This window comes from Acidithiobacillus ferrooxidans ATCC 23270 (assembly GCF_000021485.1).
GTDB classification, from domain to species: Bacteria; Pseudomonadota; Gammaproteobacteria; order Acidithiobacillales; family Acidithiobacillaceae; genus Acidithiobacillus; species Acidithiobacillus ferrooxidans.
Map to the genome: position 1 here is coordinate 2,624,991 of NC_011761.1, position 57,671 is coordinate 2,682,661.

The 57,671-nt window shown below is 56.3% G+C and carries 57 protein-coding genes and 1 pseudogene (2 of these 58 cut by a window edge); 36 read left to right on the forward strand and 22 right to left on the reverse strand.

Translation table 11 applies throughout. The features are described 5' to 3' along the window. A protein-coding gene (locus AFE_RS13470) for a TonB-dependent receptor domain-containing protein (RefSeq protein ID WP_012607572.1) crosses the window boundary here: on the forward strand, positions 1-250 show its 3' end. It extends 1,403 nt beyond the left edge of the window; 250 of the gene's 1,653 nt are visible here — the last part of the coding sequence; its start codon lies beyond the left edge, outside the window; the stop codon is at positions 248-250. A 36-nt stretch (positions 251-286) separates the two neighbouring features. On the opposite strand, the pseudogene AFE_RS13475 reads toward AFE_RS13470, so the two are convergent. The 3 genes and pseudogenes from AFE_RS13475 to tnpA form a co-directional block, all read right to left on the reverse strand. After that, positions 287-1,923: pseudogene (locus AFE_RS13475) on the reverse strand (IS66-like element ISAfe4 family transposase). Positions 1,924-1,972: 49 nt separating this feature from the next. Next, a complete protein-coding gene (gene tnpB / locus AFE_RS13480; RefSeq protein ID WP_012535936.1) occupies positions 1,973-2,320 on the reverse strand; it encodes an IS66 family insertion sequence element accessory protein TnpB in 348 nt (115 codons plus the stop codon). Continuing rightward, positions 2,311-2,643 carry an IS66 family insertion sequence element accessory protein TnpA gene (gene tnpA, locus AFE_RS13485; protein WP_012535937.1) on the reverse strand — a complete coding sequence of 111 codons (333 nt, stop codon included), beginning with the start codon at positions 2,641-2,643 and terminating at the stop codon, positions 2,311-2,313. The genes tnpB and tnpA overlap by 10 nt, the downstream gene beginning before the upstream one ends. A 67-nt stretch (positions 2,644-2,710) precedes the next feature. Between tnpA and AFE_RS13490 the strand changes: the two genes are divergently transcribed. Beyond that, complete coding sequence (locus AFE_RS13490; protein ID WP_012607573.1) at positions 2,711-3,445, forward strand: porin family protein; 735 nt, start codon at positions 2,711-2,713, stop codon at positions 3,443-3,445. Between the two features lie 193 nt (positions 3,446-3,638). Further along, on the forward strand, positions 3,639-4,217 hold the full coding sequence (locus AFE_RS13495) for a cytochrome b/b6 domain-containing protein (protein WP_009566554.1): 579 nt from the start codon (positions 3,639-3,641) through the stop codon (positions 4,215-4,217). 144 nt (positions 4,218-4,361) lie between these two features. Here AFE_RS13495 and AFE_RS13500 read toward each other — a convergent pair whose 3' ends face one another. Further along, a complete protein-coding gene (locus AFE_RS13500) occupies positions 4,362-4,607 on the reverse strand; it encodes a hypothetical protein (protein WP_012537487.1) in 246 nt (81 codons plus the stop codon). 403 nt (positions 4,608-5,010) lie between these two features. Next, entirely contained in the window at positions 5,011-7,587 is a 2,577-nt protein-coding gene (locus AFE_RS13505) for a cation-translocating P-type ATPase (protein WP_012537489.1), read from the reverse strand. Between the two features lie 5 nt (positions 7,588-7,592). Here AFE_RS13505 and AFE_RS16420 point away from each other — a divergent pair, with 5 nt between their 5' ends. Beyond that, the gene (locus AFE_RS16420; protein ID WP_012537490.1) at positions 7,593-7,751 is read left to right on the forward strand and encodes a hypothetical protein; all 159 of its coding nucleotides are present in this window, start codon (positions 7,593-7,595) and stop codon (positions 7,749-7,751) included. On the opposite strand, the gene msrB is transcribed toward AFE_RS16420, so the two are convergent. Both msrB and msrA read right to left on the reverse strand, forming a co-directional pair. Then, positions 7,736-8,161 (reverse strand): peptide-methionine (R)-S-oxide reductase MsrB, encoded by a 426-nt coding sequence (msrB, locus tag AFE_RS13510; RefSeq protein ID WP_012537491.1) that lies wholly within the window; start codon positions 8,159-8,161, stop codon positions 7,736-7,738. The two genes, AFE_RS16420 and msrB, sit on opposite strands and share 16 nt — an antisense overlap. Positions 8,162-8,166: 5 nt before the next feature. Next, a complete protein-coding gene (msrA, locus tag AFE_RS13515) occupies positions 8,167-8,763 on the reverse strand; it encodes a peptide-methionine (S)-S-oxide reductase MsrA (RefSeq protein WP_009560846.1) in 597 nt (198 codons plus the stop codon). 151 nt (positions 8,764-8,914) lie between these two features. On the opposite strand from msrA, the gene AFE_RS13520 reads away from it, so the two are divergent. Genes AFE_RS13520 through rng form a run of 8 tightly spaced genes read left to right on the forward strand, consistent with a single transcriptional unit; the run spans position 8,915 to position 14,793 of the window. Then, a complete protein-coding gene (locus AFE_RS13520; protein WP_012607576.1) occupies positions 8,915-9,823 on the forward strand; it encodes a thioredoxin fold domain-containing protein in 909 nt (302 codons plus the stop codon). 59 nt (positions 9,824-9,882) lie between these two features. Next, complete coding sequence (gene nadD, locus AFE_RS13525; RefSeq protein ID WP_012537494.1) at positions 9,883-10,539, forward strand: nicotinate-nucleotide adenylyltransferase; 657 nt, start codon at positions 9,883-9,885, stop codon at positions 10,537-10,539. Between the two features lie 23 nt (positions 10,540-10,562). Then, on the forward strand, positions 10,563-10,919 hold the full coding sequence (gene rsfS / locus AFE_RS13530; RefSeq protein WP_009560843.1) for a ribosome silencing factor: 357 nt from the start codon (positions 10,563-10,565) through the stop codon (positions 10,917-10,919). A 6-nt stretch (positions 10,920-10,925) separates the two neighbouring features. After that, complete coding sequence (gene rlmH, locus AFE_RS13535) at positions 10,926-11,399, forward strand: 23S rRNA (pseudouridine(1915)-N(3))-methyltransferase RlmH (protein WP_009560842.1); 474 nt, start codon at positions 10,926-10,928, stop codon at positions 11,397-11,399. A 13-nt stretch (positions 11,400-11,412) separates the two neighbouring features. Continuing rightward, a complete protein-coding gene (locus AFE_RS13540; RefSeq protein ID WP_009560841.1) occupies positions 11,413-11,844 on the forward strand; it encodes a DUF4398 domain-containing protein in 432 nt (143 codons plus the stop codon). Then, a complete protein-coding gene (locus tag AFE_RS13545; RefSeq protein WP_012537496.1) occupies positions 11,841-12,722 on the forward strand; it encodes a hypothetical protein in 882 nt (293 codons plus the stop codon). The genes AFE_RS13540 and AFE_RS13545 overlap by 4 nt, the downstream gene beginning before the upstream one ends. Next, positions 12,719-13,306, forward strand: a complete 588-nt coding sequence (locus AFE_RS13550; protein ID WP_012537497.1) for a Maf family protein — start codon at positions 12,719-12,721, stop codon at positions 13,304-13,306. The genes AFE_RS13545 and AFE_RS13550 overlap by 4 nt, the downstream gene beginning before the upstream one ends. Beyond that, the gene (gene rng / locus AFE_RS13555; RefSeq protein ID WP_009562675.1) at positions 13,303-14,793 is read left to right on the forward strand and encodes a ribonuclease G; all 1,491 of its coding nucleotides are present in this window, start codon (positions 13,303-13,305) and stop codon (positions 14,791-14,793) included. Before AFE_RS13550 ends, rng begins: the two co-directional genes overlap by 4 nt. Before the next feature lie 25 nt (positions 14,794-14,818). On the opposite strand, the gene AFE_RS13560 is transcribed toward rng, so the two are convergent. From AFE_RS13560 to AFE_RS13580, 5 genes are all read right to left on the reverse strand, one after another. Next, positions 14,819-16,192 carry a sigma 54-interacting transcriptional regulator gene (locus AFE_RS13560; protein ID WP_012537498.1) on the reverse strand — a complete coding sequence of 458 codons (1,374 nt, stop codon included), beginning with the start codon at positions 16,190-16,192 and terminating at the stop codon, positions 14,819-14,821. 6 nt (positions 16,193-16,198) lie between these two features. Next, positions 16,199-16,486 (reverse strand): hypothetical protein, encoded by a 288-nt coding sequence (locus tag AFE_RS13565; protein WP_230456316.1) that lies wholly within the window; start codon positions 16,484-16,486, stop codon positions 16,199-16,201. A 4-nt stretch (positions 16,487-16,490) separates the two neighbouring features. Then, complete coding sequence (locus AFE_RS13570) at positions 16,491-18,011, reverse strand: HAMP domain-containing sensor histidine kinase (protein ID WP_012607578.1); 1,521 nt, start codon at positions 18,009-18,011, stop codon at positions 16,491-16,493. Between the two features lie 201 nt (positions 18,012-18,212). Beyond that, positions 18,213-18,443, reverse strand: a complete 231-nt coding sequence (locus AFE_RS13575) for a hypothetical protein (RefSeq protein ID WP_012537501.1) — start codon at positions 18,441-18,443, stop codon at positions 18,213-18,215. A 290-nt stretch (positions 18,444-18,733) separates the two neighbouring features. Further along, positions 18,734-19,015 (reverse strand): oxidative damage protection protein, encoded by a 282-nt coding sequence (locus AFE_RS13580; protein ID WP_009564008.1) that lies wholly within the window; start codon positions 19,013-19,015, stop codon positions 18,734-18,736. 451 nt (positions 19,016-19,466) lie between these two features. Here AFE_RS13580 and AFE_RS13585 point away from each other — a divergent pair, with 451 nt between their 5' ends. The 11 genes from AFE_RS13585 (at position 19,467) to cysN (ending at position 36,536) form a co-directional block, all read left to right on the forward strand. Continuing rightward, positions 19,467-20,939: a mannose-1-phosphate guanylyltransferase/mannose-6-phosphate isomerase gene (locus AFE_RS13585; RefSeq protein ID WP_012537502.1), complete on the forward strand. Its 1,473-nt coding sequence runs from the start codon at positions 19,467-19,469 to the stop codon at positions 20,937-20,939. Between the two features lie 20 nt (positions 20,940-20,959). Then, positions 20,960-22,075, forward strand: coding sequence for a capsule polysaccharide transporter (locus AFE_RS13590; RefSeq protein WP_012537503.1), 1,116 nt, complete (start codon positions 20,960-20,962; stop codon positions 22,073-22,075). 50 nt (positions 22,076-22,125) lie between these two features. Beyond that, complete coding sequence (locus tag AFE_RS13595) at positions 22,126-23,259, forward strand: DUF4214 domain-containing protein (protein ID WP_012537504.1); 1,134 nt, start codon at positions 22,126-22,128, stop codon at positions 23,257-23,259. Next, positions 23,256-23,909 carry an ABC transporter ATP-binding protein gene (locus tag AFE_RS13600; RefSeq protein WP_012537505.1) on the forward strand — a complete coding sequence of 218 codons (654 nt, stop codon included), beginning with the start codon at positions 23,256-23,258 and terminating at the stop codon, positions 23,907-23,909. The genes AFE_RS13595 and AFE_RS13600 overlap by 4 nt, the downstream gene beginning before the upstream one ends. Positions 23,910-24,000: 91 nt before the next feature. Next, positions 24,001-24,750, forward strand: a complete 750-nt coding sequence (locus tag AFE_RS13605; protein ID WP_012537506.1) for an FkbM family methyltransferase — start codon at positions 24,001-24,003, stop codon at positions 24,748-24,750. Positions 24,751-24,801: 51 nt separating this feature from the next. Continuing rightward, a complete protein-coding gene (locus tag AFE_RS13610) occupies positions 24,802-25,443 on the forward strand; it encodes a DUF4214 domain-containing protein (protein WP_012607581.1) in 642 nt (213 codons plus the stop codon). Positions 25,444-25,464: 21 nt separating this feature from the next. Beyond that, positions 25,465-31,212, forward strand: a complete 5,748-nt coding sequence (locus tag AFE_RS15400) for a glycosyltransferase (RefSeq protein WP_012607583.1) — start codon at positions 25,465-25,467, stop codon at positions 31,210-31,212. Positions 31,213-31,221: 9 nt separating this feature from the next. Next, positions 31,222-32,871 carry a sulfotransferase family 2 domain-containing protein gene (locus AFE_RS13620; protein WP_041646639.1) on the forward strand — a complete coding sequence of 550 codons (1,650 nt, stop codon included), beginning with the start codon at positions 31,222-31,224 and terminating at the stop codon, positions 32,869-32,871. Beyond that, on the forward strand, positions 32,871-33,686 hold the full coding sequence (locus AFE_RS15860) for a methyltransferase domain-containing protein (protein WP_012607585.1): 816 nt from the start codon (positions 32,871-32,873) through the stop codon (positions 33,684-33,686). Before AFE_RS13620 ends, AFE_RS15860 begins: the two co-directional genes overlap by 1 nt. A gap of 154 nt (positions 33,687-33,840) precedes the next feature. Next, a complete protein-coding gene (gene cysD, locus AFE_RS13625) occupies positions 33,841-34,722 on the forward strand; it encodes a sulfate adenylyltransferase subunit CysD (RefSeq protein ID WP_012537511.1) in 882 nt (293 codons plus the stop codon). Continuing rightward, entirely contained in the window at positions 34,722-36,536 is a 1,815-nt protein-coding gene (gene cysN / locus AFE_RS13630; protein WP_012607586.1) for a sulfate adenylyltransferase subunit CysN, read from the forward strand. Before cysD ends, cysN begins: the two co-directional genes overlap by 1 nt. 69 nt (positions 36,537-36,605) lie before the next feature. Here the strand turns inward: cysN and AFE_RS13635 are convergent, their stop codons facing one another. Then, positions 36,606-37,832, reverse strand: a complete 1,227-nt coding sequence (locus AFE_RS13635; RefSeq protein ID WP_012606582.1) for an IS110-like element ISAfe3 family transposase — start codon at positions 37,830-37,832, stop codon at positions 36,606-36,608. A gap of 318 nt (positions 37,833-38,150) precedes the next feature. On the opposite strand from AFE_RS13635, the gene cysQ reads away from it, so the two are divergent. The 13 genes from cysQ (at position 38,151) to AFE_RS13690 (ending at position 47,386) form a co-directional block, all read left to right on the forward strand. After that, positions 38,151-39,008 carry a 3'(2'),5'-bisphosphate nucleotidase CysQ gene (gene cysQ, locus AFE_RS13640; protein WP_009562256.1) on the forward strand — a complete coding sequence of 286 codons (858 nt, stop codon included), beginning with the start codon at positions 38,151-38,153 and terminating at the stop codon, positions 39,006-39,008. 154 nt (positions 39,009-39,162) lie between these two features. Next, positions 39,163-40,743, forward strand: coding sequence for a GxGYxYP domain-containing protein (locus AFE_RS13645; RefSeq protein ID WP_230456317.1), 1,581 nt, complete (start codon positions 39,163-39,165; stop codon positions 40,741-40,743). Positions 40,744-40,801: 58 nt separating this feature from the next. Continuing rightward, positions 40,802-41,995, forward strand: a complete 1,194-nt coding sequence (locus AFE_RS13650) for a polysaccharide biosynthesis/export family protein (RefSeq protein WP_012537514.1) — start codon at positions 40,802-40,804, stop codon at positions 41,993-41,995. A 13-nt stretch (positions 41,996-42,008) separates the two neighbouring features. Next, on the forward strand, positions 42,009-43,178 hold the full coding sequence (locus AFE_RS13655) for a glycosyltransferase family 4 protein (RefSeq protein WP_012537515.1): 1,170 nt from the start codon (positions 42,009-42,011) through the stop codon (positions 43,176-43,178). Then, entirely contained in the window at positions 43,175-43,327 is a 153-nt protein-coding gene (locus tag AFE_RS16265; protein ID WP_012537516.1) for an NAD(P)-dependent oxidoreductase, read from the forward strand. Before AFE_RS13655 ends, AFE_RS16265 begins: the two co-directional genes overlap by 4 nt. Further along, positions 43,324-44,343, forward strand: coding sequence for a GDP-mannose 4,6-dehydratase (gene gmd / locus AFE_RS13660; protein ID WP_012537517.1), 1,020 nt, complete (start codon positions 43,324-43,326; stop codon positions 44,341-44,343). Before AFE_RS16265 ends, gmd begins: the two co-directional genes overlap by 4 nt. A gap of 24 nt (positions 44,344-44,367) precedes the next feature. Continuing rightward, a complete protein-coding gene (locus AFE_RS13665) occupies positions 44,368-45,126 on the forward strand; it encodes a class I SAM-dependent methyltransferase (protein ID WP_111122590.1) in 759 nt (252 codons plus the stop codon). Between the two features lie 8 nt (positions 45,127-45,134). Beyond that, positions 45,135-45,953 (forward strand): class I SAM-dependent methyltransferase, encoded by an 819-nt coding sequence (locus tag AFE_RS13670; RefSeq protein WP_012537519.1) that lies wholly within the window; start codon positions 45,135-45,137, stop codon positions 45,951-45,953. A gap of 106 nt (positions 45,954-46,059) precedes the next feature. Beyond that, complete coding sequence (locus AFE_RS13675; RefSeq protein WP_229129745.1) at positions 46,060-46,293, forward strand: hypothetical protein; 234 nt, start codon at positions 46,060-46,062, stop codon at positions 46,291-46,293. Beyond that, positions 46,280-46,405: a hypothetical protein gene (locus AFE_RS16970; protein ID WP_012607590.1), complete on the forward strand. Its 126-nt coding sequence runs from the start codon at positions 46,280-46,282 to the stop codon at positions 46,403-46,405. Before AFE_RS13675 ends, AFE_RS16970 begins: the two co-directional genes overlap by 14 nt. Next, on the forward strand, positions 46,402-46,539 hold the full coding sequence (locus AFE_RS16425; protein ID WP_012607591.1) for a hypothetical protein: 138 nt from the start codon (positions 46,402-46,404) through the stop codon (positions 46,537-46,539). The genes AFE_RS16970 and AFE_RS16425 overlap by 4 nt, the downstream gene beginning before the upstream one ends. Positions 46,540-46,691: 152 nt before the next feature. Continuing rightward, positions 46,692-46,934: a type II toxin-antitoxin system Phd/YefM family antitoxin gene (locus AFE_RS13685; protein WP_009562335.1), complete on the forward strand. Its 243-nt coding sequence runs from the start codon at positions 46,692-46,694 to the stop codon at positions 46,932-46,934. Beyond that, entirely contained in the window at positions 46,934-47,386 is a 453-nt protein-coding gene (locus AFE_RS13690; RefSeq protein WP_012537521.1) for a type II toxin-antitoxin system VapC family toxin, read from the forward strand. Before AFE_RS13685 ends, AFE_RS13690 begins: the two co-directional genes overlap by 1 nt. A gap of 124 nt (positions 47,387-47,510) precedes the next feature. On the opposite strand, the gene AFE_RS13695 is transcribed toward AFE_RS13690, so the two are convergent. The 9 genes from AFE_RS13695 to AFE_RS13735 all read right to left on the reverse strand — a co-directional run. Then, the gene (locus AFE_RS13695; RefSeq protein WP_012537522.1) at positions 47,511-49,367 is read right to left on the reverse strand and encodes an ABC transporter ATP-binding protein; all 1,857 of its coding nucleotides are present in this window, start codon (positions 49,365-49,367) and stop codon (positions 47,511-47,513) included. Between the two features lie 61 nt (positions 49,368-49,428). Next, positions 49,429-49,866, reverse strand: a complete 438-nt coding sequence (locus AFE_RS13700; protein ID WP_012607592.1) for a GNAT family N-acetyltransferase — start codon at positions 49,864-49,866, stop codon at positions 49,429-49,431. Positions 49,867-49,889: 23 nt separating this feature from the next. Next, positions 49,890-51,521, reverse strand: a complete 1,632-nt coding sequence (locus AFE_RS13705) for a peptide ABC transporter substrate-binding protein (protein WP_012607593.1) — start codon at positions 51,519-51,521, stop codon at positions 49,890-49,892. Positions 51,522-51,627: 106 nt separating this feature from the next. Beyond that, entirely contained in the window at positions 51,628-52,638 is a 1,011-nt protein-coding gene (locus tag AFE_RS13710) for an ABC transporter ATP-binding protein (protein WP_012537525.1), read from the reverse strand. Next, the gene (locus tag AFE_RS13715) at positions 52,635-53,702 is read right to left on the reverse strand and encodes an ABC transporter ATP-binding protein (RefSeq protein WP_012537526.1); all 1,068 of its coding nucleotides are present in this window, start codon (positions 53,700-53,702) and stop codon (positions 52,635-52,637) included. Before AFE_RS13715 ends, AFE_RS13710 begins: the two co-directional genes overlap by 4 nt. 1 nt (position 53,703) lies before the next feature. Then, a complete protein-coding gene (locus AFE_RS13720; RefSeq protein WP_012537527.1) occupies positions 53,704-54,615 on the reverse strand; it encodes an ABC transporter permease in 912 nt (303 codons plus the stop codon). Then, positions 54,608-55,570: an ABC transporter permease gene (locus tag AFE_RS13725; RefSeq protein ID WP_012537528.1), complete on the reverse strand. Its 963-nt coding sequence runs from the start codon at positions 55,568-55,570 to the stop codon at positions 54,608-54,610. The genes AFE_RS13720 and AFE_RS13725 overlap by 8 nt, the downstream gene beginning before the upstream one ends. A gap of 42 nt (positions 55,571-55,612) precedes the next feature. Continuing rightward, the gene (locus AFE_RS13730; RefSeq protein WP_012537529.1) at positions 55,613-57,256 is read right to left on the reverse strand and encodes a peptide ABC transporter substrate-binding protein; all 1,644 of its coding nucleotides are present in this window, start codon (positions 57,254-57,256) and stop codon (positions 55,613-55,615) included. Next, positions 57,253-57,671 carry the end of a DUF3857 domain-containing transglutaminase family protein gene (locus AFE_RS13735; protein ID WP_012537530.1) on the reverse strand. Its footprint extends 1,423 nt past the window's final position, so 419 of the gene's 1,842 nt are visible here — the last part of the coding sequence; the start codon falls outside the window, past its right edge; the stop codon is at positions 57,253-57,255. The genes AFE_RS13730 and AFE_RS13735 overlap by 4 nt, the downstream gene beginning before the upstream one ends.

A 57,671-nucleotide genomic window follows, 5' to 3' on the forward strand; every position in this document is an offset into this window, starting at 1 on the left:
GGTCCAGTACCAGACCCAGATGTACAATAATGGGGCCCAGGCATTCCCCAACCTTCCGGCGGGCGCGCAGAATCAGACGCTCATTAATAGCGCTTCGGATACCATATCCCGCTTGGAACCTTCCATCGGGGTCCGCTTTGCACCGGTCAAATGGGGTTCGGTATATGCGCACTATGGCCGTTCTTATCAGAATCCTACGGATAACAACTACGGGGCCTACAATGGTAACGGCGGCACCATAGATCTGTAAACGTTCAGCCAACCCACCCTTGCGGGTTAGCGCCGATCAGGGTAATGCGGTTTTTTTCCAGTTCCACGGCAAAAGTTCGTGGAGCCGCTTGTTGGGCCAGGTCGGGAGCTTTTCCAGCACATCGCAGAGGTAAGCGAAGGGCTCGACGCCGTTGAGTTTGCACGTTTCGATAATGCTGTAGAAGGACGCGGCACGTTCACCACCCGCATCATTTCCAACAAATAAAAAATTCTTGCGACCAATGGCCACGCCCCGCAGCGCCCGCTCCACCGGATTATTATCGATGCTGAGTTGTCCTTCTTCGAGGTAGAGCGTCAGTGCTTTCCAACGGTTGAGGGCATAGGCCATCGCTTTGGCAATACCACTTTTCGGCGCCACCTGCATCTGGGTTTCCGTGAGCCAGGCATGGAAGGCTTCCAGCAGGGGACCGGCACGCTGCTGCCGGGCGGCGACTTTCTGATCTGGTAGAGATTCCTTGATCTCCGCTTCGATGGCGTAGAGTTTGACGATCCAGGCCAGGGCTTTCTGGGCTACCGGACTGGGACCGCGCTGTTCCACGTCATAGAAGTGGCGGCGTACATGCGCCCAGCATCCGGCTTCGATGATCTGTTCCTTGCGGTAGAGGGCATCATACCCCCCATAGTCATCGGTCTGGAGGATGCCTTGCCAGTCGCCCAGGAAGTGTTGCGCGTGGATCCCCTTACGGTCCGGGGCATAATCAAAGACCACGACGGGATGCGGGGCATCCGCCTGGCTGCGATACACCCAGAGATAGCTTTGTCCGTCTTGCCGCTGCCGGGGTTGAGGACGGGCAAGGGCGTCTCGTCGGCGTGCAGAATCTTTCCTTCCAGTAAGGCCATTTTGCAAGCTTCGGCGAGCAGACTGATCCAGTATTCGCCCTGACCCAGCCAGCTGCAGAGGGTGGCGCGAGAGATCGGTACGCCCGCTCGCTGGTACTGGGTTCCCTGCCGGTACAAAGGCAGGTGATCCACGTGTTTCGCCGTCATCACATGGGCCACCAGGCGCGCCGTGGGCAAGCCCTTGTCAATCACCTGTGCCGGTAATGCCGGACTTTCGATGGTACCACAGGGGCGGCAGGCCAGTTTGGGGCGGATATGGCGAATCACCTGGAAGCGTCCGGGGATATAATCCAGTTTTTCGCTGATCTCTTCCCCGACAGTTTCGAGTGGACCCCCACATTGCGCGCAAGTGCAAGTCTTGGGATCGTGACGTACTTCTACCCGGGGCAGATGGGCGGGGATCGCCATGCGGCCGGGGTGCCGGCGTACGGGACGGGCGGGGACCGTTACGGTCTGCGCGTCGGCGGCTGCTCCCTCTGCACGGCCAGCGGTCACGGCCGCACTGTCTTCCAGAACGGTTTCGAGGAGGCTTTCCATCGCCGCGATTTCGGTATCCAGCGATTCTTCCCAAAGACTGATCTGGTCGGGAGAGAGCTTTTCCGAACGGCGTCCGAATCGCCAGCGCTGCAGTTTGGCGATGGTGCTTTCCAGGCGGGCGATGGTTTCATCGCGCAGGGCAATGGCCGCTTGCTGTTGGGCGATGATCCGGGTGCGTTCCGCTTCCTGTTCCTCCTGCTGTTGCAGCAGGCTCAGCACCAGATCGCGCAGGGCGTCCGGGCTGGTGGGAAGAGGCGTTTGCGGCGCTGAAATCATCAGAAAATAGTATCGGAACTGGGCTATTTATACAAGCAATTCCCGCTAGTTACAGCAGTTTTGGTGTGCATTTTTCCAAGGTCGGTAACGGCGTCCACGGGCGCCCCTCTACCAGCATCGCCCACTGCGCAGCGGAGAGTTCCAGGGCACCGGCATCGGCGCGGGGCCAATGGAGTCGTCCCTGATCCAGACGGCGATACACCAGCCAGAAACCCAGTCCATCCCACAGTAACAATTTCAGACGATCCCCCCGGCGGTTGCGAAAGACAAAAGCATGACCGCAAAAAGGATCGGCAGCCAATACCCCCTGCACCTTAGCCGCCAGGCCATCAAAGCCCAAGCGCATATCCACGGGCGCTGCCGCGAGCCAGATCCGGCTGCTCGAATTTAGCCACATGGTCTTTCCAGAATCTGCACCAAGGTCTGGAGCCAGCTGGTATCTACCGCCGCCGCAAGCTTCAGGCTACGACCGGATAACAGGTGAATTTCTACCGGTGAAACAGGCGTCCTGACCGGCGCAGCCAGAGTTACCGGCAAAAACCCTTCGGGCACGGCGGACAGCAACGGCGTTTGTGCAGAATCGGCAAAGCGCTTGCGCCAGTAATGCAGCGTGGCTACGGCGATCCCCGCCTGCGCACAATAATTCTTGACCGACTGTCCGCTCGCCTGAAATCCCTCTACCTGCTGCCGCCAATAAGCTACTTTCTCTTCTTTCTTCATCACCATCCCTCCGCGCTGAATGCAGATCAGGATCGGTCAGGTCAGAAAATTTGGGAAGGTGGGTTGCTTGGACGGTTACATAGATCTAAACAGCCTGAAACCGGTAAAAAGTACGGATTACGAAGTCGGCGCCAAGTTTTTAGTACACAACTGGATGTTGTTGCATAACTTTACATTCAACGTCAACTACTACCACGACAGTCTCGCCAACGAAACCATCGCGACCTTCCTGTCAAACATCTCCCAAACCAAGTTCGCCGCGGCCGATGCGGTGGTGAACGGCGTCAATATCGCGATGGCCGACAACCCCTCCTGGAACTGGCATCTGTTCGCCAATCTGGCGCTCAATCATTCGTACTACACCTCGTATACGCCGCAGGGTGGAGGTACGACCTTGTATGGCGCCAACGTATCTTATAGCCCGTACCTCACCATGAGCGCGGGTATTGACTATCGCTACTATTATCATGGATTCCTTTTCTCGCCCCAGTTTGTGGATCAATACACAAGCTCGGAGTATCTATTCAACAACGGGACCGGCGCGCCATCGCACCAGAAGCAGCCGGGATACAATGTCTCCAACCTCAGCCTTGGGATAAAAACGACCCGATTGAATCCATACATCCCGACACTGAAAGATGTGAAGCTCTCCGTGGGAATATACAATCTCTTTGATGCGCGCTATAACCCCATTGAGTACATCACCAGTGGTGGATACTTCGGTGGCAACAGTGCCGGCGCCATTCTGGCTGATCCGGGGGCCCCACGGCAGTATTTTATGACGGTATCGGCGAAGTTCTAAGACGTTTTCGCGCTGCGTAGGGTCACGCAGCGCGCTTTCCGTGGCAATCGTAACACCTATACTATAGATGGATTTTTGGCGACAACACAAAATACGACCAGCAATTGCAACATACCGCGCATACTGTTAATATTTATTTCGCACCAAATTAATTTTATTATGCTACCGGTTTTATCATACTACGGAGTTTCACATGCCTGAAGAGATTCAAGAGTGGCCAAGAAGTACCCGATGGATACACGCGGGATTTGCGTTGGCGGTAACGCTTCTGCTGTTCAGCGAACTTGACATGAAGGCCATATGGAAAAAGGTCGGAGAACTTCCATTCCGGCATTTACTGTTTCACATGCATATGTGGATTGGCATGTTTGCGGCGGTTATTGTTATCGCATTCTGGGTACAGGTTTTCTCTAATAAAAACCTTCGCTCGCACCTGTTCCCCTACAGCGGAACATACCTGGACAACGTCTGCACCGATATCAGGGGGCTGGCAAACGGAAAACTGCCGCCGAGCGGGATGCGCGGTGGGGTGCCGGGCATGGTACATGGTTTTGGCTTGACTGCCGTGACCGGCATGGCCCTCCTGGGGTTTATCATGTTTTTCCTGATTCCAAATTATGGAGTGGCTGCGCCCATAGGCTTCTATCAGCTTCCCAAGAAGATGCACGACTTTCTTTCTTCATTTGTCTGGTTGTACTGGTGGGGTCATATTGGCATGGCTACACTTCACGCAAGCAAATCTCCGGCCATTTTGCGCGTATTCAGGCCGTAGTAGCGCAACCCTGGCCGGTTTGGCGCCCCGGAAGGCAGATCCTGAAATACTTCAGGAGTATGGCTTCCGGGGTTACCGGTTAGCATTGGTTCTCGGGATTTACTCCGGTATTTTTAGCGGCCCGCGTGACATCCCCGGAAATTCCTAGTGATCGGCACGGTGATAATCCCGATGCCGGTATTCCTGCCGCCGATTTTCCCTGTGCCACTCGTGATTCCGGTATCTGCGCTCATCCCGATACCTGTAGTGGTCCTCCCGTGGGCCATAGTAAGCCGGATACTTCGTATAGTAATGATCAGCATAATCCCTGTGGTCAGCAAATCCATCCTGGGCAACGGAAAACGTCAGCCCGAGGATGACCAACGGCATCATGGCCAGTTTTTTTCTCATATGATTCCACCTATACCAAAAATATACGTCAACAATATTTGACAGCCATCATTGATGCATTGACACCAGACCGTTGCAATCAGTGATCTTCACCGTGATGCCATCCTTCTCCCCTTCCTCCATAATAGCCCCCCCCATAATAGCCTCGCCCATAATAGCCTCCATACGGGGGAGCAATTATGCATCCGGAAAGCATGGAAGCGCCAACAAAAACAAAAAGTGCCATATAAACCAGTCGCCTTGCCTGCCTCAGCTTGTTCATGATTTTCTCTCCAAAAAGGTTTGCGACACCAATCCGTAATACTTCCTGCTAATAAAGCATTCCGTGACATGCATGACCCATACGCCAATCATGACACAATTAACCGGTTAATCAGATAGAAAGTCAAGCTATCAAATGGCCTTACTTTTGTGCCCAGTGCAACCGTCGATTGTTTGTCCAGCGCACGGTTTGCAGCCACAGAACGCAGAGCACTACCAGCCCGCCAGCGATCAGAAGTGGCGGCATGCCGATGGCGGCGAAACCCATCACACCGCGCATAAAAGGAATCGCCAGGACCGCCACGAGCACCGCACCCACTCCCGCGAACATGGGCGCCAGCAACGAATTGTTGCCACTCAGATTACGCAGAGCCGGACGCGTGAGGTCGCGGTTGGCGAGGATCAACAGAAACAGCGCAAACACCAAGGCACTGAATATGCTGATACGAACGTCTTTTTCAGCCCAGCCCAGGTGCTGCAACCATGCCGATCCCGCCAGAAGAATGGCCGCAATCCCCAGGCCTTGAGTCATGGCAAAGCCGATATTACCCGCGGCAAACGGATTGGCATGGAGAGAACGCGGCGGCCGATGCATGATGTCGGCGGCTGCGGGTTCGGCCTCGAATACGATGGAACAGGCGGGATCGATGAGCAGTTCCAGCAGCACGATATGCACCGGCAGCAGTAATACCGGCCAGCGCAGAAGCGCCGGAAGCAGCGCCAGCGCGACGATGGGCATATGCACCGCAAACACGAAGCGTGTCGCTTTGGTGATGTTGTCGTAGATGCGCCGTCCACTGCGGATGGCACCGACGATGCTGGCAAAGCTATCGTCCAGCAGCACCAGCGCCGCAGCCTCCCGCGCCACATCGGTGCCATGTTCGCCCATGGCGATGCCGACATCGGCGGCTTTCAGCGCCGGGGCATCGTTGACGCCGTCACCGGTCATGGCGACCACCTCGCCGGCCTGTTGCAGCGCCCGCACCAGACGCAGCTTCTGTTCAGGCAACAGGCGGGCGCACAGATCGACCTGTTTCAAGCGCAGACGTAGCGCCTCGTCATCCAGTGCGGCAATTTCGGGGCCGGTGATGACCTCGGCACGCTCGGACAACCCCACCTGCCGGGCGATCGCGCGCGCTGTGGCAGGATGATCGCCCGTGAGCATCAACACCCGTATACCGGCGGCGCGGCACTCGGCAACGGCGGCGGGAACGTCGGAGCGTGGCGGATCGAAAAAGCCTACCAGGCCAAGAAATCTGAAATCGAAATCGTGCTGGGTTTTGGGCCAGGGAGTATCGGGGTTGCCAGCCTCCCACAGGCCCCTGGCCACGCCCAGCACGCGCAGGCCTCGTGCGGCCATGGCTTCTACCCGCTGCTGGATCGCCAACCGGTCCGCCGCGGACAGGTGGCACAGATCGGCCACGGCTTCAGGCGCGCCTTTGGTCGCCAGCAGATGCGCATCGGGTCGCGCGCCGGAAAACACCCGTGTCATCGCCAGAATGTCAGGGGATAATTCATACTGAAACTCGGGCTGACGGTCGTCATGGACGTGTTCGGTCCCGGCCAGACGCCCATGGCCGAATACCTGGATGGCCTTTTCCATCGGGTCGAAGGGGTCGATGGGAGTGGCCAGCATCGCAAACTCGACCAGGGTATGGAAGGTCTCGGGGAGATCGGGTTGGGCAACCACGAATACGGCGTCATCCACCGCAAGTTCGGCCACCTGCATGCGGTTCTGCGTCAGCGTGCCGGTCTTGTCCACCGCCAGCACGGTGATCGCACCCAACGCTTCGACCGCCGGCACGCGTCTGGTGAGCACCCTGGCTTTGGCGATACGCCAGGCGCCCAGCGCCAGGAACACGGTGAGAATGACCGGAATCTCCTCGGGCAGGATGGCCATCGCCAGGGCGATACCGGACAGCAGGCTTTCCAGCAGCGCGCGGCCATCCCACAACCAACCCACCAGAACCAGCGATACCGCCAGCAACAGCGCGATCGCCGTCAGATTACGGATGAGGGTGCGCGAGGATTGTTGCAGGCCAGAGGTCGTCTCTTGCGTTGTGGCCAGAGCCTGACCGATGCGGCCGACGGCGGTAGCGATCCCCGTAGCCTGCACCACCGCGAGGCCCACCCCCTTGGTGACCACGGTGCTGGCGAACAGCGCAGCGCCGTCATCACCGCCTGACGCGGCCAGCGCGCCGAGCTCCGGATTGGGGAGCTTGTCCACCGGCACCGCCTCACCAGTGAGCAGCGACTCGTCCACCGTGAGCTGGCCCTGCACCAGTTGCGCATCGGCGGCGATGCGATCCCCCTCATGCAGGACCAGGAGATCGCCCCGCACCACCTCCCGCCCGGCGATCCGCAACTCCCGACCGTCGCGGATCACCAGCGCCCGCGGCGCGGAGAGATCGCGCAAGGACTCCAGCGCACGCTGGGTCTTGCGCTCCTGGGCCAGGGTAATGCCGATGACCACGAATACGAAGGCCAGCAGAAACAGCGCTTCGGCATGGTCGCCCAGCAGCAGATAGATGCCGCCGGCCACCAGCAACATCACGAACATCGGCTCGGCCAGGACACCGAGCACGATGGCCAGCAGCGTTTTTGGCGTGCTTCCGGGCAAAAGGTTCGGGCCATCTTCGGCGAGGCGCCGGGCCGCGGTTGCGCCGGCAAGTCCCGCAAATGGACGGACGTCCCCTTGCGCCGCAGGGCGTGTATCCATATTCAATGCCCCCCCTGGTCGGGCTGCATATCCGGGTCATGAGCACCATGCCCGGCCACCGGGAGCAGCACACTATCCGGCAACATACCCCGCTCTCCGCCAGCAACAACCCCGTCGACGACCGAAATCAGGAAGTCGCCGGGTGTGGTTATGTCGTCCTTTGAAAGCGCAGCGCCGCCGAATTCAAACAGTAGCGCCGCCCCGTCGGGGCCGGACCATCGGAAAACACATGCCCCAGGTGGCTGTCGCAACGCGCGCAGCGGATTTCCGTGCGGACCATGCCATGACTGGTATCGCGGATCTCGTGGATATGATCGGGTGCAAAAGGCTCCCGAAAACTCGGCCAGCCCGTCCCCGAATCAAACTTGGCCGCCGAACGAAACAACGGCAACCCACACAGAGCGCAAACGAAAGTCCCGTCGCCCTGTTCGTGCAGCAGCCCACCGCAGAAGGGCGGCTCCGTGCCATGCTCAAAAAGGACATGACGCGCCTCGGCAGACAAGCCTTGCGCCATTTCCGCGCGCTTCCCGGCATCGATGGGGGTCAGATCAAAGCCTGCGGATGAACGGGTCATCGTCATCACCTCCGTTGATTCTCACGCAACCATTGCGGAAAGCGCGTGCGCAGTTTTTCCACTTTCGGCAGCGCCACCGCACATATATAGGGCTGATCCGGATGCTGGCGGGCATAATCCTGGTGATAGTCTTCCGCCGGATAAAAATGGGTCAGGGGCGTGATTTCGGTGGCGATGGGTCCGGCAAAAACCTTCGCCTGATCAAGTTGCGCCACATAGTCCCGCGCCAGCGCCATCTGGGCGTCATTCACGGTGAATATCGCGGACCGGTATTGGGTCCCCACATCATTCCCCTGCCGGTCGCGCTGGGTCGGATCGTGGGCCACCGCAAAAAAGACCTGTAACAGCCGGCCAAACGACAGCAACGCCGGATCGTAGTGAATCTCCACTGCCTCGGCGTGGCCGGTCGTCCCCGTGCATACCGCCCGGTAATTGGCCGTTTGCGCCGCGCCGCCCGTATAACCGGACACGATCCGCGTCACTCCCGCGAGGCCCAGATACACCGCCTCCACACACCAGAAGCACCCTGCCGCCAATACCGCCACACCCGGCGCATCGGCAGCGGCATCCTCCCGGTCGGGGGCGGGAATCGTCAACGCCATGACCTGTACTCCATGATGAACGGACTCTGTCCAAAGCATAGTCGCAAAGCTCCGCCAGACCAACCATCGGCGGGCAATGTGCCAGACTCCGGCACATTTGCTAGTATCCACGCTTCAATGAAATTCGTCCTGCAAAATTCTGGGGGGGGGCATGGAAACGGAAGATCGGAGCGGCGGTAAAAAGGCGCGCGTAGGATTCGGAAAGTCCGCAGGGGCGGCTTTGGGCGCATTGTTCTTCGGTCCGCTGCTGCTCGCCGGGTGCGCCACCACCCCGGATCTCCAATCCGCGGAGCATCTGGTGCAAGACAACTTCCACGGCAAGGCCCGTGTGGTGAAGGTCTTTCCGGGCCCCACCCAAAAACTCACCGGCATCATCGCCGAAAACAGCCAGCATCAGCAGGGGATACTCTGGATGTTGTCCAATCGCTACCTCCTGCTCGGCCCGGTGGTGAACGATAAGGGCCAGGATATCACCCGGGCGGCCACGGAGAAGTATCTGCCCCAACCCCGAAAGGTCCCCGCCGGACAGATCGCCCCGGCAGCCATGAAGGCACCGGGCTTCACCATCGGTCACGCGGGGCCACTCATGGTGGTGTTTGCCGACCCCAACTGCATCTACTGCCACCTGCTCTGGGAGGCATTGCAAAAACCCGTCGCCGACGGTCAACTTCGAGTAAAGCTGATCCCCGTCGGTTTCCTGAAAGATTCCAGCGCCGCCAAGGCAGCCACGATTCTCGCCGCCCCCGACCCGGCGGCGGCATGGGCGGAGAACGAGAAGGGGTTTGATAAAAGCACCGAGGAGGGTGGCACCCGACCCCTGGCGCAGATTCCCGCCGAAGACATGAAGGCGGTCCATGCCAACACCGCCCTGCTTCAGTCCAGCGGTGAAGAAGCGACGCCGACCCTGCTTTTCTGCCGGAAGAAGTCGCCTGACATCCACGCGACCAAAGGGGAAACCGGCCTGAGGATGGTGCTGGTCCATGGCATCGCCGTGCGCGGACTGCCCGCGCTCATTCACTCGCTCGGTGGTGATGTCAGCGCGGAAGGCTGCACCCCCTGACCTCCGCCAGTCCTGCCGGACGACTTCCCCCGCGGGCAGCCCTTGGTTATATTCCGCTAATGCATAGTTCCACACACGATGATCTGGTCATCCTCGGCGGCACCTTCGACCCCATCCATTACGGGCACCTGCGCGCCGTGGAGGAGGTGCGCCAGGCCCTCGCCATCGCGCAGGCGATGCTGATTCCGGCGGGGCACCCGCCCCACCGCAAAAGCCCCTGGGCCGACGCCCGCCACCGTCTGGCCATGACCCGCATCGCCGTCGCGCACCATCCGCAATTCACGGTCAGTTCCTGGGAAGTAGAGCGGGAGGGGCCGTCCTACACCGTGGATACCCTCACCGCCCTGCGTCAGCAACGCCCGGATGCGGTACTCGCCATGGTCATCGGCATGGATGCCTTTCTGCGCTTCGACACCTGGCACCACTGGCAGCACATTCTGGACCTCACCCACCTCGTCGTTACCGGGCGCCCGGGCTGGCCTGCCGCCGAATTACCGGAAGCCCTGCGCCAGGCCCTCTATCAGCGCCGTTGCGAAGATGTCGACGCCCTGCGCCAGACGCCCGCCGGCTGTATCCTGTTTCATACGGTCACCGCCCTGGAAATCTCCGCCAGCAATATCCGCAGCCTGCTCGCCGGTCATCAGAGCCCGCGCTTTCTGTTACCGGACGAGGTATTGGATTATATTGATGCCGAAGGGCTCTATCAGAGCCCATAGCCCGACACAAAGGATCATCACACTTGGCGACAGCAGAAACCCTTCGCGACCTGGCCATCTCCGTTCTGGATGAACACAAGGCGCTCGACATCAAGAGCATCGACGTCCGCAAACAGACCGACATCACCGACTATCTCATCATCGCCTCCGGCACCTCCGACCGCCACTTGCGGGCGCTGGCCGACGCGGTGATGGCGCGTATGCGCGAGGAAGGCGTAAAACCCATAGGCAAGGAAGGCCTCACCGTCGGCGACTGGGTGCTGGTCGACCTCGGCGATGTGGTCGTCCATGTGATGCGTCCGGAAGTGCGCGATTTTTACCAACTGGAGCGGCTCTGGGGAGAACTTCCCCAGATACGTAGCCAAAGCGAGGGGCGCTGATCTGCGATGCGCCTCTGGGTGCTGGCCATCGGCAGCAAAATGCCGGCTTGGGTAGAGGCGGGCGTCGCCGAATACAGTGCGCGGATGCCGCCGCAACTGCGCGTCGAGTGGCGGGGATTGCCGCTGGCACGGCGCGGGCGCAGCGGCGACCCGGTCCGCTGGCGGCGCGAGGAAGGTGAACGGATACTGGCAGCCACCCCGGCCGGAGCCGAGCGGATCGCACTGGAAGTGAACGGCAGGAATCTGGACAGTGAGGCACTGGCGCAGCGCATCGACACATGGTTCCACAGCGGGCGCGATGTCGCTCTGTGGGTCGGCGGCCCCGACGGCCTCGACCCGGCCCTGCAACCAGACTGGCGCTGGTCCTTGTCGCCCCTGACCCTCGCCCACCCGGTGGTGCGTGTCGTGTTGGCCGAACAATTATACCGGGCCTGGAGCATTCAGGCCGGATTACCTTATCATCGTGGCGGAGAGGAGTGACGCTGACGTGAACATGCTATGGAACCGAAGTCTCCATCCCCGCCTGGGGATGGCCCTGGCCCTGAGTCTGGGCCTCAGCGCCTGCGCGCAGATGGTGCAGGTCAGCCCACAACAGAGCGTCTCCGACGCCGTTGCCGTGCAGGCGGGACGGGAACGCATCCTCGCCCTCTCCCCTGCGGTCAACGCGCGGCAGCTCGCGCCGGTACAGCGGGCGCTGAACGCCGCCAGGGACGCCGTGGCACGTAACGACTACGCATATGCCGACCGGCAGACCCTCCTGGCCAGAGTACTGCTCGACAACATCCAGACGCGCCTCAATGCCGCCCCAAGCAACAGTCGGCAAATGGCGCTGCAAAGTCAGATCACCAATTTGCAGAGCCAGATCGCCACGACCCGCCAGCAGATCGCCACCACCAAAGCGCAGATCGCCCAGGAGGCACCATGATGCGCGTCCGTCACCTCATCGCCGCGGTCCTGCTCGTTGCGCTGCCCGGTATGGCGGTAGCCGATCCCGCCACCACGCAGGCGCTGCAGCAGGCCATCCAGCGCCTGCGCGACGCACAGCGCGGCGCGCCGCCCATACCCGCTGCCACCTTGTCCGGCCTGCACAGCAGCCTGCAGATGATGACCCGCGACCAGGTCGACCCCGCGCTCTTCCAGGTCGATCAGGCCATTTTTAATGCGCGCCTCGCCGGGCTTCGTGAAATACGCGAGCAGGCTGCAAAACAAGACCGCCTCAGCAGTCTGCAACGCCAGGTACAGTCGTTGACCCAACAGCAGCAGTCGCTGCAGGCCGAGTATGGCAAACTGCGCGCACAACTGGCGAACAAAACCATGAGCGGCGCCCGGACCCAGCACCTGCAAGCCGAAATCCAGCAACAGAAGCAGATGTTGCAGTCGGAGGAACAGCGCCTGGCGGGCATGGCCAACCAGCAAGGCGCATCTGCCAGCGCCCTCGCGGCGCAGTCCGGCTCCGTCAAGGCCTTGACGGTATACGCCCAGGTCCGGGCCGCCAGCGACGGGGTGCATGTCACCATGCCGGTAAACAGCCTGTTCGGCAGCGACAACCAGCTTTCCGCCAGCGGCAAACAGCGCTTGCAGGCCATTTCCCGCATCCTCAAGCAGACGACAGCCAGTGAAATACTGGTGCGGGTGGCGCCACAGCCCCTGGGTGCCAATGTGGCCACCCAACGTGCCGAAACCATCCTCCGCGCCCTGCGTCGCGATGGCATTCCCGATCAGGTGCTCGCACTGGCTACCGGCGTCGGCCTCAGCGCGGGGACCGCCGAACTGCTGTTGGCGAATGCCAGCCCGACACAGTGACCCGCCTGATTCTCGCCTCGGCCTCGCCGCGCCGACTGGCCTTGCTCCAGCAGTTGGGCTACGCGCCGGAGGTCATGGCCACCGACGTGGATGAATCCCCGCGGCCCGGAGAGAGTCCGGATGCCCTCGCGCTGCGTCTTGCCCACAGCAAAGGCCTTGCTGCCGCGACGGCAAGGCCCGAAGCCGTCATCCTGGCGGCGGACACGGTCGTGGCGCTGGGTGATCGCACCTTCGGCAAGCCCTGCGACTACGAGGAAGCCGTGCAGATGTACACGGTGCTCGGTGGCCTCTGGCATCAGGTGCATACCGCTGTCGCCATTCTCCATCGAGGCCGTGTAGACCAGCGCCTGTGCAGCAGCGCCGTCCGCCTGCGCCCCCTCAGCAGCGCGGAGATGCGCGCCTACTGGGACACAGGGGAGCCGGTTGACAAGGCGGGAGCCTATGCGGTTCAGGGCATCGGCGCAGTCTTTGTCAGCGGCCTGCAAGGGTCCTACAGCGGCGTCATGGGGCTGCCCCTTTTTGAAACGGCAGAGATGCTCGCCGCTTGCGGCCTCTCCCCGCCTTGCCTCTCAGGACATCCATGAGCGAAGAACTGCTGATCAACGTCACCCCCCAGGAAATCCGTGTCGCGCTGGTGGACAACGGCGTCCTTCAGGAACTCCAGGTCGAACGTAGCGGCCACCGCGGTCTGGTGGGCAACATCTATAAAGGCGTCGTCCGCCGCGTCCTGCCCGGCATGCAGGCTGCGTTCGTCGATGTGGGTCTGGAACGCACAGCCTTCCTCCACGCTGCGGATATTCAGGATGACAGCGAGGAGATCCAGGGCGAAACCGATATCGAGCCTCGTGCCGGGCACCACGAGGTCCGCAACGTCTGCGCCCTGCTCCGCGAAGGACAGGAAGTGCTGGTGCAGGTCATCAAGGACCCCGTCGGCAGCAAAGGCGCGCGACTCTCCACCCGCATCACCCTGCCGGGACGTTATCTGGTCTACATGCCCTTCGTGCCACGCATCGGCGTCTCCACCCGTATCGAATCACCGGAAGAACGGATGCGGCTCAAGGAGCAGCTCAAATCTGTGATCCCCCCCGAAGAGGGCGGTGGCTACATCATCCGCACCCTCGCGGAAGGCGTGACAGAAACCGACTTCTCCGGAGATATCGATTTTCTCCGGCGCCTGTGGGACTCCATCCGCGCCCGGCTGGAGCGCAGCCCGGCGCCCGGCCAGATTCACAGCGACCTCAATCTGGCCTTACGCATGATGCGCGATGTCATGTCCGACAATATCCAGCGGGTGCGCATCGATTCACGGGAAACGGTCGATGCCGCTCTGACCTTCTGTCAGGGCGTCATCCCGGAAGTGGCCGATCGCATCGAACACTACAGCGGCGAACGTCCGCTCTTCGATCTCTACAACGTTGAGGACGAGATCGAGCGCGCCCTGCAAAGCCGGGTCACCCTCAAGTCCGGCGCCTACCTCATCATCGACCAGACGGAGGCCCTGACCACGGTGGACGTCAATACCGGCGGCTTCGTGGGGCGGCGCAATCAGGAAGAGACCATCTTCAAGACCAATCTGGAGGCCGCCGCCGCCATCGCCCGGCAGATGCGTCTGCGCAACATCGGCGGCATGATCATCATCGACTTCATCGACATGGAGGACGAAGAACATAAACGTCGGGTCCAGCGCGCCCTGGAAAAAAGCATCCAGAGTGACCGCACTCGCTGCAATATCACCCAGATATCCTCGCTCGGCCTGGTGGAGATGACCCGTAAACGCACCCGCGAAAGTCTCCGCCAGACCCTCTGCGAGCCCTGCCCCTATTGCCACGGCCGCGGCTTCATGAAAACCGCCGAAACCATCTGCTACGAAATCCTCCGCGAGATCGTCCGCGAAACCCGCGCCTACCCCGCCGAACGCTTTGTGGTTCTGGCTTCACCGCAGGTCATGGAGAAGCTGTTGGACGAAGAAAGCACCAGTCTGGCGGCGCTGGAGGAATTTATCGGCCGCCCCATCAAGGTGCAGGCGGAGGCGACCTATACCCAGGAGCAGTACGACATCATCCTGATGTAACCGGTCCGGCATCCGCGTTCTTCTTCTACTCCTCCTCCGCTTCACCACCGGCTTCCTTGAAGGCGGCGGGATCGAGGTGGTAGCGGTGCAGGAGGCGATAAAACTCGGTGCGGTTGCGCTGTGCGAGTTGTGCGGCCTGACTCACGTTGCCGCGGGTCATGCGCATGATCTGGATCAGATAATTCATCTCGAAACGGCCCTTGGCATCGGCCAGAGGCATGACCTCCCCTTCCCGGTCACGCAAGGCATGACGGATGAGGGGCGCCCCGATTCGCGGGGTAGTGGACAGCACCACCGCCTGTTCGATGACGTTGGCGAGCTGCCGGACATTGCCCGGCCAGGGCGCCGATACGAGCAGTTCCATGGCTTCCGGCGCGATCCCGCGAACGTCCTTGCGATTCTTGGCCGCCGCATCTCGCAGGAAAAACTCGGCCAGCAGCGGGATATCCTCCGGGCGCTCCGCCAGGGCGGGAAGTTCCAGGGTCACCACGCAAAGGCGATAGTAGAGATCATCCCGGAAACGCCGGGCAGCCATCTCCTGCTCCAAATCCCGGTGACTGGCGGAGATGATCCGCACGTCGACGGCGATGCTCTCGGTGGCGCCGACCGGACGAATCATCCGTTCCTGCAGGGCGCGCAGCAGTTTGACCTGTAACGGGAGAGGCATATCGCCAATTTCGTCCAGAAAAAGCGTGCCGCCCTCCGCCGCCTGGAACAGGCCCTGATGACTGCTGGCCGCTCCGGTGAAGGCGCCCTTTTTGTGCCCGAAGAGTTCCGACTCCAGCAGTTGCTCGGGAAAGGCCGCGCAGTTGACGGCAATAAAGGCGTGGCCATGGCGCGGACTCGCCTGATGGATGGCCTGGGCCAGCAGTTCCTTACCGGTACCACTGGCGCCATGAATGAAGACGCTGGCATCGGATGCCGCCACCAGACGCGCCTGATCCAGCACCGTCTGCATTTTGGGGCTGCGGGTCAGGATCCGGTCCCAACTGGAGTCCCGGCCCTTCTTGCCCGAAGAAGGGGGAACCGCCGCCGTCAGGTTGAAGGCACGCTCCACCTGCGCCATCAGATCCTTGCCATCAAAAGGCTTGGTGAGGAAGGCAAAGACACCCTGGTCAGCGGCCAGCAGGGCATCGGGGATGGAACCGTGGGCGGTAAGGATGATGACGGGCAACGTCGGGTAGTCGCGGCGAATGGCGTCCAGCAGCGCCATACCGTCCATCTCATCCATCTTGAGATCGGTGATGACCAGGGACGGGTGCTCCATCGCCAGTACCGACAACGCTTCGCTGCCGCTGGCCGCGGTGCTGACCACATAGCCGGCCGCCTTCATGCGCAGGGACAACAGACGCAGGAGATCGGCGTCATCATCCACGAGTAAGATTCTGCCTTTTTCCATTTCGGTTCAGTGCCCCTGAGGTAAACGTGCGTTTTTTTCGATCTGCACCAGCTCGTTCAGCTTCTTGCGCAACTCCGCCTCGCGCTGCTGGGACTGCGAGAGACGGCTTTGGAGTTCGTTGACCCGCGCCTGCAGCTTCTGGTAGCCGGGATCACCCGCCCTGGCATCGGCCAGTTGGCTGGTCAGACTCGCCACCTCTGCCTTTTCGGAAACACAACCCGCAGTCACCGGAGCGGCCTTTTCCAGCGCTGCAATCTGATCCCGCAAGGCCATCAGGGTGCTGGTCTGTACCACCTGTTCACCGGGCTTGAGAGTCACTGTATTGGGCGGGAGCGGCAACGGTGTGGTCGCGCAACCCGCCAGGGTCAGCACGATGAACACCACGGGGAGCGACATGGTCGGTGAGGGGCAGGCGCAACTGGAACCAGGCCCCCGGCGTTTCTTTATCCAGCAATTCAAGACTTCCCCCATAACTCAGTACATATTCTCTGGCAATGGCCAGGCCCAACCCGCTGCCCTCGATCTTTCCCGCATCGGAGGCTTCGCCCCGGTAGAGAATATCAAAAATCTTTTCACGCTCTTGGGGCGCCACACCGGACCCCTCATCCTGAACATCGAGAACCGCCTGTTCGTCCTGTACCTGCAAATGTACCTGTATGGTAGCGTTTTGCGGCGAGAATTTCACGGCATTTGAGAGCAGATTATCGCAAATGGTCCGCAGGCGATCTTCATGGCCACGCACCCGCACCTCCGCCAGATCCGTGACCAGGTGCAGGGATTTGCTACGCAGGCTCGGCTTATAGCTCAACAACAAGTCCTCCACGACCACCGTCAGGGAGATTTCCTGCACCATGCCCGCCCCCACCGGCCCCTCGGCCAGGCTGAAACGCAGCAGGTCTTCGATCAGGCGCTGCAAACGCAAGCTGTTATCGCGGACGATGTGCACGATCTCCTGCTGCTCGGCGCCCAGTTCATGCCCCAGATCCTCCTGGAGCAACTCCGCGCCTTCGCGAATGGCCGTCAGCGGCGTCTTCAGCTCATGGGAAAGCTGCCGCAGGAAATGCAGCTTGGCGGCTTCCAACGCGTTGAGCCGGTTACGCAGCCACTCCAGACGGTCACCCAGGCTGGCAATATCCCGGGGACCCTGCACGGCTATGGGCGTTTCCAGATCGCCATCACCCAGGCCGGAAACCGCCTGATCGAGACGCCGGATGGGACGGGTGATCAACACGATAAACAGGATGGCGACGGCAATGGAGAGTGGCAGCACCAGCAATACTTCCGCAATGGTCAGACGCTTGATGGCCAGCGCCCGGGTACCCAGTTTGGCCACTTCGGTGCTGATCCCCTCATTCACGTCACTTTGGAGACGTTGTGCCTCACCGGTGGCAAGGCTGAAGTCGCTTTCCAGCGCACTGCGGTTGCCCCCCAGGGATACCAGCGGCAATAGTTGCCGCGCGTGAGTCAGATGCGCTGCCAGCCGCTCGAGATGCCGACGATCCACGGGAGAAGGCCCTGCGGCGGCAAACTGGGTGCTGGCTTTCTTGTACTCCGCAAAACTCTGATCATAGAGCACCAGCAGCGCCTGATCCTGCAGGACCGTATACTGCAGACCATAGCGTTCCATGGATCGCACCGCGTTATTCATCCGGTTGGCCGCATCACTCATGGCCACTGCGCGCAAGATGCTCACCTGTCCCTGTTCGGCAAAGTGCGCGATGGAAAAGGTTACGCTGACGATAACCAGCACCAGCGGCACAATGGCCAGACCAAAACCGATGACGATGAGTTTGGAGATGGAACTCGGGCGTAATGCCATGGACCTGCAAGCTCCGGCGAAGATCATGAAGAGCCTCAGCGTAGAATCGTGGGCAGGAAAGTGCAAGGACTTCGAGACATCCGGGCCCGCCCGCCGCGTCAGGGGAGCAGCCGATCCAGCAAAAAGCCCGGGGATTAACCCCCCGGGCTTGAACATCAGAACTCAACAAGTCACGCCGCAGAGGCGCAACCCGATCAATCCTCAGGCCGCAGGCTTCTTCGCCACCGCCTTCTTCTCCATCACCTTGTGCGCAGGAGCCTTCTTTACGACCTTCTTGTGCGTCGCCTTCTTTTCCACCACCTTATGCTCAGGGGCTTTATGCGCCATGGTCTTTTCCGGGGCCTTCGCGGCAGCGGCAGGGACTTCGGTGGCAAAAGCTGCAGTGGCCGTCAGGAAGGACAGGGCAGCCGTCAGGGCAATAATCTTTTTCATGGGTAATCTCTCCTCAAAAGGTGGTTCCAGTTCCCGCATTCAGCGGTGCCGTCTTTCGACGGCAATCAGGCATAAGCATAAGTCATGCCATATAGCTATGTGCATGTTTTTCAGCCAAAACAGGGGGAAGCGGAGTATCGCGAAGGCAATATTACGTCACCTCCCGGCGACAGAACATGACGGTTTTATGACGATTTTCTAATAATCAGATGCTCCGGCGTGCCTTGGCCCTGTCGTCCGAGAACGACGTCAGAGCCGAAATGAATTGCGGCGCGCTGCGGAGGCGCCCTTCAGGAGTCCTGCGGTGCCGGCGGCACGTAGCCTTCCGGCGATTGGGCACCATCGCCAAAGAAATAGGCTTCCATCTGTTTTTCCAGAAATGTTCGCGACTTGGGATCGATGGGAGAAAGACGGTATTCGTTGATGAGCATGGTTTGGTGTTTCAGCCAGCCCTGCCAGGCCTCCTTGGAGACTTCCTGATAAATTCGCGCGCCAAGGGCGCCAGGATAAGGCGGACGATCAAGACCTTCGGCCTCATGGCCAAGTTTTACGCACTGTACCATTCGTGACATGACGGCAATTCCTCGATGATTCCGGGGTGGATGACATGGTGCCCCCTATATTACCTGAACTTGTCGCTCAGGAATAAGCCGCACGGCATGGCCGCAGCAGCAGCGCATATAAAAGCTGGCAAACCGCGAGTAAACGCCGCTCCTCGCGCGCAACATGGCAATAAATCTACTCTATAAAACAACCCAACGCACCAGGGCGAAAAAGCCGGTTCGTTCAGCGAACCAACCGCCAGCCAGAAAGGATGTCACCCACGGTACAAAACTTGTAACTACTTGCTAATATAGTGGGAATGCCGGATGGAGCGTGAATCGGCCCACACAAGGCTCCCTGAAGTCTCGGCGTGCGTTTTACTACATCATAAACTTGCATCATTAACTTGCATTATGGCCGTGGTATGTTTCATACTTGAAACCATCCGCAAAATTGGGGCAGACAAAAAGGGGATTATCCATGAGTTTAGTGCCTGTGATTTTGTCCGGCGGTACGGGTTCCCGCCTGTGGCCGCTCTCCCGCAAATCCTTTCCCAAACCTTTCGTCGCGTTGCCAGACGGCGAAAACCTCATTCAAAAAACCCTGCATCGCATCATCAACCTGGGAGCCGAAGGCCCCATCCTCACGGTCACCAACCGCGACTACTATTTTCTGACGCGCGACACCTATGCCGCCTGCGCCAAAACCCGCCATTGCAAGATACCGGACGCACACTACCTGCTGGAGCCGGAGGGCCGCAACACCACCCCCGCCATGGCCGCAGCGGCCCTCTGGGCGCGCGAGATGGAGGGGGATGACGCGGTTCTCCTCTTCCTCCCGGCGGACCATCTCATCGCGGACGAAGCGCGCTTCGGCGCCGCCGTACGGAGCGCGGCGGCCCTGGCCGGGCAAGGTTACCTCGTCACCTTTGGCGTGACCCCCACCGCGCCGGAAACCGGCTACGGCTACATTCAGGCGGGCGAGTCACTGGGCGCGGGGCGCCAGGTCGTGCGCTTCGTCGAAAAACCCAATGCCGCAACCGCCCGAGACTATCTCACCAGCGGCGACTACCTGTGGAACTCCGGCATGTTCTGCATGCAGGCGGGCAGCCTGCTGACGGCGCTGAAGGACCATGCCCCCGCCATCCTCGCCGCCGCCAGCGCCGCGACAGCCTCCGCCACGCGCAACGGTGACACCTGGGAGCTTGGTGAGGAATTTGCTGCAGCCCCGGACATCTCCATCGACTACGCCGTCATGGAAAAGGCCGCCAACGTGGCGGTGGTGCGCGCCGACTTCGACTGGAACGACCTCGGCGCCTGGACCGGTTACAGCGCGCTGATGCGGGAAGACGAAAACGGCAACCAGATCCACGCCCACGACAGCCTCTTCATCGATGCGCAGCGCTGCGTCGTGCATAGCCCGGACCGGCTGACCGCCGTACTCGGTCTGCGCGATGTGCTCATCATAGACACCCCGGATGCGCTATTGATCGCCGACCGGCGCCGGGATCAGGAAGTCAAAACCATCGTCGAACGCCTCAAAGCCCGCAAGCACGATAGCGTGGATATTCACACCACCGTCCACCGCCCCTGGGGCACCTACACCACGCTGGAAGAGGGCGACCGTTTCAAGATCAAGCGGATTGTCGTCAAGCCCGGTGAAAAGCTCTCGTTGCAGATGCACCATCATCGCAGCGAACACTGGATCGTGGTGAGCGGCACCGCCAGAATCGTCAACGGCGATACCGAAAAGTTGATTCTAACCAACGAATCCACCTATATCCCGGCTGGTCATTGCCATCGCCTGGAAAACCCCGGCATGATCGACCTGGTGCTGATCGAAGTACAGAGCGGGGCTTATCTGGGGGAGGACGATATTGTACGGTTCGACGATATTTATGGTCGCGCCCCGAAAAAAGCGCCAGAATCTCCCGGAATGTCCATCACCGGTTAAACCCGCAAAAGGAACGCTGCGTGCTCAAGGCCCTCTGGACCCGGATCAGAAATCTGAACAAACTCTTTATCTATGTGGTGGTTCTACCCACCGCGGTAGCAATTCTCTATTTCGGGATCATCGCCTCGCCGGTTTATATCTCCGAGTCCCGCTTCATCGTATACAGCCCCAGCCAACATATGAGCAGTTCCGGTCTCAGCAGCCTGCTCAGCGGTCTGTCGGGCAGCAGCTCCATGACCGGCACCTACTCTGTCCACGACTACATCGAATCCTGGGACGCCATGATGGCGGTAAACCGCGCCTACAACCTGAAAGAGGTGTATGGCAATAGCGGGATCGACATCTTCGGCCGTTTTGGCGGTCTCTTTTACCCCTCCAGCAGCTACGTGAAACTGCTGCGCTATTACCAGTCCATGGTCACCGACAACCTGGACAACACCAGCGGCATCACCAAACTCAAGGTGCGCGCCTACAGCGCCGCGGATGCCCAAAAGATCAACGCCTTCCTCCTGCAAAAAAGCGAAGCGCTGATCAACCAGATGAATGATCAAGCCAGGGAAAACGCGGTCAGCTATGCCCAGCAAGATGTAAACAAGGCCGAGGTGCGGGTAAATCAGGCCACCGTCGCGCTCGCCGCATACCGGAATCAGCATGCGGTATTCAGCCCCGATCCCCAGTCGGCGCTACAGCTCCAGCTCATATCCCAGCTCCAGACCCAGGTCATCTCTGAAAAAGCGCAACTCGCCGCCATTCTTCAACACGCGCCACAAAACCCGCAGATCCCCGTGCTGCGCAGTGGTATCGCGGCGCTGGTGTCTGAAGTGGACAAGGAAAAAGCCAAGGTAGTCGGCGGAAAAAGCTCCCTGGCCAGTAAGGATCCGGCCTATGTGCGGCTGTCCCTCGCTCAGGCGTTGGCGACAAAGATCCTGGAGGCGGCGGTCACCTCGCTGGAACAGGCCAAGGTGGAGGCACAGAAGCAGCAACTCTACCTGGAACCCATCTCCAGGCCCAATCTGCCCGATGCACCCCAAGAGCCGCACCGCGTACGCGATATCCTGGGCGTATTGGCCCTGGCGTTGGTGGTGTGGGGGGTGCTGAGCATACTGGTCGCCGGCGTGCGAGAACACCATGACTAAGCACCATATGGCAAAGCCCTTGTATTCGACATGCACAGGCGAGGCGCATCATGCCAGAACAGCTTGATATCCAGCGCATTCTCGCGTTGCCCGATAACGAGTTTCTGCTAGAAGTATTTCGCGCACTTCTGGGTCGCGATCCCGACCCGGATGGCCTGCATTTTTATACCAACCGCCTGCAGCAGGGGATCAGCAGAACACGGGTACTGCTCGAATTTCGGACTTCTGCCGAAGGGCAAAAACGGGCGGATGTCCTTTCGGTACCGGAACTGAATGCGTTGGTCCCGCGCTATCGGTTTCTCAAACAACTGCCTTTGGGCAAATGGCGGTGGCTGTTTTTGCCCACGCTAAACAAAACGACAAAACCCGGCGAACAGGCCGGGCCTCGTTGGCACCAGAAGGAACCCACGTTCTGGGAAGGCATTGCCATCCAACGAAGGGTGATCTGGGCGCTTATTCTACGCGAGACGGTTACCCGTTATGGACGAGAGAATCTGGGGATGTTGTGGTTTTTCGCCGAACCACTGCTGTTTATCGTTGGTATCACACTTTTATGGAGCTACATCGAACCCAGGTCCGTTCCAGCCGGAACGGTGGCCGCTTTTGCGGTGGTCAGTTATCCGACCGTTTTGCTCTGGCGTAACACCGCGAATAGGGTGACAAAGGCTATTGAAGTGAATCAAGCACTTTTGCATCACCGCCCCATTCGGGCACAGGATTTTTTCTACTCCAGGATATTGCTGGAGTTCGCGAGCGCAACAGGTTCCTTCTTGGTGATATTCATACTTTTTGTAGCGGTGGGCATATCCCATTTCCCTGCCAATCTCTTCGACATGGTCATGGGCTGGCTCATGGTGGCCTGGTTCGCCTTCGGCTTCGTCTTGACGATGGGCGGACTGTCGGAAGTCAGCGAGGTGGTGGAAAAAGTGTCCCACATTATCTTGTATCTCATGCTGCCGTTTTCTGGCGGCTTTTTCCCCGCTTATATTGTTCCCGAACCCATGCGGAATTATCTTTTGCTTTTTCCTCTGGCGGATTGTGTGGAGTTTTTCCGATATGGGTACTACGGAGACTCATTCCCCTGTTATTACCACCTGGGGTACACCATTATCTGCAACCTGGCATTGACGCTCTTCGGTTTAGCCATGATGACCTATGCCATTCGTAAAGTAGAAGCGACATGATTGAGCTTTGTGAAGTGACCAAGACCTACCCTATCTATCATGGCCATGCGCAACGGACCATTTTGGATAGGATAAATTTGCGTGTAGGGAAGGGCCAAAAATGGGGCATCCTCGGGCGGAACGGGGCGGGTAAATCGACGCTTATCCGACTCATCAGTGGTGCAGAAAGGCCTAATACCGGCAATATCGTCAGAAACATGACCGTATCCTGGCCCTTGGCTTTTGGTGGAGCTTTTCAGGGCAGCCTCACGGGGCGGGACAATACCCGCCTCATTTGCCGAGCTTACGGGGTGGATTTTGATAAAACCATAACTATGGTGGAAAACTTCGCAGAGCTTGGTAGTTATCTGTGGGAACCGGTTAAATCTTATTCATCTGGCATGTCGGCACGACTAGCCTTTGCTATCTCCATATCTGTGGAGTTTGATTGTTTTCTCATCGATGAGGCGCTGGCCGTTGGTGATCACCGGTTCCTCCAGAAATGTAATGTAGAATTATTTGAAAATCGTGGCGATCGCGCCATGATCATCGTCTCCCATCAGACAAATATTATCCGGACCCACTGTGATCATGCCGCCGTATTGGAAAATGGCCATCTGACGGTACATGAAAGCGTGGATTCTGCCATTGCTGCGTACGAGGCGCTCTGACCATGTTTATTGAACGGAAATCATTAGCGGCAAATATTTTCCCCCTATGGAAGGACTTTCTCCAGCTCATTCATCGGGACAGGGTGGGCCAATGACCTGGGTATCCTATGCCCAAAATTTTGAGGACGTGATACTGCGTCGTGCGTTGCAGCATGTGGATCGGGGATTCTATATTGATATCGGTGCACAGCATCCCCGCATCGATTCTGTCAGCCGAGCATTTTATGAAATGGGTTGGCGTGGCGTACATGTGGAGCCGGTACCTGCCTACGCAAGACTGTTGCAAGAGGATCGACCGGACGAAACGGTGATTCAAGCCGCATTGGGGAAACATAGAGGGGAAGTCTCTTTTTATGAAATTCCGGAAACAGGATTATCTACAGTGGATGCCACCATCGCTAAAGACCATGCGCAGCGGGGTTTCACGGTACACACCATCGCAGTGCCTCTGTATACGCTAGCCTCGGTCTTTCGACGAACGAAGGGCAAAGACATTCACTGGCTCAAGATTGATGTGGAGGGGGCTGAAGAAGGAGCATTGCGTGGTTGGAACCGTAGCAAGGCTCGACCTTGGATCGTTACTGTGGAAAGCACTCTGCCACTGACCGAAACGCTCAGTCACATGGTATGGGAGACATTGATCCTGCGCCGAGGCTATCAATTAGTATATTTTGACGGACTTAATCGCTTTTATCTCAGCGATGCCCATCCTGATCTGCAACCCCATTTCGGTCACGGCCCCTGTGTCTTCGATGACTTTGCATTGAGCGGCCTAGCCAGTGCTCCATTTTGCCATTACGTCCAAGGAAAGCTGTCAGCTCCACCCTTAACGAGGGACTGACAAACAACTGTATGCATGCTTATATCATTTATGGATTATTAAGGATCGCACATGAAAGCGCAATCTATCACCAAAGAAAGCCATACAGAGATCGATCTTCATCAGATTCTGGCATTACCACATGAAGAATTTTTACCCCAGGTGTTTTGCATACTTTTGGGTCGTGATCCGGACCCATTTGGACTCCTGCATTATGCCTTGCGCCTCAATAAAAAAATAAGCAGGACACAGATTGTGGTCGAGATGCGCAGCTCCGACGAGGGAATAGCACGAGCGCGCGCCGCCCCTTGTCAAGAATTGGATGCCCTCACACGTCGTTATCTACTCCTCAAAAAACTGCCCCTAGGTCGGTGGCGCTGGCATTTTCTGCGCCGGTTAGAGCCGCGTAGTGTGGCAGACAATACATTCCATTGGGAGCAACGGGCAACTGCATACGTTCAATCGGCAATCATTACTACTGTGCCGAAGGAATTAGACCAGCGACTCAATGAATTGCAGGCGGAAATGGAAAGGCTGCGTACGGACTTACATGAGAGTGGGGAGTCTCTTGCGCCACAAGTGTCCCCCTCCGCAGCGACGCCCCCACTGGAGCAGACCTTGAACCCTGCCGCCCGTCCGTTCATACCCGCGCATGAACTACCTTGGACCGCTCGCAGTATATATCACCAACTTTTATGGCAACTTTCCGCGTAAAAATCATTCAGGAAAAAATATATGAGAATCGTCATCGACTTGCAAGGCGCACAAACACCTGGGAGCCGAAATCGCGGTATCGGGCGTTATTCCCTATCTCTGGCTCTGGCAATCGCTAGACAAGGTGGGGAGCATGAAATTCTCATCATGCTAAATGGTGCGTTTCCTGACACGATAGATCCAATACGCCAGGCTTTCAATGGCCTGATTCCAACCGATAATTTCAGAATTTTATACGGATTATATCCCTCGCGCGCTATTGATGCAGACAACCGATGGAGGCGTCAAGCATCTGAAAAACTTTATGAATCGTTCATGTTGCAAATTGATCCGGATATTCTGTTGGTTAGCAGCCTATTCGAAGGTTTTCATGAAGATGCCATTACCAGCGTTAATAGCCAAGGCAAATATGCGGTTGCTGTTATTCTTTACGACCTAATTCTCTTAATTCATCCCAAACCTTATCTAGAGAACCCTAGTGTTTCGGCTTGGTATCATGCTCGCCTTGACCATCTTCGACGGGCTGATATCTTGCTTGCTATATCCGAGTCTTCTCGTCAGGAGGCTATAAAATACCTAGATGTTGAAGACGGACAAGCGGTCAATATTTCCTGCTCAATAGATGGCTATTACCGTCCGTTGTCGTTTTCTCTGGAGGAACGGCGGCACATAATGGAGCGATACTATCTGACCCGGCCATTCGTCATGTATACCGGTGGAATAGACTATCGGAAGAACATCGAAGCACTAATTAGTGCATATGCAAAACTGTCTAACGAGATTCGCCGTGGCCATCAATTGGCTATTGTCTGTTCGATTCTGGATCATGATCGGAACCGTCTGGAAAAGCTCGCGCAAAAATGTGGCTTGGGTGCTGGGGAATTGGTGTTCACTGGTTTTATCCCAAGCGATGATCTCCTGGCGCTCTATAATCTGTGTCGCCTGTTCGTTTTTCCATCGTGGCACGAAGGTTTTGGGTTGCCGGTGTTGGAAGCTATGGCCTGTGGTGCGCCAACGTTGGCCTCCAATTGCAGCAGTTTGCCTGAGGTGGTCGGGCTGGACGAGGCTCTATTCGATCCCAAGGATGAGCACGCTATCGTAGATGCTATGGAGCGCGCTCTGACGAATGATGCGTTTCTCCAAAGACTTAAGGCGCACGGGTTGCAGCAGGCTAAAAAGTTTTCATGGGACGCTAGCGCCCAACGTGCGTTACAGGCAATGGAAACGCGGGTCAGCATGGCTAAATCCAGTCGGGCGGCTACACCGCCACTGGCGAAAATACCTCGCAAGCGACTGCGACTAGCCTATGTCTCGCCGTTGCCTCCTGCACAAACTGGTATTGCTGACTACAGTGCTGAATTGTTGCCAGAATTGTCCCGCTACTATGTCATTGATGTCATCGTTGCCCAGCAAGAGCCGGTGACTGATCCTTGGGTTCTGGCTAATGCCGCTCAGCGCATGGCTGCGTGGTTTGACCAGCATGCTGGCGAATATGACCGCATCCTCTATCAATTCGGTAACTCGCAATTTCACCAACACATGTTCGGCCTGCTGGAAAAACATCCTGGTGTGGTAGTGCTGCACGATTTTTTCCTCAGTGGTGCTTTGGTGCATATGGATTTACACGGAATCATGCCGGGGATTTGGGCGCAGGCCTTGCAACGTTCCCATGGCTGGCAGGCGGTTTGCGAACGCTACTCAGAGACAGACACCGCCGCAGTGATTTTCCGATACCCCTGCAACCTAGACGTTTTGCAACGTGCCCAAGGCGTTATCTGCCATTCGGATTTTTCCCGTCGGCTAGCCATGCAGTGGTATGGGCCGGGCTGGGCGGATGACTGGGCCTTGGTTCCCCTTTTGCGCGTGCCAGTTGTGGATAACCGACGCCAGGAGGCGCGCGATGAGTTAGGCCTAGATGACCGCGACGTTCTAGTCTGTAGTTTCGGCCTCATGGGAAAAAGCAAACTTAACCATCGCTTGCTCGAAGCGTGGCAGGCGTCCAGTCTGGCAAAAGACAAACGCTGCAAGCTAGTGTTCATCGGTTTTCTACCGATGGATGACTACGGCGAGCAAATCCGGCAGGTACTAAAGGCGCCGGGGTTGCGTGGGCGGGTGCATGTGACTGGTTGGGCTGATGCGGCTACCTATCGTCGCTATCTAGCTGCGGCCGATCTTGCTGTGCAATTACGTACCCTATCGAGGGGGGAGACTTCCGGCACGGCGTTAGACTGCATGAATCACAGTGTGGCTACCATAGTAAACGCCAATGGTTCGATGACAGACTTGCCAGCGGACGTGGTGCATGTGCTTCCTGATGAGTTTTCCACCCAGCATCTCGTTGACGCACTTGATTTTCTGCGCAAGAACAAACCTGCGCGTCAAGCTTTGGGTCAGCGGGCAGCGCAGCACGTTCGAGCATACCACAACCCCCGACGCTGCGCTGACCAATACGCACAGGCCATTGAGGAGTTTTACCTTCGCGCGGAATCGGGCGCATCGGGCATCATCAAAGCCGTCCGACAGCTCGGTATGCCCGAAAATGTTCAAGATATTACACAGGTTGCTGAACGCTCTGTGCAGCTTTTTCCCCCGCCCCGACCTGCCCAAAAACAGTTACTCGTGGATGTGTCAAGCCTTGTGCAAGGCGGCGTCGATAGTGAGTGGGACTATGGCGCCACCAGGTTGGTATTACAGGAGCTGCTGAATCATCCCCCACCCGATTTGCGGGTAGAACCGGTGTATATCACAGCCGAACATGGCTACCGTTACGCGCGGCGCGCCACCATGCGTTTTCTAGGATATCCCGATGGTGACCTGCAGGACGATGTGATGGAGGTCTGGCCTGGGGATGTGTTTTTTGGCCTAGATTTTCAGCTTGAAATGGTTCCTATGCAGGCAAAATTCTTTGAAGAGATCCGCTATCGTGGCGCTCAGGTGTTTTTCCTGTGCTACGATCTACTACCATGCATGGCGCCACAATATTTCCTCCCGGATAGGTCTGCGGCCCACTTTCGCTGGTTACAGACTATCGCAATAACCGATGGAGTGATATGTACCTCACGAGCGGTAGCCGATCAATTTTCTCATTGGTTAGATTTATTTGGCCCTGAACGAAGCACACCATTGCACCTCGGCTGGGCCCATATTGGCTTTGAAGTCATCCAAAAGATGAAGGAGTTAGACACAGCCTATAGGTACCGGCACGTTCTCGATAAAGTTCGCGCCCGACCAAGTTTTCTCAGCGTTACCACATTGGAGCCAAGCAAACAACTGGGGCAAGTTTTGACCGCTTTTGATCTTCTATGGCGGCAGGGTATGGATGTCAATCTGGTTCTGGTAGGTAAGTATCGCTCGGAGGGAGAGAATATGGTTGCACGCCTACAAACCCACCCAGAGCGGGAAAGCCGCCTGTTCTGGCTGCAGGACATCAGCGGTGATAGGCTGGATCATATGTACGCCGCAAGCGCCTGCCTGATTGCCGCTTCGGTCGATGAAAGCTTTGGGTTGACCCTAATTGAGGCTGCACAGCACAAGTTACCCATCCTGGCACGGGACACTCCCGTATTTCGCGAGATGGCAGGTGAGTATGCCGACTATTTTAGTGGAGATGCGCCACAGCACTTGGCGGAAGCCATTAGGCACTGGCTACAGGCCCATAAGAGCGGTAGTGGCACACAGGCCCATCTTATTGTTCCTAGACTGACCCAGCAGAAAAGCACTCAGAACCTCATGGAAGTTATGCTAGGTGGAAATTGGTATAGGCAATGGTTCCGGCAAACAGACCCACGTCTGGTTGCCCGCTACTGGGGCTCGGACTGGCGCCTAGGCAGCGCGGTCGGGGAAATATGCGGCACCTCCCGCCAGAGCAAGGGAGTGGCGGGGTACTTGCTTCATGGGCCATATATTTCCCTGAAACCGGGCAGGTATGTTGCCACTATCCACGGAACCCACGGTTTTGGGGGTCCGGCAGGTGCCAGGGCCGATGTGGTAATAAAAGGTGGTACCATGAAGATCGCGGAAGAAGTCATACTTGCTTGTGATTATGTGGAAGCCAAACAGCAGCCTTTAGTTACCCTGCCCTTCATTCTGGCGGATGGCTGCAGCGACTTGGAAGTACGGGTACATGTCGAACAGGAGAGTGATATACAGGTGACCATGTTGGAACTCCATAAACAGGACGGAGCTGTCCAAATCGCTACTTCGCAAAACAATGCCACAACAGAAATGCCTTTCGCCAGCTCCATTGGTACCGATTTCACTTCCCCAACCGCCGTTGTATACCGTTACTGGGCAACACATCCGTGTTTGTCGAGCCAAGTAGGGCAGAAAGTTGGTCGCACGCTTTGGACTTTGGGCAAGGCAGGTGTTCTGGTGCATGGCCCCTATATTAGTTTGCCTGCCGGGACCTATCGCGCCGCAGTATTCGGTCAGGTCAACCGCCCAGGAAGCTTGGATGGGGCGTGGATGGACGCCACTGCGCAGAAAGGCGAACTGCAGCTTGTGAAAACTACGTTGGGTACAAACGCACAGTGCCCCGCTCTGCTGGGAGAAATCACCTTCAGCTTGAACCGTTACACCAAAGATGTGGAGGTTCGGGTGTGGGTGGACACGGGCTCCGACTTGCATGTGACTGGGATCCAGATCGAACAAATCCCCGATGAAGCATGTGCTACTGAGCCTGCGACCAAGGGCGGGCCAGATGGGGCGGATATAAGGCCTGTTAAACAGGTAACCGATGTGCGGGCACCTGTGATGGAAATCCATAAACTGGATGTGGTTTCCCCACTAACCACTTTGCAATGCTCTCTAAAACCAAGGGTTCAATTTACTGAAGACGTGCACTATTACAAGGCGACGCATCCACATCTGCATTCTGAAGTAGGGCGGAAGGTTGGCCGCACGTTGCTAACGCAAGGCAAGGCAGGTTTCCTTTTGCGTGGGCCATACATTGGCTTGCCTGCCAGACGCTATCGCGCAGAGCTATTTGGTAACATTACAGGGCCTGGTGGTTTGAACGGATCATGGATGGATGCTGCGGCGCAGCAGGGCAGGTTGCAACTTGCGAGGGAGCCGTTAGCGGAGGATGCGTGGCGAACCGGTTTGCTTGGGGAGATCACCTTCACGTTGAATAGCGACATTGAAGATGTAGAGGTTCGAGTATGGGTGGATGCGGCCTCGGAATTGCTAGTGAGCGGAATCCAAATCACCCCATCGCCTGATCCGGCGGATACAACGGGGCCAATGACGGAGGCGACCGTCGTAATGTCGATTCAAGGGGATGTGACTGCTTTACATACCGAAGAGACGACGGAGGAATATGGGGAAGAGCTAACACAGGAGGCGCCGGGCGAATCGATCACTATGAACACCGCAGAAATAGCGGATGCAGTCTGGGAAAAGACTAATGTGGTTGATGCTGCCGATGCCGACGCCCTGTACCAGCAATCTGGTGCAGAATACGCCAGAATTAGGGGTGTGATGAAAGGTAAAGATATCGGAGAGCAGGTAGGACACCCATTTTCACCGATGATAACCGCCCTTGGCTCGGCGCAGAAGCTATCTATGGAGACGAATGGGCACGCTGAGGATGGGTCTAGCGAAACTAAAGCAGTAGTGGCATTTGCAGAAAATGCTCGGGACAAGGAATCGGAGGAACCGCGTGGCGGCGCGCATGTACCACAAGCCTCACATCGGACAGATCGGAAAGACAGCATCGTGAAAACGCGATATGCCACGAAAAAAAATGTAAAACACAGAAAATTTAAATAAGGTATTGATATGGTTAATACTTTCTATTCCGGTCGACTCATATTTCACCATTTGGAAAAAACTGCTGGCCAAGCAGTTAATGACTGGATGGGCAGGACTTTAGGGGTTGGCACAGTAACGCCCAATTTGATTGGTGCACATAGGGATTTGATTCAGCGTTATGGTGGACATTATCCTGTCATTAGTGCCCATATTTGGTTTGACGGTACCGGGTTGGATCCGCGTTATCAGTATGTTACAGTTTTGCGCGACCCCGTTGATCGCTTCATTTCCTGGCTTTATTTTATCGATAAAGATGTGGAGCTAACGGAGGATACTAGGGAACTAAAGGTGGGTGCACAATTGTTCCTGCGCTCCGAAGGAGAAGAGACAAATCAGACTTTTATGCGAAGTGCGTCAAATCCCTATGTCAACAACTTCAGTAGTGTAGTTATGCGATGCAATGCGTCATGGCAACAGAAAATGGTGGCTGCACTGTCAGTGCTCACTGACTATGATTTAGTGGGTTTCCAGGCAGACTTGCCGCAATTTATTGAGCAACTTGCCAAATTGTTGCATGTTATAAACTATGTATCCCTACGCCCCGTTAATGTCACTAGTTCTCGGCCACAGCGGGACGGTATTTCTGAGAAGATGCTCCATGCTATACGCAAGCTAACTGAGTGGGATTTGGAGCTTTATTCTGAGATTCAACGAATGGCCAACCGGCAAGCGCCAACAATTGGTGTCTCTTGCAATATTCAGCCGTTCAATCGGGAGTTTGGTGATTGGGGGTTCAAGGCAAGAAAGTCCTCTAATGTGTATTGGCTTGGATCCTACCTGACGCACTACTTAGCTAAGGATTTGAGCACGCGGAATGGTTCTGTGGCGGGGCGGGCTCTTGTTAGTAACGGAGCTAAAGGTTATTTATGCCACGGCCCGTACCTGGACCTGGACCCAGGACATTATTGTGCGGTAGCAAACGGAGTTTGGATTACGCGAGGCGTTACTTGTAATGCCGACGTTTGCAGTGGTAAAGGCGCTGTCTTGCATGCCGAAGAAACGCTGGTTGACTTGGGGGCTAAAGGCACCGAATGGTCTCTACCCGTAGACTTTGCCTTGGATGAAGAAACAACGAGTGTAGAATTTCGCCTAATGGTTCCCGATGAACACCAAGTTCAATTGAATACGGTCACCATTGTGAATGAGAAAATGGTTATGACGATCTTGGGCTTGGAACCTGACTCCCATGCGGCGAATCGCGGTGTAGAGAAACAGAATTCAGGGAGTACCCTTATTTTTCCGGTGCAAATGTCTTCGAAAATCGGGTTGCGTGTTGGTACAACGTTGCAGACAACTGGTCAGGAGGGATTTTTGTGCTATGGGCCTTACATGACCCTAAGTAGAGGTATATACAGAGTTAACCTGATGGGTAGTATCGGACCCCAGGGTTTGGCTGGGGCTTATGCCGATATTGTTTGTGACGCAGGGAAAAAAGGCATACACAACGAACCGTTGGCAATCACTCCATTCAATGAATACGTCGATAGCACTGTTGGGAAGCCGTGGATGTTTTTCTTGGAACAGGATGTGAGTGACTTGGAGATTCGGCTCTGGGTGAGCAATCAGACGGAAATCAACCTATGTGGCATCGTGCTCCAACAAATTGAAGAAACATAGTGGCGGAGCCTAGCGGATTACTGAAAAAAGGGGAAAAAATGGATTCAATGCTATGTACAAAACGTACGCTTTTGTCCGATGAATTTCAACATTGGGCCAGATTGTTTATGAAAACTGGTAAGCTTCATAGAAAATTCTGGGAGTGGTGTTTTATTGCGCAGGCTCTAAAGGAGCATGACATGCTTGCTCCAGGTAGGATCGGCCTTGGGTTTGGTGTCGGCGAAGAACCACTATCAAGTTGCTTTGCGTCGTTTGGCGCTAGTATCCTGGCCACAGATTTAGATTTACAGAACTCGTCTGTAGCGGGATGGACGAAAACTTCGCAACATGCGGATAATAAAGGCAAACTAAACAAGTTGGGCATATGCCCGGGATGGGAGTTTGAAAATCTGGTAGAGTTTGAGTTTGCTAATATGAACAGTATACCCAAAAGATACACAGGAAAATTCGATTTTGTGTGGTCATCTTGTTCCTTGGAGCACCTTGGATCAATAGAAAAAGGGGTGACATTTATTCTTAACTCTATTAATTGTTTGAAACCTGGTGGAGTAGCGGTACATACCACAGAATTCAATGTGTCGCCGAATTCAGACACTATCGAAACGGGACCAACTGTGCTGTTTCGCAGAAAAGAAATTGAAGATATTATCGAAAGAGTTAGAAGTTTTGGTTGCCGCGCGCATATTAATTGGGACCACGGGGACTTACCAGAGGATTACTATATTGATATTCCTCCATACTCTCATAATCCACACCTTAAACTTAGGATCAGTAAGTATGTTGTAACATCTATTGGATTGGTAATCAGTAAATGACTAAAACTAGCCTTCTGTATGACTCAGTTTTATACGCTGAGGAATATGGCTTAAAAAACTGGCATGGGGCAACGACGAAACGGCATTATTATGTTTCTTCCAGGACGATATTTTGTAAGCACGATAAAATTGCCGAGTGGAAGGTGACTGCTGTATGAATACGCTCGAAGCCGAATCCCTCGGAATCCTGCGCGAAGCCGTAGCCGAGGCGCGCAAGCCGGTGATGCTGTATTCCATCGGCAAGGATTCCTCGGTAATGCTGCACCTGGCGCGCAAGGCCTTTGCGCCGGGTCCGCTGCCCTTTCCGTTGCTGCATGTGGACACCGGCTGGAAGTTCCGTGAAATGATCGCCCACCGCGACCGCATGGCGCGAGAGTTGGGGGCGGAACTGATCGTACACAGCAACGAGGAAGCGATGACGGCGGGTATCAACCCCTTCGATCACGGGGCCAGCTATACCGACATCATGAAGACCCAAGCGTTGAAGCAGGTCTTGGATGCGCACGGCTTCGACGTGATCTTCGGCGGCGCCCGGCGTGACGAGGAAAAGTCCCGCGCCAAGGAACGTATCTTTTCCGTGCGCGAATCCGGTCACCGCTGGGAGCCGAAAAACCAGCGTCCGGAGCTCTGGTCTCTATATAATACCCGGCTGAACCCCGGGCAGACGCTGCGGGTCTTCCCCCTGTCCAACTGGACCGAGGCCGACATCTGGCAGTATATCGCGCAGGAAGGAATACCCCTTGTGCCGTTGTACTTGGCCAAGGAGCGCCCAGTCGTGCAGCGCGATGGCCAATGGATCATGGTGGATGACGAACGTCTGCCGCTGGCGCCGGGCGAGGTGCCCGAGATGCGCAGGGTGCGCTTCCGCACCCTGGGCTGCTATCCCCTCACCGCCGCTGTCGAAAGCGATGCCGATACCCTGGAGGCGGTGATCGCCGAAACCCTGGCCGCACGCAGCTCCGAGCGCGCCGGGCGGCTGATCGACCATGACAGCTCCGGCTCCATGGAACGCAAGAAGCAGGAGGGCTATTTCTGATGAACGGTCGCTTGCGTTTTCTTACCTGCGGCAGTGTCGACGATGGCAAGAGTACCCTCATCGGTCGGCTGCTCTTCGACACCAAGCAAATCTTCGACGACCAATTCCAAGCCCTCGAAAAAGACTCCGCCCGCTTCGGCACCCAGGGTGCTGCGCCCGATTTGGCCTTGCTGGTGGACGGCTTGCAAGCGGAGCGTGAGCAGGGCATTACCATCGACGTGGCCTACCGTTTCTTCGCCACGCCCGAGCGCGCCTTCATCGTCGCCGACACGCCCGGGCATGAGCAATACACCCGCAACATGGCCACCGGCGCCTCCACCGCCGATGCGGCCGTGGTCCTGGTGGATGCGCGCAAGGGGCTGCTGACCCAGACCCGCAGGCACACCCGTATCGTGGCGCTGATGGGGGTGCGGCAAGTGGTGTTGGCCGTCAATAAGATGGACCTGATGGACTGGAGCGAAAGTGCCTTCCGCGCCATTGCCGACGAATACGCCGCCTTTGCTCAAGAACTGGGGCTCACCGCCGTGCAGTCCATTCCCCTTTCGGCGTTGACGGGCGACAACCTCACTCAGTCCAGCACCCACACCCCCTGGTATGGCGGCCCCACCTTGCTGCAGTGGCTGGAGAACGTGCCCGCTGGGCTGGAGGAGGCCACGCCGCCGCTGCGCCTGCCGGTGCAACTGGTGCTACGGCCCCATGCCGAGTTTCGCGGCTATTGCGGGCGCATCGCCCAAGGCACGCTGCGCCCTGGAGACGCAGTGCGTGTGCTCCCTTCAGGCGTTAGCTCTACGGTCCAGCAGATATTCGTTGGCGAGCAGGCGCAGGCCCAAGCCCAAACCGGTGAATCGGTATGCATCACCCTGGCCGACGAGCGCGACATCAGCCGCGGTGATGTGCTCTGTGCGGTCGATGCTCCACTGGAGATGGCCGAGCAGTTCCATGCCCATCTGCTGTGGCTGCACGAGCAAGCCCTCATCCCCGGTCGCCCCTATTGGCTCCAACTGCACCACCGTACCGTATCGGCCACGGTGAGCTCCATCCGCCACCGCATCGACCCCAACAGTGGGGCGGAACTAGCCGCGCGCGAGCTACAGATGAACGATATCGCCGAGGTACACCTGAACCTCGATCGCCCGCTGCCCTTCGCCCCCTATGCCGAAAACCGTCCTCTTGGCGCCTTCATCCTCATCGACCGCCTGAGCAACGCCACCGTGGGCGCCGGGATGCTGGACTTCGCCCTGCGCCGCGATCACAACCTGCACTGGCAGCAACTCAGCGTGAACAAAGCCGCCCGCGCCGCGCTCAAGCACCAGCCACCCCGGTGCGTGTGGTTCACCGGCCTGTCCGGGTCGGGCAAATCCACCCTGGCCAATCTGCTGGAAAAGCGCCTGCACGCCCAAGGGCACCATACCTACGTGCTGGACGGCGACAATGTGCGCCACGGACTGAACCGCGACCTGGGCTTTGCCGAGGCCGACCGGGCCGAGAACATCCGCCGTGTGGCGGAGGTGGCCCGGCTGATGGTGGATGCCGGTCTGATCGTGCTGGTGTCCTTCATCTCGCCTTACCGCGCCGAGCGGGAATTCGCCCGCAGCCTCTTCACCCCAGGGGAGTTCCTTGAGGTGTTCGTGGACACGCCCCTGGAAGAATGTGAGCGACGCGATCCTAAGGGAATCTACGCCCGCGCCCGGGCCGGGCAGATTCCCAACTTTACCGGCATCAGCAGCCCTTACGAGCTACCGCTGACACCAGAGCTACGCCTCAGCACCCCCGGCAGCAGTCCGGAAGCGTTGCTGGAGCCGGTGTTAATGTGAAAGAAATCCGTGGAATGGGCACGGCAATCCCTGGCCATCGGGTGGCCATATTGGGATCGAAGTGACGCTCTACGCTGGCTGATGCTGCGGCAGGAAGCCGAATTTGATCAGTTTCTTGATCCAGCGAGAAGCATTGCGCTGCACACTCAGTGCCTCATAGTCCGTATCGGCATCCCGGTAGTACTTGCCGTGTGAGAGCATGAAGTAGATGATGCGCAGCATTTTGTGGGCCAGGGCGATGATGGAGCGCTTGTGCCCCCTACGGACGACCAGACTCTGGAACTTGGAGCGCAGGGCGCAGTGGGTACGACTGGCGGCGTGGGCGCATTCGCAGAGGATCCGACGGACATACGGGTTGCCCTTGCGGGTTCGCCCACTTTTCCGTTTTCCGGCAGACTCATTGTTCCCGGGACAAAGGCCGGTCCAGGAGGCCAGTCGATCGGCGCTCCCAAAGACGCTCATGTCGTCTCCGATTTCGACCAGCAGCAAGGCAGCACCCACGGTATCGATGCCCGGCAAGGTCTGCAGGAGTTCGAGAGCATTCTTTTGCGGCTTCAAGCCCTCCAGCAGTTGGACATCGAAGCGCGCGATTTGGGCCTCCAGAGACTCGATATGGCGGAGCGTCTCGTCCAGGACAAAGCGGTGACTGGCACTCAACTCGCCTTGCAGGGCATCCAGGATCTCCTCCTGGCTGGCTTTGAGCCGTCGGCTGGCCAGTCGGAGTACGGCCTCCGGGGGACTCCCCTGAATCAGGGCCTGGATCATGGCCCGGGCCGATTGCCCATGGATATCGCTGACCACCACCCCCAGTCGAATTCCGCCATCGGTCAGCACCTTGTGCAAGCGGTTTTTCTCCGACGAGAGCATGCCCACCAGATTTTGCCGCTGTCGGGCGATCAGCCGCAGCTCCCGCAGTTGTGCCGGGGGAACGAAGGAACCCCGCAGCAGTCCGGCTCGAGCCAGGGTGGCGAGCCACTCTGCATCCCCAACATCGGTCTTGCGACCGGGGACCTGTTTGACGTGCCTGGCGTTCACGACCTGTGCCTGGATCCCCACCTTTTCCAGGGCCGCATAGGGACTCTTCCAGTAGATCCCGGTGCTCTCCATGACCACCGTATCGGGCCGATGGGAGGCACACCACAGGGCCAATGCCTTCCGGTCCTTCTGAAAAGCACCAAATTGCCGGCGCTCAATCGTAACGTTTCCGTCAGGGTCCGTGAGAATGGCACAGGCGGTGACCTGGGCCTGATGAACATCCAGTCCGATAACCCGGTGAAAGAGGGATTGCAGTTCCATAACGACGTCTCTCCAATTACTATCAAAGGGAGAGATGGCGAATGCCAGCGCCGAAATCACCAGCCTGTGGCAAGCCTCAGGCGGCCCTTTTAATGTGCGCTCTCAAGGGAGGCAATCCGGGGTACGAGTCGGCCTGGCGGGTCACGTTAGAGTCGGGATGGAATCACCAAAAACTTGCTCGACCTCAATCCGCCATCTCCTCACCCCCCATTCTCTTTCATCCTCTGGGGTGGCGCGAGTCGCAATGTCCGTTAGAGTTATTGCAAAGCAATGGGCAGTGCGGCGAATGACGGCTTTCAGAATCCAGGAGGTGATTGCGTGATCGCTGATACTATTGACATGGAACGAATTATTGCCATCGCCAAAGAAGCCGGCGATGCCATCATGGAAATTTATCAACGGGATTTTACGGTGGATTACAAGGAGGACTCCTCCCCCCTCACGGATGCCGATCGTGCCGCACATGGGATCATTCTCCATGGCCTTCATGCCCTTTATCCGGAGATTCCGTTTTTGTCGGAAGAGGGTGATGCCATTCCTTATGAGATACGGAAACACTGGGGCTTTTTCTGGCTGGTGGATCCCTTGGATGGTACAAAAGAGTTCATCCGGAAAAATGGCGAATATACCGTAAACATCGCGCTGATCGAAAACAACAGGCCGGTGCTCGGTGTGGTTTACGCCCCGGCGCTGGATCTCATGTACTACGCAAAAGAGGGAGCAGGGGCATGGCGCCAAGATGCAGTACAGGGGACCCAAAAGCTTCCGTTGCATGTCAATGATAGTCGGGAACAGAAGCTGACGGTGGTGGCGAGCAAATCCCATCGATCGCCCGAGACGGAAGTCTATATCGACGAGCTTCGAAAATCCACGCGGGAACTCGAGGTCGTTTCGATTGGCAGTTCGCTCAAGATCTGCCTCGTCGCCGAGGGGGATGCGGATTGTTATCCCCGCTTGGGGCCAACCATGGAATGGGATACGGCGGCGGCCCAGATTATTGCGACCGAAAGCGGCTGTAGAGTAGAGGCTGCCGCTGGCGGACATAAACTAATATATAACAAAAAAGATTTATTAAATCCCTATTTTGTTGTTGAAACAGCGGTCGCCATGTTTTGCAACGGCCGGACGGTGGCAAACACGAGAGGGTATGAACATGAACCGACTTCTGATCAATGAACCATTCCGCCGGGCGCACTCCGGGATCTTATCCCGGCTAATCGTCGTGGTGTGGACCCTCGTAGCCCTTGGCGGCTGCGCATCCGTTATGCCCTACGGCAGACCAGGTACATCCTCACCAACGACGACATCCGTTTTGCCGCAACATGTCCTTTTGCCTCAGATCAAAAGGACCTATCCGACCTTTCAGCCGAAGATGCCGCCTCCTGCCCGGCACCTCTATGTGGCGAACATCAGCGCACTCCCGCCAGATCAAAAACGGCTGCTAGTGACGCTGCAAGGCATTGTTAACCGCACCCAGCCGCGGATTTATCTCGTATGGGATCCGAGTGATCTGTTCTGGCTGCGCCAGATGCAAAAACAAGGTCAAACCGGCACGCCGATTCCGGTTAACCAACCTTTGTCGCTGGTACGGATTTTCCGTAATGACATACAGGGCGCGGTGATTCCGGATCCGAGGGTTTATATTTCTCCGGATATCGCCGTGGATATCGCGGCGCTGGACAACCTGGTGGTGGCCACGCCCGCCCTGGCGCGGCAACTGCATTTGCCCATCAAGGCGGATTTGCGCGGGCGCTTTAAGAATGATGTGCAGGCCCTGCGGTACCTGCGGACACAACTGGCACCACGGATGAATCCCTTTCTGTTTTTATGCCTGGCCCCCCAACTTCTGGCTGGCGGCGCGGAAGATCAGATCATTGCCGCGCGCGGTATGACGTTCTGGGTGACTGGTCCCAAAGAGCAGCAAGAACCAGGAGCGGATATGGCTGGAGAAAAACAACAAATAGAAAAACTCTTTGCCGCCACGCCGCTGGATGGGGTAGTGCGCGGTTGGTGGTGGAGTGGCGACGGAAAGGGCCTGGGAGAGGGCATTGGTGTCAGGCTGGGCTCTGAGTTTGGGAAAGTCACCGTAGTCAGCGACCATGTACATAACCTTTCCGTATTGAGCGGGGTAAGGCTGGTAGCGCTACGGCAGAAATTTGCCCCGCCCCCGAAACTGGATCGATCCAAGGTGTATCTCTCGTTCACTATTTCTGACGGCGACAATCTGAATACTTGGCAGAATTTTTTCTGGCATTGGTTTAAGAGTCCGTATTATGGCAAGTTCGCGGCCGGATGGGCCATGGGACCGACACTGATCGACGTGGCGCCCACGCTGGCGCAATGGTACTACCAGCACGCCGGATCGAATAATGAATTTATAGCCGGTGTTTCCGGCGTCGGTTATATGTACCCGTCCGTCTGGGCGATTCGCTTGGATAATCGCCAAGCTGCATTTCAGGATTTTTATAACTGGACATGGCGCTACATGCAGCGGATGGATATGAAAACTCTCCGCGTGCATCGGGCCTTCGCACGAAATAACCAAATGGCTAGACAGGATATCGCCAAAGTCGCGGCGGCGTTGCCGCAAGCGCAATTTATAATGCCGGATTATGGCTACGCTGGTGAGAAGGATTACCACCGGATCACATACCAGCTACCAAGTGGACAGGTAATTTTCCGGGCGGGCACTAGTTGGCAGCCAGATACCCAGAAACTCCCTAATCTAGTTCAACAAATCCGCTCCCGTGTGGGGGCAACACGGCCGGCATTTATCAATGTCTTCATCTTGAATTGGGCCATGGGCATGCATCGCCTGTACCTGCTTCTCAAAGCGCTCGGCCCGGATTATGTGGATGTCACCCCCTCCCAGTTGAATACGCTTTATCGTGAGGCACACCATGATGGCTAAACCGGGAATGCAGCGTGGAATGACGCAGCAATCAGAGATAATGGATGGGAGACGGAAAATGAAGGCAGCGGTGGGCGTTATGCGGTCAAAGAGTGTGCTCCAATTGGCGATGGCCTTCGCCATGATGGGGCTCTGCGGCTGCGCCTCTTACCTCCCTTATTCGGGTCCTCGCACCTCGTCGGTCGTGGATGCCGGGGAGAACAAGGCCTTGGCTGGCATCCAGGTGGTGGATGTCAATTATGCCCTGGCGCGTCTCATTAAGGATAAGCTGGAGAAACCCGCCTTTTCGTCCCTGGCGGACTTGGCCAACGCGAACCCCAATCTGTATACTGTGGGACCAGGGGATACCCTGCAGGTGTACATCTGGGAGGCGCCTCCGGCCATGCTCTTTACCTCCGTCCCTAGTTCCATGGCTACGCCATCGGGTTCGATGATGACCGCGATCCCTGAGCAAATAGTGAGCAGTGACGGTGATATCGCCATTCCTTTTGCGGGTGAGATTTCCTGTTCCGGTCGGACACTGACTCAGATCGAGGCGGAAATCCGGCAAAAACTGCGGGGTCAAGCCAACGACCCGCAGGTGGTGGTGAGTTTGGTCAACAATTATTCACGGAGTGTTACCGTCGTGGGCAACGTGACGCGTAGCACGTCGGTACCCCTGGTGCCGGGCGGTGTGAATGTGCTCCAGGCCCTGGCGGCGGCGGGCGGGGTGGACAAGCCGGTAAACAAAGTCACCATGCAGATTTCCCGCGCCGGAAAGGTGGTGGATATGCCTCTGGAAAGCGTCATCAAAAATCCCCAGGAAAATATCTCATTACATGCGGGGGACATACTCACGGCCCTGTATGAACCCCTGCATGTCACCATCCTGGGAGCTACGACGCAGAGCCGGGAGCTGGACTTTGAAGCGACGGGCGTCAGCCTGTCCCAGGCCTTGGCCCGCGCGGGCGGTCTGAATGGTCATGAGGCGGACGCGAAAGGGGTCTTCGTCTTCCGCTTTGAAAAACCCTCCCTGCTGCCCCAATGGCCGCATCCCGTGCAGGTGGCGCAGAACGGCCTGGTCCCGGTGGTGTTCCGCTTTGATCTCAGTAATCCGGCTACGTTGTTCGCGGCGCAGACCTTCCCCATCCAGAATCATGACCTGATTTATGTGGGTACCGCCCCGATCACGGAACTTCAGAAGTTTCTGGGCATGGTTGTGCAGATCGTCTACCCCATTCAGGGTCTGACCAATGCAGGGGTGCTCCCTTGAGTGTTTGGGTCATATGAACTTGGGTGACCGCCCCTTATTGATTGATGTTACGCGCTTGATAGAGCGGGCGCGTAAAAAGCGCATGCCCACCGGCGTGGACCGCGTCTGTCTGGCTTATATCGCCTTTTTTCACCATCGCGCCCAGGCCCTGATGCAACACGGAGCTATCGCCGTGGCATTGTCGCCCGCCGCGTCGTTTGCCCTTTTCGCCTGGCTCCTGGCTTGGCGAGAGGGCAAGCCGCATCCCGCCCTGGGGCCGACCATGGCCTGGCTGGCGAGGCTTCCCTTGCGCCCCGTGCCCAAGGGAAGTTGGGTATTGAACATGGGGCACAGCGGCCTGGACCGTCGGGGTTATGGCGCATGGATGGCACGCAAACAGATCCGCTTGCTGGTGATGGCCCATGACCTGATCCCCCTCACCCACCCCCAGTTCTGCCGCCCAGGAGAGGATGATCGGCATGCCGCGCGCCTGCAGGTGATCCTGCGTCATGCGGCGGGTATCGTCAGCAATTCTCAACACACGGCGCGTGTTTTGCGACATTATGCCCAACAATGGGGCGTTACCCTGCCGCCCATTTCGGTGATTCCTCTGGGTGCCAATCATCTTCGACACGCTCCACCGCCTGCAAGCCATGAGCCTTTGTCAGCGCCTTATTTCCTCATGGTGGGCACCATAGAACCGCGTAAGAATCATCACTTTGTCCTGGATCTGTGGCGCGAGTGGAAAAGCCGCCAGGCCGATGTGTCGTTGCTGGTGGTGATTGGTCAGGTAGGGTGGATGTGCGAGGATATTCTGGAACAGTTGCGCGCGGACGCGATCCTGAAGGATTCGGTACGGGTATTACACCATTGCCGGGATGACTGTCTCTGGGCTTACCTGCAGAGCGCGCGTGCCTTATTGTTCCCTTCCCACGAGGAGGGTTACGGCCTACCGCTGGTGGAGGCGTTGGCGTTGGGAATTCCCGTCATTGCCAGCCCGCTGCCCGTTTTCCGGGAGATCGCCGGAGACGTGCCCGATTATATCGAAACCTCGGATACTTCGGCCTGGCTTGCCGCCTTGAGCGACCATAGCCTCCCCGATAGCCCCATGCGCCAGGGGCAACTGGAGCGCCTGCGGCATTTTTCTCCCCCTACCTGGGAGCAACACTTTCAGCAGTTCACCGAGTTCATGAGCCGCTTATGACCATTCTTTTCACGGGCGCTAACGGTTTCGTCGGCCGCTACATGCAGTCCACCGCGCCGTGCGTGCCCCTGCCTGCTGAGGTCGATCTGCGCGACCACGGCACCCTCATTCAGGATTTACTCAACGACTGGGAGAAACCACCGCAATGACGAAGCACGCCCTCATCACCGGCATCACCGGCCAGGACGGCGCCTATCTGGCGCAATGGTTGCTGGAAAAAGACTATACGGTCTATGGCCTCATCGCCCGCCGCGGCACCGATACCACCGGCCGGTTGCACGAACTGGGCATCGCCGATCAGGTGCGCCTGCTGGACGGCGACCTCATCGATCTGTCCTCCATGATCCGCGCCATGGAAAAGTCCCAGGCGACGGAAGTCTATAACCTGGGCGCCCAGAGCTTTGTGGCCACCTCCTGGGATCAACCGATTCTGACCGCCGAAGTCACCGGCACCTCTGTGGTCAAGATGCTGGAGGCCATCCGCATCGTCAACCCCCAGGCGCGTTTCTATCAGGCATCCACCAGCGAGATGTTCGGGCAGATTCAGGAACCGCTCCAGTCCGAACGCACGCCCTTTCACCCCCGCAGCCCCTATGGCGTCGCCAAGCTCTACGGCCACTGGATCACCGTCAACTACCGCGAGAGCTTCGGCCTGCATGCCTCCAGCGGCATCCTCTTCAACCACGAATCCCCCCTGCGCGGCACCGAGTTCGTCACCCGCAAGATCACCCTGGCGCTGGCGCGCATCCGTCAGGGCGTACAGGACGTGCTGGAGCTGGGCAATCTCGACAGCAAACGCGACTGGGGTTATGCGGGCGACTATGTGCGCGCCATGTGGCTGATGCTGCAGCAGGAGCAGCCCGATGATTATGTCATCGCTACCGGCGAGACCTGGACGGTGCGCACCTTTGTCGAGAAGGCCGCCGCCCATGCGGGATTCGATCTGGAGTGGCGGGGCGAGGCGGAAAAGACCCAGGGCGTCGATCGCCGGAGCGGCAAGGTCATCGTCCGCGTCAACCCGGCCTTCTACCGCCCCGCCGAGGTGGACATCCTCATCGGTGATCCCGGCAAGGCACAGCAGAAGCTGGGCTGGAAGCGCGAAGTCGGCTTCGATGCCCTGGTGCGGATGATGGCCGAAGCCGACCTGCGGCGCGTCGCTGGGTAGCGTTGCGCCTGTCAAAGAAGAGGAATGCGCGTGCCGGACGATACCGATAAAAACTGGGAGCAATTCGGCAGGCAGGACCCCTATTACGGAGTGATTACCCATGACCAGTATCGTCAGGAAAATCTCTCCGCCGAGCGTCGGCACGAGTTCTTTGCATCGGGCGTTGCCCATATGGAGGCGGTGCTCTCCACTGTGCGGCAGCACCTGGATGCGGAGTTTACGGTAAAACGGGCTCTGTATTTCGGCTGTGGGGTGGGCAGGCTGCTCATTCCACTGGCCCGTATCGCTGAAGAGGTGACGGGTGTGGACGTTTCCGACGCAATGCTGGAAGAGGCCCGCAAGAACTGTGCGGCGCAGTCCGTCCGGAATGTGCTACTGGTCAAATCCGACGATGCGCTGTCGCTATTGGATGGCACCTACGACTTCATCCATTCGTTTATCGTGTTTCAGCATATTCCGGTGCAGCGGGGCGAACGCCTTTTTGCACAGTTGCTGACGCGGCTGGCTCCCGGCGGCATCGGGGTGATCCACTTCAAGTATGGCCAGGATTTTGAATACCGGAAGTTGCATACCTGGTTGGACCGGCATGTGCCCGGCGGTGGCAACCTGCTCAATCTCAGTAAGGGCCGCAAGTTCTCGGCGCCTCGCATGCAGATGTATACTTATGATCTCAATGTGCTCTGCGCCTTGCTCCAGAAAGCAGGCATCACCAATTTTTTCACGACCTTTGAGAACCATGGTGGTAACTGGGGAGTGATGCTGTATTTTCAGCGGGGATCATAGGAGGCGATGTGCCGGATGCCAACTTTTATCGTGCCTTTGAAGACCGCCACCGGGGCACGCGGGACCTGATCAAATCCCGCGTGCGGGCGTATCTGCCTTTCATTACGCCTTTGCTGAAGCTCTATGGCGAGGGCGCCGTGCTGGACATGGGTTGCGGGCGCGGGGAGTGGCTGGAACTCATGGGCGAAGAGGGATTCACCGCCCATGGCGTCGATCTGGACGCGGCTATGCTGGCAGCTTGTCAGGAGCTCGGGCTCTCCGTGGAGCAGGGCGATGCCCTGGAGGCACTCAAGCGTCTGCCGGATGCCAGCCAGTGCGTGGTCTCCGGTTTCCATATTGCCGAGCATGTGCCCTTCGCGGTGCTGCAGGAAATGGTGGCGGAGGCACTGCGTGTGCTGAAACCGGCGGGGCTGCTGATCCTGGAAACACCCAATGCGGAAAACCTCGTAGTCGGTGCTTCCAGCTTTTATCTCGACCCTACCCATCAGCGCCCTCTCCCGCCTTTGCTGCTGTCCTTTTTAACCGAGTATGCCGGGTTCTCGCGCACCAAAATCCTGCGGTTGCAGGAGTCATCGGAGCTAGCCGCGCACAGTGCGCGCGTGACGTTGCTGCAGGTGCTGGCGGGCGTCAGTCCCGATTACGCCGTCGTTGCCCAGAAAACAGCTTCTGCAGAGGAGCTGGCGCACTTCAGCGCGCCCTTTGAACAGGAATACGGCCTCACGCTGGCAGCCTTGGCGGCGCGCTACGAAACGGATTTACGGGCGGAGATTTTGCGAGAACTGAAGCCTCCGCGCAAAAAGGCGGCAAGCGCCGCCCCCAAAAAATAGAGGATCGTGACGGCCGTCGAAGGGGTTGATAAACTTCGCCACTATGGATATTGCTAACAACAATCTCCGTGTTCTCATGGAAATGCGCCATGGAGTGCTTTCCACCTTGCCGGATTTGGAGCTATCCGGCCTGCTGCAGATATCCAAACGCAGCGTGCGCGGCGGGGTGTATGGCCGTGTGTCGCTCTCCGAGGCAGAGCGGGTGCATCGCTTTGCGCGGGTGGTGGTATCCCTCAAGGGCCGCAACACATTGGACTGGAAAGGCGATATTGTTGTTCCCTCCCGAGTATATCGAAACCTCGGATACTTCGGCCTGGCTTGCCGCCTTGAGCGACTATAGCCTCCCAGATAGCCCCATGCGCCAGGGGCAACTGGAGCGCCTGGGGCATTTTTCTCCCCCTACCTGGGAGCAGCACTTTCAGCAGTTCACCGATTTCATGAACCGCTTATGACCATTCTCTTCGCGGGCGGCAACGGTCGGCACTTTCTGGTTTTTCGTGTGGCCGGTGACTCGCTCAGCGATGTGCTGCGGGTATTGCACGACAGCATGGATCTACCGAGGCATCTTGGGCAACGAAACCGATAAAAACCGGTGCACAGTTGCGGCATTTGATGAGCTAAAAGCCTCTAAAACACTATGTATATAGGATATTACGCTGCTAAGCGGCCTGCCCTTGTGCCTTTGTGTGATTACACCTACACTGATATGACCATCTACATGACCACAAAAGGCGTCCTATGGAATCCTTTGCATCTATCGCACTGGCCGAAGCCAAAGCACACTTGAGCCACGTCCTGGATCGGGTGGAGGCGGGTGAGGAGTTGGTGATCACTCGGCGCGGCAAACCGGTGGCCCGAGTTGTTCCTGTGCGGCATCCAATCATTCCCTTGCCATCCCTGGCTGATTTTCGAGCTCAATTGCCTAAAATGCGGCACTCCAGTACCGAAATGATTCGTGCAACCCGTGATGAAGGTTATTGATGGTCTATCTGGACACCAGTTTCATTGCTCCGTTATTTATTTCGGAAGACATCAGTGACGCCATCGAGAATTATCTGCGACACATCGATGGCACTTTGGTTACGTCGGACTGGACGCGTGTGGAGTTTGCCAGCCTTTTGGCGCGCCGGGTACGGATGAAAGAGTTGAATGTTGCCCAGGCCGATGCCATCCGCGAGGTCTTTGATGCCACCCTGTTGAGTTCTTTTGAAATATGGGTGATAAGTTCCGCTGATTGCGCCGTCGCGATTCAACTACTCCGCGACCCGGCTACAGATTTGCGGGCAGGGGACGCGCTGCATTTGGGTGTTATCCATAATCATCATCGCCCCCACCTGCTGTCGTTGGATCAGGGTATGGTGAAGGCAGCGCGCACATTGAGTTTTCAAGCAAGCACCGCTATTAGTGCGCATTCCGGCGATCGTGGGCAGTGATTCCGCTGATCGTGGGCACCGATTCCGGAAAATCCACAAAAATGCCCACGATCAATCGTAACGGGTGCCCACGATGCCCCGGAATACGCAATATAGTAATAGCTGTGAGTTTATAATACTCATATTAACGATTCATGGGCTTACTTTGCCTAGCCCATAACTCTGCATAATGTCCGTTAGCCTGCAATAATTGCTGGTGATTACCCATTTCAGTAACCTGTCCATTTGCCATCACAATAATGCGATCAAAATGAGCAATTGTGGAAATACGATGCGCTATGGCAATTACCGTACGCCCGGCCATGAGAGCATCCAACTCATGCTGAATTTCCTGTTCGGTAACAGAATCCAGAGCGGAAGTCGCTTCATCTAGAATCAATATGGGGGCATTTTTGAGGAACACTCGGGCAATGGCGATACGTTGACGCTGCCCACCCGAAAGTTTGACGCCACGTTCGCCCACCTGCGCATCGAGACCAACCCGCCCGTAGGAGTCCACCAGATCCAGAACAAAAGCATCTGCGCGTGCCTTGCGTAAAGCATCTTCGACTTCTTCCCGAGTGGCGTTTTGTCGACCATAACGCACATTGTCAAGAATAGATCGGTGGAGTAGAGAAGTATCCTGAGAAACAACACCAATGAACTGGCGAAAGCTTTCTTGTTGGAGGCCTCTGACGTCCTGACCATCAACCAGAATACGCCCCTCATTCACATCAAAAAAGCGTAAGAGCAAGCTGACCAGTGTCGACTTTCCGGACCCGGAAGGGCCCACAATAGCTACTCGCTCACCAGGGGCAATCGCAATGGATACGTGATCAATATGCTTGATTTCATCTACTGTTCCGTCCTGCTGATGATAGCTGAACGAAACATCAGCAAAATCAATCCGCCCTGACTCGAAAACAAAGGGCTTGGCCAAGGGCATATCGCCCATAATCCGGGGACGGTCTACAGAACGCATACCATCCTGAACAGTACCGATATTTTCGAAGATAGCGGAAAGATTATTCGCAACCCAGCCCGACATATTCGCAATCTGCCAAACCAGTGGAATGGCTGTAACCAATATCCCGACAGATATGGTACCTTCATGCCATAACCAGAGTCCAACTCCGGTCGTTGCACTGAGCAATAAAGCATTCAGCATGGTCAAGGAGGTCATCCAGGTGGTTACCATGCGCAGTGATGCCCAAAATGCAGAAGTGTGACTTATAAGCGCATCACGCACAAATTGATCTTCATCTTCTGATTTGGCAAACAATTTTACAGTATGAATGTTGGTGTAGCTATCTACAATCGCTCCCGTCAGACCAGATCTTGCCTTAGAAAGCATATTGGATCGTTGGGTCAAACGCGGAATAAAAAACCACATCAAAAAACCATAAAATAAAAACCATAAAAATACCGGGGTTGAAAGCGTCCAGCTTTGCTGTGCAAGAATAATAATGGAGCTGATACCATATGTCAGCAAGTACCAGACTGCAGTCAGTGTCGCAACGGTGCTCTCCCGTAAAGAAGGGCCGGTTTGCATAACTCGATTAGCAATACGTCCAGCAAAGTCATTCTGGAAAAACCCCCAGCCTTGACGAATCAAACCACGATGGTTTTGCCAACGGATCAAGTTGGTAAAATTTGCAGCAATTGTCTGGTTGGTCACCAAATCATGAAAAAAATGAATAAATGGACGCAGTACGATGATCACAAAAGCCATGATCAAAATGGCGTGCAATTCATTTACTGGCAGTGCGTCAGACTTGGCATGAGATACATACCCAGTGATTCTGCCAATAAACAAGGGAATAGAAAGATCAACAATAGCCGTGACAAAACCTGCAACAAACAGCAATATCATTGATCCTTTAACCTGAGAAATATAATTCCAATAAAAATTCCAGACAGAAGCTCTTTGATTATGATCTAAAATTTCATGGGTATCGTGATCCCGAAATATGTCAATCATTTTTTCGAATGTTTTATACATTCTATTCACCCGTTTGAACTTAGCGACTGTGATGGAAGAGATACCGCTTATAGAAGAAAAATCACTTCACCAGAGTGTATCGCATGGTGACATGTTCAATCCCGGCTTCTTCAAAAATGTTTCCTTCTGCCTCATAACCCAACACACTATAAAAGTTCTGGGCAGAAAGTTGAGCGTGACACCAGATTTCTGACAAACCCGACTCTCTGGCACTCTGGTGAATTCGCTCTACCAATTGACGGCCCACCCCACGCCGCCGATAGGGTTTGATCACCGCCAAGCGGCCCATTTTACCCTTTAGCTCGAGATCTAGACGAGCCGTTCCAATCGCAACACCATCACAACACGCAAGAAAATGCTGACAATACACTTCCCTCTCATCCATCTCCAGGTTTTCTGGTACACCTTGCTCCCGAACAAATACGCGCATACGTAACTCCTCAATACACTTTCTATCGCGCATAAAATCGGCAAGGTAAACTTCAATATTTTCTGCCAAAAGACACCTATTCAAAAACAGGATCAGTGTAGGCGTTGAGGATGGCAATCTACAGAATAAACACCTTCCATCAACTGTGCGTGGGTCAAGTCTTGAGTATATTTCACAACGTACTTCGGATAAGGTAGAAAAATCACCGGTTGCTGAGCGTACGCATAATTCTCATATTGATACAAAAATTTTGTACTGTTTTTTTCTGTGCTATCGCGAACCAGCTTGTCCATCATGGAGTTGCTATAATCCCCATAATTACTACCACCACCAGTATTAAACAAACCATCACCGCTAGGATAGTAATCCGGATCATAGGACCAGACGATCATGGAAGCATCCCATTTCCCATGGGGGTGCAATTTAGCTAGTTCCAGATTGAATGGCAGGACGCGCAGGCGCATATCTATACCAACAGCCTGCCAGTCCGCTTTCAACATTTCCGCCACGGCTATCAGCGTCTGGCTGGTGTCTGGAACCATCATCGTAAACTGAAGACGCTGCCCATTTCGCATCCGGACCCCATCCAGACCTGGTTGCCATCCCGCCTCCGCTAGTAACTGTTTCGCAGCAGAAGGATTATAGGCGAGGGCTGGGCGTGCCACGAGCTTCTTCATCTCTGGAGAAAGATACGTATCGGGATTAGTGGGTACCGGATTAAAACTGGGGACGCCTAATCCATGAAATGCAATTTGGATGATCTGTGTCTGGTTGATCGCCAGAGCAAGCGCCTGCCTCACCTTTACATTCCGAAAAAAAGCTACCTGGGGATTGGTGAGATTCAACGTCACATAATTAAAACCATAACCACCGTTACTGACGCATGTTTTGAGGTTTTTTACCATGCTACGCGCTGCATACAAGTAATGCGGAATCATTCCCGCCTGAATGGTGCCTGTTTTCAGAGCCCAAAAGGCACTGGAATCAGAGGTGTACATTTTAAAATGTAGGTGCTCCAAAGCGGATGGATTTCCGGAATAATGAGGGTTTCGTATAAAGCTGATGCTCCGACCAGGGACGAAACGTTGCAGGTTGTATGGACCATCCACCACGGAAACCATAGCCGGGTTATCCTGAAGTTTGGACAGTGTATCTATGGAATAGTGTTTCCAGCGCCAGGCGGGCACTGGAAACAACTGAGACAATCCATTCAGTTCAAACCAGGTTGGGTTCACCGAACGTTTCAGTGTGATTTCCAGAGTCCGAGGATCAATAACCACTGCGCTTTCGATAATATTCGGTATTCCTCCCATTCCCGCGTTGGGGTATCTTGGCCCGTATTGGCGAATCAGCGTAAGACAAGCCAAAGTATCTTCAGCCGTAACCGGTCTCCCGTCAGACCAACGCCAAACCTTGAGATGAATGATAAACTTTCGCCGGTTCGGCGATACGGTAATACTTTTGGCAATGGATTGCGGCCAGTTGATTTTCAGATTGGTGCCAATCCACAAAAGAGGCCGAAACATCAAGCTGATTATCTGCGCATTGGCACTGGAATCATTATTGACCACCGGCAGCAAAGAGTTGACATTCATGGGTGGAGACAAGCCCACAGATGTCACTGTAGTCATCGACGAAACGGCGGCAATTGCGCTGCCAGCCAAACCGAGACTGAACAACACAACGCCAGAAAAAACGGACAGAACGCGGGAAGGTCGATTCATATCTTAGATCGTCATCCTACTGATAAATACTGGAATCCATACATACTGGAGATAGTGGTCCCACTAAGACGCCCCCCTCTGCAGATTTTCCATAAAGATAGGCCCTCTATTCAGCATGAATGGCCCCCTTACTCAGATACGCGTCCCGCAAGGGAAAATGGCAAGCCACCTGATGACCCAACCCGACAGAGCTAAGCAATGGTCTTTCGCTGCTGCAGATGGCCTCAGCCTTCGGACAACGGGTGTGAAAGGCACAGCCTGAGGGCGGATTCACCGGTGAGGGCGGCTCACCGACCGGCTCCGGTAGATGTGGCAGCTCCCCCTGTCGGACCATGGGCGGCAGAGCATCCAGCAACGACGCGGTGTAAGGGTGCGCGGGGCTGGAGATGAGCGTGGGGGTGGGGGCGATTTCCACCACACGCCCCAGGTACAGCACGATGACATTTTGCGCGAGATAAGAAACCGCGCCTAGATCATGGCTGATGAACACATAACTGAGGCCCATCTCCTTCTGTAGATCCCGCAACAGATTCAGAATGCGGGCCTGCATGGAAACATCCAGACCAGAAGTAGGCTCATCCAGTACCAACAATTGTGGCTCCGTAGTGAGCGCTCGGGCGATGGCAATCCGCTGACGTTGTCCCCCTGAGTATTGTCCCGGGTAACGGTTCATGGCCCGCCGGTGCAGTCCCATTCGCTCCAGCAATGCCTCCGCTTTCCGCCGCCGTTCACCGGGTGTGCCGATGCCCTGCAGTAACAAAGGCTCCATGATGATCTGCCCGACCGTCATGCGCGCATTCATGGAATCAAAGGGGTCCTGAAAAACCATCTGCATCTGCTGACGAAAGGGACGCATCTGTTTTTCAGGGAGGGCCGTCAGATTGGTTCCTTTGAAGTAAACCGCTCCGGCACTGGGACGTACCAGATGGAGAATGGCGCGGCCCAGTGTGCTCTTCCCGGAACCGGACTCGCCAATCAAACCCACCGTCTGTCCTTGCTCCAGACCAAAATGGATATCACTCAGCGCATGAATGGTACCCTGGCTCTGGCGGAGCAGCCCGCCCTCACCCAGGTGAAACCGCACATCCAGATTTTTCACTTCCAACCAGGCGCTCATGCGGCACCCCCGACCGGATGAATACAGTAAAAATGATGGTCGTCACCGCTACGTGGTGGATAGGCCGTCAGACATTCCGGAGTCATCGCCGGACAACGTTCGGCAAAGCGGCAACCCACCGGAAACTCCTGAGGACGCGGCGGAAGCCCGTCAATATCGGTCAGTCGTTCTTCGCTGTTGACCAGGCGGGGAATGGCGTGGAGTAATGCCTGGCTGTAGGGATGCCGGGGAGCAGTAAAAAAAGCCTCTGCAGGCCCCTGCTCCACCGTCTTTCCCGCATAAAGCACCATGACCTTCTGGGCATACTCGGCAACCAGGGACAGATCATGGGTAATGAAAATCACGGCCATTCCCTGTTCTTTTTGCAGGCGCTGAATCAGGCGCAGAATCTGAGCCTGATTGATGACGTCCAGGGCGGTCGTCGGCTCATCGGCAATGAGCAGTCGGGGTTTGCAGGCCAGCGCCATGGCGATCATCACCCGTTGCCGCATCCCTCCGGAGAATTGATGGGGATAATCATCCAGACGTTGGGACGCATCCGGAACCCCCACTTCCTGCAGCAAAGACAGGGCATGTTCACGCGCCGCTGTTGGAGATGCACCAAAATACAGCCGGTAAGGTTCGGCAATTTGCTGGACAATGGTCAGACTGGGATTGAGGGACGATAAAGGATTCTGGAAAATCATCCCGATTTCCCGGCCACGCGCGGTTCGCAGGGCGGCATTGGTTAAACGCGTAATGTCTGTTTCGCCGAGTTGCACAGAACCCTTGCTGACTTTTCCACCCCAAGGCAGCAGACCCATGAGGGCCGCAGCGGTCATGGATTTGCCGGACCCCGATTCACCCACCAACCCCAATGTCTCGCCAGCGGCCACCTCAAAATTTAAGTCTTCGATGACGTTGAAGGTCTTGCGCCCGCGCCCGAAAGTCACGGTGAGATCACGGACCCGCAATCCGGCACCTGCCGAAGATGGGCGCGCGTCCTGAAAATTTTGCACAAGATCACTGCGCATATCGCTTTCGCGCAGGGGAATATGCGAACGATGAAGGGCTTTTTCCGTCATGTTAGCGCCCCTCCAGACGGGCGAGGAGCCCCTGCCCCAGCACATTCATCGCGACAATCGCCAGAAAAATGGCCACGCCGGGAAAAACAATCAGCCACCAGGGGCCGATAATCACTAGTTGTAATCCGTCATTGAGCAATCCCCCCCAGGAGGCGTGGGGCGGTTGTATCCCCAATCCCAAAAAGGACAAACCGGAAAGGGCCAGGATCAGATCCGCCACCATAAACGTGGCATTGACGATCAGAATCGGCAGCATGGACCGCAGCAAATGGGTGCGGGCGATATAAAAAGTGCTGGCCCCAAACTGGCGGGCAGCCAGGACATAGTCACGTTCCTTGTAGGCCAGCGCCTCATTGCGCACGATCCGCGCCAAACCCGGCCAGGACAGACAACCCAGCACCAGGATCAGGCTCAGGGCATTGAGGGGAATGATGGCCGCGAAAAAAATCATCAACACGATACCTGGCAGGGCGAGCAGCGCATCCAGTAAGCGCATCAGCACCTTGTCCAGCCAACGCGGGCTCATGGCGGCAATCATGCCGTAAATAATCCCCAATGAAATGGCTATCAGCGCACCTAACAGCCCTACTTCCAAAGTGGCCTGCCCACCATCCATCATCCGCGCCAGCATGTTCCGGCCCAGATTGTCCGTGCCAAAAGGAAATTGCCAGGAAGGCGCCAGTAATAAATGATTGGCATGGATGGCGAGGGGACTGGCCGGATACAGTATCGGACCAAGCCAGGAAAATAACATCAAAAAAACAAATAAACCCAGTCCGGTCCAGGTCATGGGATGACCGTATTGTCCTACCCAATGCCGTAGGGAATCGGTCCAGAGCCGGGTAAACATGCCGGGAATGGGTCGCGCCACCAGGCTGTTGTTGACATTCATATCGGTCGGACTACTACTCATAGCGCACCCTTACATCCAATATGCTGTTGGTGAGATCGGCTGCCAGATTGCCGAGTATGGTCAACACCCCGATGAGCAGGACAATGGCGGACAGCGTGGGGTAATCCTGCTCCAGAGCGGAGCGCCACAATAACCAGCCCAGTCCGGGATAGTTGAACACACTCTCGGTCAGGATCCCGCCGACAAAAATTCCGGGGATCATCATGCCGATGACCGTGACCAGAGGCCGAATGGCGTTGCGCAGAACATGATTAAGGGCGACACGCAGTGGCGGCACACCACGAGCTCGGGCAGTGCGCACATAATCCAGGCGATATTCACTCCGTGCCTGATGCCCGAAATAGCGGGACAAACCGGCGGTCAGGGGCAAGGCGATGGTAATGGCCGGCAGTACCATATGATGGAAATAACTGCCGATGTTCAGCGCGCCACCCGCACTCTGCTCACCGCCAATGCCACCGGGCGGAAACCAGCTGACATAAATGGCAAAAAACAGGATCAGCATGACGCCAATGAAAAAAGTCGGAATAGAATACACAATAATTTGACCGGCGCCGATGAGAACGCCGGGCGTACGTTCTGCCCAGTACCCTTGGAACATGCCGATGAGTACCGAAAAAAGAACGGCGATGACGGTGGCCAGCACGTAAAGAATAATGGAATTCGCCAGATAGGAGCCCATCAAGGACGCAACCGGCGCATGTTGGGTGAAGGAATAGCCCAGATTGCCTTCAAAAAGATGTTCCCACCAGATGCCGTACTGCTGCCAGATCGGATGATCCAGACCCATTTGTTTATTGAGCGCAGCTACGGCTTCCGGTGTTGCATGCATACCCAGAATACTGTATGCGGGCCCACCGGGTGTGGCATGAATCAACAAAAACACGATGGTAACCAATAAAAACAAGGATAAAACCGATGTCCCCAAACGATTGAGAATCATGCGTCGCATCATCACCAATTACTCCTGAACCGTGCTCTAGGTAAATAGAAGCTGTTATTTATCATGGCTAACCCATAAAAACTGTGGATAAAAACCACCTCCCGGAGTGATGGCATGGCTAACACCATGAATGTTTTTAGCAGCCATCACAAACAATTGCATGTTAGGAAGAACAATAACTGGCTGCTGCTTTGTAAAATAGTTTTGGAATTTATACAAGGCATCAAGCCCCGGTGTGATTCTTATTTTATCCATCATTACATCCATTTTTTTGTTGCAGTAATGGTAACTGTTCTGAACGCCACCACACTTGAAAATGGAACCACCCGTAGGATATGCAGTTTGCGACCAGGCGAGATAAACCGCCTGCCAGTTTTTGCTATGTGGATCGATCATTTTTTCGTAAAGCTCATTAAATGGCATTTCCCGCATACGCACCAAAATACCGACTTTGGCAAACATGGTTGCCAACAAGGTTGGCCCCCTGATCATGGATGGCGGAATATACAAAGTAAACATCATCTTATGACCATCTTTTACACGAATACCGTCGGATCCGCGATGCCAACCCGCTTCGTTCAGCAATTTATCTGCCAGCGCCGGATCATAAGCGCCTTGTTTGAGTAAGGTCTTGGCCTCCGGCGACAAATATACTGGAGGATTTCCCGGCACCAGCCCATAAGCACGGGCACCATGACCAAAACCCATCACCTTGATCATCAAATTCTGATTGATGGCATGCATCATGGCCTGGCGCACCAACACGCTCTTCACAAATGCAATTTTTGGATTGGAAAAATTAAACCCCAGGTAATTGAACCCCCAATTGGGTCCACTGATTGTCAATCGGTCATCCGTCAGTTGTTTACGTGCCGGATACAGGGGAGGCGGCAAATTACCCAACTGAATCGTACCGCTCTTCAAGGCGAAAAACACACTGGCATTAGAATTGAGAAAACGGAATATCAAGCGGCTGATATGCGGCTTGTCAGGACCGCTGTACGCGGGATTCGGGACCATACTGGCATAGCGTCCGGCATGAAAGCTTTCCAGTCGGAAAGGCCCGTCTACCACCGAATAAAACTGTGGATTGGTCATATTATCATTCATCTGTTTGACGGTGTAATGCTGCCAGCTATGAGCAGGATAGGGATAAAAATCACTCAATCCAGACAGTTCAAACCAGGTGGGATTTACTGATCGCGTTGTAACCACATGAAATGCATACGGTCCCAGCACCTTGAATGACTGGATATCGCCAGGAAACCCGCCACTATCCCAACCGGGCCACAAGGGCCCCAACTTCATCAGCATGTGATACGTATAAGCCACGTCTGCCGTAGTCACAGGAATTCCATCAGACCACTTCCAGTGGCGGGATAAATAAACCGTATAGCTACGATCCTTTTGACCTACAACGATTTTTTTGGCAATGCTCAACTTAAAGTTGATCTTGAAATCACGGTTGACCCAGAGCAGAGGTTGATACATCAAACTTTCCGCCTCTGAATCATACGCTGATGAGGTCAGCAAAGGGTTGAAACCATTCATGGCGGAAGGTGGAGCCAACCCCACTCCTGGCACCGTCACAACGGTTCCACCATTCTGAATTTTGGGGCTGTCCGCCCCATGGGCGACAGCCCCGGCTCCGATCAAACTGGATACGATCAACGCCGCCTTCAACCTCGTCCAGTTCACGCCGACTCCTCCAGCACCAATGCCTGGTGATCACTCTCCAGAGCCAGAGCAGTGATTTTGCGCAACTCAGGAAAAGTCTCAGGTGAAACAATGAAATGGTTCAACACCAAAGACTTGTTCTCCGTAAAAACACCGTTTTTGAACGCAAAAGAAACCTTATAGTCGCCGACCGAAGTCTTTAGTCTCTCATTATCGGGCAGGTACAAGGGGCGATATTCTTCGGGAATCTTGATTTTCAGTGTGAAATGGAGGTTGACCGGAGTGGTCAGACTCGGCGTGCTGCGCTGCATACTGCTCGCAAAAGGAACCAGTGCTGCAGAAATATGATGCATTTCCGGCAAGGAAACCGAGAATACCTTGCCTGGCACAAACTCCCCTGCTCTGTTTAAGTTCAGACGAATCCCGAACGGTTTTT

Excerpts from the sequence above, each read along its gene's own strand:
- AFE_RS13505 (WP_012537489.1), bottom strand. The coding sequence starts at position 7,587 with ATGGATACACGCCCTGCGGCGCAAGGGGACGTCCGTCCATTTGCGGGA.
- AFE_RS15400 (WP_012607583.1), top strand. The coding sequence starts at position 25,465 with ATGAGAATCGTCATCGACTTGCAAGGCGCACAAACACCTGGGAGCCGA.
- AFE_RS13610 (WP_012607581.1), top strand. The coding sequence starts at position 24,802 with ATGAAAGCGCAATCTATCACCAAAGAAAGCCATACAGAGATCGATCTT.
- AFE_RS13580 (WP_009564008.1), bottom strand. The coding sequence starts at position 19,015 with ATGTCACGAATGGTACAGTGCGTAAAACTTGGCCATGAGGCCGAAGGT.
- AFE_RS13620 (WP_041646639.1), top strand. The coding sequence starts at position 31,222 with ATGGTTAATACTTTCTATTCCGGTCGACTCATATTTCACCATTTGGAA.
- gmd (WP_012537517.1), top strand. The coding sequence starts at position 43,324 with ATGACGAAGCACGCCCTCATCACCGGCATCACCGGCCAGGACGGCGCC.
- AFE_RS13685 (WP_009562335.1), top strand. The coding sequence starts at position 46,692 with ATGGAATCCTTTGCATCTATCGCACTGGCCGAAGCCAAAGCACACTTG.
- AFE_RS13665 (WP_111122590.1), top strand. The coding sequence starts at position 44,368 with ATGCGCGTGCCGGACGATACCGATAAAAACTGGGAGCAATTCGGCAGG.
- AFE_RS13545 (WP_012537496.1), top strand. The coding sequence starts at position 11,841 with ATGATGCGCGTCCGTCACCTCATCGCCGCGGTCCTGCTCGTTGCGCTG.
- AFE_RS16265 (WP_012537516.1), top strand. The coding sequence starts at position 43,175 with ATGACCATTCTTTTCACGGGCGCTAACGGTTTCGTCGGCCGCTACATG.
- AFE_RS13720 (WP_012537527.1), bottom strand. The coding sequence starts at position 54,615 with ATGAGTAGTAGTCCGACCGATATGAATGTCAACAACAGCCTGGTGGCG.
- msrA (WP_009560846.1), bottom strand. The coding sequence starts at position 8,763 with ATGGCGTTGACGATTCCCGCCCCCGACCGGGAGGATGCCGCTGCCGAT.
- AFE_RS13520 (WP_012607576.1), top strand. The coding sequence starts at position 8,915 with ATGGAAACGGAAGATCGGAGCGGCGGTAAAAAGGCGCGCGTAGGATTC.
- AFE_RS13655 (WP_012537515.1), top strand. The coding sequence starts at position 42,009 with ATGAACTTGGGTGACCGCCCCTTATTGATTGATGTTACGCGCTTGATA.
- rng (WP_009562675.1), top strand. The coding sequence starts at position 13,303 with ATGAGCGAAGAACTGCTGATCAACGTCACCCCCCAGGAAATCCGTGTC.
- AFE_RS13710 (WP_012537525.1), bottom strand. The coding sequence starts at position 52,638 with ATGAGCGCCTGGTTGGAAGTGAAAAATCTGGATGTGCGGTTTCACCTG.
- tnpB (WP_012535936.1), bottom strand. The coding sequence starts at position 2,320 with ATGTGGCTAAATTCGAGCAGCCGGATCTGGCTCGCGGCAGCGCCCGTG.
- AFE_RS13690 (WP_012537521.1), top strand. The coding sequence starts at position 46,934 with ATGGTCTATCTGGACACCAGTTTCATTGCTCCGTTATTTATTTCGGAA.
- AFE_RS13500 (WP_012537487.1), bottom strand. The coding sequence starts at position 4,607 with ATGAGAAAAAAACTGGCCATGATGCCGTTGGTCATCCTCGGGCTGACG.
- AFE_RS13585 (WP_012537502.1), top strand. The coding sequence starts at position 19,467 with ATGAGTTTAGTGCCTGTGATTTTGTCCGGCGGTACGGGTTCCCGCCTG.
- cysN (WP_012607586.1), top strand. The coding sequence starts at position 34,722 with ATGAACGGTCGCTTGCGTTTTCTTACCTGCGGCAGTGTCGACGATGGC.
- AFE_RS13495 (WP_009566554.1), top strand. The coding sequence starts at position 3,639 with ATGCCTGAAGAGATTCAAGAGTGGCCAAGAAGTACCCGATGGATACAC.
- AFE_RS13575 (WP_012537501.1), bottom strand. The coding sequence starts at position 18,443 with ATGAAAAAGATTATTGCCCTGACGGCTGCCCTGTCCTTCCTGACGGCC.
- AFE_RS13605 (WP_012537506.1), top strand. The coding sequence starts at position 24,001 with ATGACCTGGGTATCCTATGCCCAAAATTTTGAGGACGTGATACTGCGT.
- AFE_RS13540 (WP_009560841.1), top strand. The coding sequence starts at position 11,413 with ATGCTATGGAACCGAAGTCTCCATCCCCGCCTGGGGATGGCCCTGGCC.
- AFE_RS16425 (WP_012607591.1), top strand. The coding sequence starts at position 46,402 with ATGACCATTCTCTTCGCGGGCGGCAACGGTCGGCACTTTCTGGTTTTT.
- tnpA (WP_012535937.1), bottom strand. The coding sequence starts at position 2,643 with ATGAAGAAAGAAGAGAAAGTAGCTTATTGGCGGCAGCAGGTAGAGGGA.
- AFE_RS13725 (WP_012537528.1), bottom strand. The coding sequence starts at position 55,570 with ATGATGCGACGCATGATTCTCAATCGTTTGGGGACATCGGTTTTATCC.
- AFE_RS13570 (WP_012607578.1), bottom strand. The coding sequence starts at position 18,011 with ATGGCATTACGCCCGAGTTCCATCTCCAAACTCATCGTCATCGGTTTT.
- AFE_RS13635 (WP_012606582.1), bottom strand. The coding sequence starts at position 37,832 with ATGGAACTGCAATCCCTCTTTCACCGGGTTATCGGACTGGATGTTCAT.
- AFE_RS13560 (WP_012537498.1), bottom strand. The coding sequence starts at position 16,192 with ATGGAAAAAGGCAGAATCTTACTCGTGGATGATGACGCCGATCTCCTG.
- AFE_RS13650 (WP_012537514.1), top strand. The coding sequence starts at position 40,802 with ATGAAGGCAGCGGTGGGCGTTATGCGGTCAAAGAGTGTGCTCCAATTG.
- AFE_RS13600 (WP_012537505.1), top strand. The coding sequence starts at position 23,256 with ATGATTGAGCTTTGTGAAGTGACCAAGACCTACCCTATCTATCATGGC.
- AFE_RS13595 (WP_012537504.1), top strand. The coding sequence starts at position 22,126 with ATGCCAGAACAGCTTGATATCCAGCGCATTCTCGCGTTGCCCGATAAC.
- AFE_RS13705 (WP_012607593.1), bottom strand. The coding sequence starts at position 51,521 with ATGAATCGACCTTCCCGCGTTCTGTCCGTTTTTTCTGGCGTTGTGTTG.
- AFE_RS13695 (WP_012537522.1), bottom strand. The coding sequence starts at position 49,367 with ATGTATAAAACATTCGAAAAAATGATTGACATATTTCGGGATCACGAT.
- AFE_RS16420 (WP_012537490.1), top strand. The coding sequence starts at position 7,593 with ATGCCCCCCCTGGTCGGGCTGCATATCCGGGTCATGAGCACCATGCCC.
- cysD (WP_012537511.1), top strand. The coding sequence starts at position 33,841 with ATGAATACGCTCGAAGCCGAATCCCTCGGAATCCTGCGCGAAGCCGTA.
- nadD (WP_012537494.1), top strand. The coding sequence starts at position 9,883 with ATGCATAGTTCCACACACGATGATCTGGTCATCCTCGGCGGCACCTTC.
- rlmH (WP_009560842.1), top strand. The coding sequence starts at position 10,926 with ATGCGCCTCTGGGTGCTGGCCATCGGCAGCAAAATGCCGGCTTGGGTA.
- msrB (WP_012537491.1), bottom strand. The coding sequence starts at position 8,161 with ATGACCCGTTCATCCGCAGGCTTTGATCTGACCCCCATCGATGCCGGG.
- AFE_RS13715 (WP_012537526.1), bottom strand. The coding sequence starts at position 53,702 with ATGACGGAAAAAGCCCTTCATCGTTCGCATATTCCCCTGCGCGAAAGC.